The sequence below is a fragment of the Streptomyces sp. NPDC043176 genome, assembly GCF_056436715.1.
In genome coordinates, this window is sequence record NZ_JBWKCA010000023.1 from 1 (window position 1) to 54,060 (window position 54,060).

The window sequence follows — 54,060 nt, forward strand, 5'->3', positions numbered from 1 at the left end:
CCCGCGCCCCCCCCCCCCCCCCCCCCCCCCCCCCCCCCCCCCCCCCCCCCCCCGCCGCGCCCCCCCCCCCGCGGGGGGCGGGGCCCCCCGCCCCCCCCCCCCCCCCCCCCCCCGCGGCCGTTCCGGCCGTTCCGACGTGGCCGGCGTGGCCCGTCAGCCGCAGGCCAGTTCCGCCGCCCGTGCCGCGCAGCCCCAGGCCACGGTCACCCCGGCGCCTCCGTGCCCGTAGTGGTGCACGAGCCGGCCGCCGCCCGGCAGGGACACCGCCTCGATGCGCACGCCGCCCACGCGGGCGGGCCGCAGACCGACCCGGTGTCCGATGATCCGCGCCTCCGCGATCTCCGGCCGCACCCGCGCGCAGCGCGCGACGATCGCGGCCGCCGTCGCCGGGTCGGGTTCGAGCCGCTCGTCGTCCTCCTCGGCCGTCCCGCCGAGCACCAGACGCCCGGGCTGCGGGAAGAAGTACGTCGTCTCGTGCGAACCGGCGTCCGCCGCGGTGAACCACTCCTCGACACCGGGGTTCTCCACCAGGACCAGCTGGCCGCGCACCGGCCGCAGTCCGGCGTCCGGGACGAGTTCACGCGCCGCCGCCCCGGCGCAGTCGACGACCACCCGGGCCCGCGCCGCCGCCTCCTCGAAGACGGTGACCGCGCGCCGCTCGAAGACCCCGCCGGCCGCCTCGAACCGGCCCCGCAGCCAGGACAGATGGACCGGCATGTCGATCAGCGGAAGCCTGGCGGCCAGACCCGCGCCGTACGGCCCGGGCACCTCCTCGGGAGCCAGCCGGCGGAGGCCGGGCACCTCCTTCGCCCAGGACCCGAGGCCGTCCAGGACCGTGTCCGCGTGGACCCCCGGCACCCACCGCACCCCCGTCCGCTCCGGATCGGCGGCCAGCTCCCCGTACACCCGCAGCGAGTCGAGCGCCCAGGCCCCCGCCTCGGCCGCCGGTTCGATCCGGTACGGCCACCACAGCGCGCCCGCCACCGCCGAGGTCGTCGCCGTGACGTCGTCCCGCGACCAGACCCGCACCCGCAGCCCGCGCTCCGCCAGCGTCACCGCCGTCGTCAGACCGATGACCCCGCCGCCCACCACGATCACGTCGCTCTCCATGGCCCGGACCGTACCGGGACCGGGACATTTCCGGGACGGGGCGGCCACGGAACGCCGGAACACTCGAGTCATGCCGGTCCCGTACGCATCCCTCGACCTCGTCCCCGCCCCCGCGGGCGGCGCGTCCGCCCCGCTCCGCGACTTCCTCGTCGACGGCAGGGCACTGCTCCACCGGCTCGACGAGGTCGACGGCGTCGACGCGGTCTCGCCGCTCGCGGCGGACCTCCCGCCCACCGTCCGCGCCGAGCACGCCGAGCGCCTCCTCGCCGCCGACGGCGCCCGCCGGGTGATCCACTCCTGCCCGGACTGCGACGATCCCGGCTGCGGAGCCGTCACCGCCGTCGTCGAGCGCTCCGGCGACGACGTCGTCTGGCGCGACCTCGCCTGGCAGACCGGCCCCACCGTCGACCCGGCACGGGACGTGTACCCGGGCATCGGCCCGTACCGCTTCCGCGGCCCCGTCTACCGCGCGGTCCTCCACCGCCTGCTCGCGCAGCCGCCCGGCGCGCCGGCCGACGGCCCCGCCACCGCGAGCGGGCGCCCCGGAGCCACGGCCGTCCCGCGGAGCGCCCTCTCCCCCGAAACCCGCCGCGCCGCGTGACCACCCCGCACGCCTGACCGGGGGCTCGGGTGGGCCTGCGCGACCGCGCGGCGTGCGCGGGTGGGCGCCCCCGTAAGATTCGTCCCCTGATGACTGCAACCCTCGTCGCCAAGGACCTCGCCGCCGGCCACGGCGAACGCACCCTCTTCGCCGGGCTCGACCTGGTCGTCGCCCCCGGCGACGTCATCGGCCTCGTCGGCGTCAACGGCGCCGGCAAGTCGACGCTGCTCAGGCTGCTGGCAGGTCTGGACACCCCGGAGGAGGGCGAGCTGCGGCTCTCCCCGCCCACCGCGTCCGTCGGACACCTCCCGCAGGAGCCCGAGCGGCGCGCCGGCGAGACCGTGCGCGAGTTCCTCGCCCGGCGCACCGGCGTGGCCGCCGCCCAGACGGCCATGGACGAGGCCACCCAGGGCCTCGTCGACGGCACCCCGGGCGCCGACGACGCGTACTCCGTCACGCTGGAGCGCTGGCTGAACCTCGGCGGCGCCGACCTCGACGAGCGTGCCGAGGAGGTCGCGGACTCCCTCGGCCTCACCGTCGGCCTCGACCAGCCGATGACCTCGCTCTCCGGCGGCCAGGCGGCCCGCGCGGGCCTCGCCTCGCTGCTCCTCTCCCGCTACGACGTCTTCCTGCTCGACGAGCCCACCAACGACCTCGACCTCGACGGCCTGGAGCGCCTGGAGGCGTTCGTGAAGGGGCTGCGCGCCGGCACGGTCGTCATCAGCCACGACCGCGAGTTCCTCACCCGCACCGCCACCAAGGTCCTCGAACTCGACCTGGCCCAGCAGCAGATCACCCTGTACGGCGGCGGTTACGACGCCTACCTCGACGAGCGGGACACCGCCCGGCGCCACGCGCGCGAGGACTACGACGAGTACGCGGGGAAGAGGGCCGCCCTGGAGGCGCGCGGCCACATGCAGCGCTCCTGGATGACCCAGGGCGTCAAGAACGCCCGCCGCAAGGCCACCGACGGCGACAAGCTCGGCCGCAACGCGCGCAGCGAGGCCAGCGAGAAGCAGGCGGCGAAGGCCCGGCAGACCCAGCGCATGATCGAACGCCTCGACGTCGTCGAGGAGCCCCGCAAGGAGTGGGAGCTCCGCATGGAGATCGCCTCGGCGCCGCGCTCCGGCTCGGTCGTGGCGACCCTGCGCGAGGCCGAGGTGCGCCGCGGCGACTTCTCCTTCGGTCCCGTCACCCTCCAGATCGACTGGGCCGACCGCGTGGCCGTCACCGGCGCCAACGGAGCCGGCAAGTCGACCCTGCTCGCCGCCCTGCTCGGCCGCCTCCCGCTGGACTCCGGCGACGCGGTCCTCGGCTCCGGCGTCGTCGTCGGCGAGGTCGACCAGGCCCGCAAGCTGTTCCACGGCACCGAGAGCCTCCTGGAGGCGTTCTGCGCGGCGGTGCCCGACACCGAGCCCGCCGACGTCCGGACGCTGCTCGCCAAGTTCGGCCTCAAGGCCGAGCACGTGCTGCGGCCCGCGACGACGCTCTCCCCGGGCGAGCGGACCCGCGCCGCGCTCGCCCTGCTCCAGGGCCGGGGCGTGAACCTGCTCGTCCTCGACGAGCCGACCAACCACCTCGACCTGCAGGCCATCGAGCAGCTGGAGTCCGCGCTCGACTCGTACACCGGCACCCTGCTCCTGGTCACCCACGACCGGCGCATGCTCGACGCGGTCCGCACCACCCGGCGCGTCGAGGTCGCCGGCGGCAAGGTGACCGAGCTCTGATGACCGTTCGCCGCGGGCGGGGCCCGCGATGACGGTCTCCTTCGGCTGGGGGCCCGTCGAGGCGCGGGCCCTCGCTCCGGCGGCCGCCTGTGTGGTCGTGGTCGACGTGCTCTCGTTCACCACCGCCGTGGGCGTCGCCGTCGAGGCCGGCACGGCCGTCCACCCCTACCGGTGGCGGGACGCCACGGCCGTCGCCTACGCGTCCCGCGCCGGGGCGATCCTCGCCGTCGGCCGCCGCGAGGCGACCCCGGAGCACCCGTGGACGCTCTCCCCGGCGGCCCTGCGCGCCGCCCCCGCACCCGCCCGTCTGGTCCTGCCGTCCCCGAACGGCTCCACGATCGCGGCCGAGGCCGGCACCGCGACCGTCGTCGCCGCCTCCCTGCGCAACCACACCGCGGTCGCCCGCTGGCTCCTCGATCGCGGGTACGGGACGGCGCGACGCCCGCTCGCGGTCGTCGCCGCCGGCGAGCGGTGGCCCGACGGCTCGCTCCGCCCGGCGCTCGAGGACCTGCTGGGCGCGGGAGCGGTGCTCTCCGCCCTCGTGGGCAGGGGCTCCCTGAGCCCGGAGGCGACGGCGGCGGCCACGCTGTGGTCGGCGACGAAGGACCCGGTCGCCGCCTTGCACGGCTGCGACTCGGGCCGTGAACTGTACGAGTACGGCTATCCGCAGGACGTGGCCGTGGCCGCCGAGACCGACAGCTCGACGACCGTTCCCGTCCTGGTGGACGGCGCTTTCCAGGAGGCAGCAGCATGACCGACCTACTGACCCGGCTGACCGAGATGCTGGACGACCTCGACGCGGACGTCGACGAGACCATCGACCTCGCCGACGAGATCGCCGCCTCGGGCGACGCCGCTCTCCTGCCGCGCCTCCAGTCGGAACTGGACCGCGCCCTCACGGAACGCAACGCCTACGCCCGTGAGCTCCTCGGCGGCGTCCTCGCCGCCATCGGCGGCCCGGAGGCCCTGCCGGCCCTGGTCCGCGCCTCGGCCGTCGACCTCGGCGACGACCAGGACGGCCTGGCGGCCGAGATCGTCGAGCTCGTACAGGCCGATCCGAAGGCGGCCCGCGGGCTGCTCCAGCCGCTCACCCGGGACGACGACCTGACCGTCGCCCACCGCGCCGAATGGGCCATGCGCTTCCTGCCCTGACCCGCCCTCCCGCGGACCCTCCCGCACGGCCGAGGCCGCGCCCCCGGCGGGGCGCGGCCTCGGCCGTTCTCCGGACACGGCGGGAGCCGCCGGACAGGCCCTAGCGGCGCTTGCCGCCGCCCTCGCCGAGCAGGCCGGCCTTGCGCAGGGCGTCCGCCATGGCGCTGTTGCCGGGGGCGGGTGCCGGCGACCGGTCGCGGTCCCGGCCGCCGCGCTCGTCCCGGCCACTCCGCTCGTTCCTGCGGCCACCGCCACCGCCACCGCCGCCGCTACGGCTGCCGCTCTGGCGCTGCTGCGGAGGGCGCTCGCCCCGCTCGCGCCGGGGCGCGCCGCCGGCCGCGTCCGCGCCGGGCTCGTCGTCGAGGCGCAGGGTCAGCGAGATGCGCTTGCGGGGGATGTCGACGTCGAGGACCTTCACCTTGACGACGTCGCCGGGCTTCACGACGTCGCGGGGGTCCTTGACGAAGGTCTTCGACATCGCCGACACGTGCACCAGGCCGTCCTGGTGGACGCCGACGTCGACGAACGCGCCAAAGGCCGCCACGTTCGTGACGACGCCCTCGAGGACCATCCCGGACGCGAGGTCGCCGATCTTCTCGACGCCGTCCTTGAAGGTGGCCGTCCTGAACGCCGGACGCGGGTCGCGGCCCGGCTTCTCCAGCTCGCGCAGGATGTCCGTCACGGTCGGCAGACCGAAGGTCCCGTCGACGAAGTCGTCCGCGCGCAGCGTGCGCAGCCGGCCCGTGTCGCCGATCAGCGCCGCGACCTCGCCGCCCGTCGCCTTCACCATCCGGCGCACCACCGGGTACGCCTCCGGGTGCACCGACGACGCGTCGAGCGGGTCGTCACCATCCCGGATGCGGAGGAAGCCCGCGCACTGCTCGTACGCCTTCGGGCCGAGCCGGGCCACGTCCTTGAGCGCCTTGCGGGAGCGGAACGGGCCGTTGGCGTCCCGGTGCGCCACGATGTTCTCGGCGAGGCCGCCGCTGATGCCGGAGACCCGCGAAAGCAGCGGCGCGGAGGCGGTGTTGACGTCGACGCCGACGCCGTTCACACAGTCCTCGACCACGGCGTCGAGGGAGCGCGAGAGCTTCACCTCGGCCAGGTCGTGCTGGTACTGGCCGACGCCGATGGACTTCGGATCGATCTTCACCAGCTCCGCGAGCGGGTCCTGGAGCCGCCGGGCGATGGAGACGGCGCCGCGCAACGACACGTCGAGGTCCGGGAGTTCCTGAGAGGCGAAGGCGGAGGCCGAGTAGACCGAGGCGCCCGCCTCCGAGACCATCACCTTCGTCAGCTTCAACTCGGGGTGCTTGGCCAGGAGTTCGCCGGCGAGCTTGTCGGTCTCGCGGGAGGCGGTGCCGTTGCCGATCGCGACGAGCTCGACCGCGTGCTCCTTCGCCAGCCGCGCCAGCCTCTCCAGCGCCTGGTCCCACTTGTTGGCGGGGACGTGCGGGTAGATCGTGTCGGTGGCGACGACCTTGCCGGTCGCGTCGACGACGGCGACCTTCACGCCGGTGCGGAAGCCGGGGTCGAGGCCCAGCGTCGCCCGGGTGCCGGCCGGCGCCGCGAGCAGCAGGTCGCGCAGGTTCGCCGCGAAGACCCGGACCGCCTCGTCCTCGGCCGCCGTGCGCAGCCGCAGCCGCAGGTCGATCCCGAGGTGGACGAGGATGCGGGTCCGCCAGGCCCAGCGGACCGTGTCCTGGAGCCACTTGTCGCCGGGGCGCCCGCGGTCGGCGACGCCGAAGCGACGGGCGACGATGCCCTCGTACGAGGACGGGCCGGGCAGCTCCGACGGCTCCTCCGGCTCCAGGTCCAGGCTGAGCACGTCCTCCTTCTCGCCCCGCAGCATGGCGAGCACGCGGTGCGAGGGCAGCGCCGTGAACGGCTCGGCGAAGTCGAAGTAGTCGGCGAACTTCGCTCCGGCCTCCTCCTGCCCGTCCCGCACCTTCGCGACGAGCCGGCCCCGGCCCCACATGCGCTCGCGCAGCTCGCCGATGAGGTCGGCGTCCTCGGAGAACTTCTCGGCGAGGATCGCCCGCGCGCCCTCCAGGGCGGCGGCGGCGTCCGCGACGCCCTTGTCCCCGTCCACGAAGGCCGCGGCGGCGACCGCCGGCTCGACGGACGGGTCGGCGAGCAGCCCCTCGGCCAGCGGCGCGAGACCGGCCTCGCGGGCGATCTGGGCCTTCGTCCGGCGCTTCGGCTTGAAGGGCAGGTAGATGTCCTCCAGGCGGGCCTTGGTGTCGGCGGCCCGGATGCCGGCCTCCAGCTCCGGCGTCAGCTTGCCCTGTTCGCGTACCGAGTCGAGGATCGCCGTCCGGCGGTCCTCCAGCTCGCGCAGGTAGCGCAGCCGCTCCTCGAGGGTGCGCAGCTGCGCGTCGTCGAGCATCTCGGTCGCTTCCTTGCGGTAGCGCGCGATGAACGGCACGGTCGAACCGCCGTCGAGGAGCTCGACGGCTGCCCTCACCTGTCGCTCGCGTACGCCGAGCTCCTCGGCGATCCTTGCTTCGATGGACGTCGTCACGGTGTCCCGACTCGCCTTCTCGTGCCTCAAGCTTGCGAGTGCATTGTGCCGGGTCGGTCACCCGGACGCGGCAACCGGCCCGTCCCGGCGGTTCGCCGGCCCCCGGCTCCACCGGGGGACCGTCCGGAAAGTCCCGCCCGGCCCTCCGGCGGGCGGCGCTACTTTCCGGCCGGGTCCTTGCCGCCGAGGTCCGCCGGGAAGGCGCCCGCGGCGGCCGCGGCGAAGAGGAACCCGCGCCCCAGTTCGGTCAGGCGCTCGACGCCGGCCGCGCCGAGGTGCTCGTACGGGGCGGAGTCCAGCCGGTCGGTGTGCTCCTCCAGGTCGGCGCGGAGTGCGGTGCCCGCCTCCGTCAGCTCGCCGTCGGCGTCGAGCAGTCCGCGTGCGCGCAGTCGTCCCACCGCCGCGTCCCAGTCGGCGCGGCGCCAGCCGCGGGAGCCGAGGACCCAGCGCGGGGCCATGCCCTTGCCGGTGGCGGTGTGCGAGACGAGGGCCTCGACGGGGTCGAGCCCGGCGGAGAGCAGCGCCGTGAGGTGGCCGTCGCCCCGGTGCTCGCGCAGCAGGGTGGCGGCGTGCCAGTAGGCGAGGTGGGGCTCCTCGGGCACCGGGAGGTCGGCGTGGGCGGAGTAGAGCGGGCGGGCGTGCCGTGTGCAGGCTTCGGCGGCGCGCAGCGCGAGCTCGGCCGCCTCGGTCATCTCGGGGGCGGCGACGGCGTCGTCGCCGAGCAGCCGGCGCAGGGTGGCGTCGGCGGCCCGCAGCCGCGCGTCCAGGACCTCGGCGGGGGAGGCGGTGTCCCAGACGGCGGGCAGGTGCCGGGCCAGCAGCTCGTGGTTGTAGTTGTAGAAGGTCGCGGCGACCGCGCCCGCGCCCACCGCGCCGAGGGCGGCGCTGCGCGAGGCGAGCCGCATCGCGTTCCGGTCGGTGAGGCCGAGGGCGGTGAACTCGCGGTCCAGGTCGGGCGAGAAGTAGAGCGTGGAGTGCAGCGGGTTGAGGGCGTTGTGGCAGCGGCGTCCCGCGCGGGGCGGCAGAGCAGTCGTCGTCATGGGCCCGTAGGTTACCGACTGGTCGGTACGACAGGAACAGGCGTGCCCTCACTCGCCGGAGGCTCGACGGGGCGGTACGACGGGAACAGGCGTGTCCTCGCACGCCGGAGGCTCGACGGGGCGGTACGACAGGAACAGGCGTGTCCTCGCACGCCGGAGGCTCGACGGGGCGGTACGACGGGAACCGCCACGCGCGCGCCGGAGGCGATGGCAGGAAAGGTGGGTTCCCCGTCGTTGCGGACGTACCGGCGGGCGCGAAGGATGGAGGCATGACGCAGCGACCCGTCCTCGTCGTCCTCTTCGACGGCGTACAGAGCCTCGACGTCACCGGCCCCGTCGAGGTGTTCGCCGGTGCCGGCCGCGCCGCCGGCGACCCGGCCGCCTACCCGATCACGACCGCCTCCCTGGACGGCGGCCCGGTCCGGACGCACAGCGGACTGCGGCTGCTCCCCGACACCACCCTCGACGAGGCGCTCGCCGGCGGCCCGCCGCACACCCTCGTCGTCCCCGGCGGCGAGGGCACCCGGGCTCCCGAGCCCGCCCTGGTCGACTGGCTGCGCGAGCACGCCCCGCGCGCCGAACGCCTGGTCTCCGTCTGCACCGGCGCGCTGCTCCTCGCCGAGGCCGGGCTCCTCGACGGGCACCGGGCCACGACCCACTGGGTGGCCTGCGACCACCTCGCCCGCCACTACCCCGGCGTCGACGTCGACCCGGACCCCATCTTCGTACGCGACGGACGCGTCGCCACCTCCGCCGGCGTCACCGCGGGCATCGACCTGGCCCTCGCCCTCGTCGAGGAGGACCTCGGCCGGGACGTGGCCCTCACCGTCGCCCGCCACCTGGTCGTCTTCCTGCGCCGCCCCGGCAACCAGGCGCAGTTCAGCGTCCAGCTGTCCGCCCAGACCGCCCGGCGCGAGCCGCTGCGCGACCTCCAGCAGTGGATCACCGAGCACCCCGAAGCGGACCTCTCCGTCGAGGCGCTCGCCGCCCGCGCCCGGCTCTCGCCCCGCCACTTCGCCCGCGCCTTCCACGCGGAGACCGGCACCCCGCCCGGCCGCTACGTCGACCGGGTCCGGCTCGAACACGCCCGCCGCCTTCTGGAGGAGACCTCGCGCGGCGTCGAGGAGGTCGCCCGCACCTCCGGCTACGGCACCCCGGAGGCCATGCGGCGCGCCTTCCTCAAGGCCCTCGGCACCGCCCCCGTGGAGTACCGCCGCCGCTTCCACGCGCTCCTCACCTGACCGTCCTGCCACGCCGCCGCCGGCCCCTGCCGCCGGCGGGCTCTCCCGTGGTCGATCGAGCGCCGTCCGGAAGCGATCCCTTCCTGGGGCGACCCCTCGCCCGTGGACCCGTGGCCGCCCGGACCCGTCCCCGCCCGGACCCGTCACCGACCGTCCCGTCACCGACCGTCCCGCCAACCGATCAAGGAATCGACATGCAGATCGCCATCCTGCTCTACGAGCGCTTCACCACCCTGGACGCCGTCGGGCCGTACGAGCTCCTCGCCCGTCTCCCCGGCGCCGAGAGCGTCTTCGTGGCCAAGGAGGCCGGGCCGGTCCGCAACGACCAGGGCAGCCTGGCGCTCGTCGCCGACAGGACCCTCGCCGAGGTCCCGCGCCCGGACATCGTGCTCGTCCCCGGCGGGCCCGACTCGCGGGCGGCCATGAACGATCCGGAGATCCTCGACTGGCTCCGCACGGCCGACGCCACCAGCACCTGGACCACCTCGGTCTGCACCGGCTCGCTGATCCTCGCCGCCGCGGGCCTGCTCAAGGACCGCCGGGCGACCACCCACTGGCTCGCCTTCGACGAACTGCGGGCCCAGGGGGTCGAGCCGACCGGCGAGCGGGTCGTCTTCGACGGCAAGTACGTCACGGCCGCCGGCGTCTCCTCCGGCATCGACATGGCGCTGCACCTGCTCGGCCGCGTCGCCGGCGACGAGGTCGCCCAGACCGTCCAGCTGCTCACCGAGTACGACCCGCAGCCGCCCTACGACGCGGGCTCCCCGGAGAAGGCCCCGGCCGCGATCGTGGCGCACTGGCGCGGCACCGACACCAGGGACCTCGTCAAGGAGAGCCGACCCCTCCCGGAGGCTCCGGCAGACGCGGGCGGTCTCAGAGCCCGTACGTGAACCGGGGCGCGCGGCGCTCCAGGAAGGCGGCGACACCCTCCGCGGGGTCGCCGCTGCCGCGCGCCTGCTCCAGCCAGTGGTCGTCCCTGTCGGGGCGCCCGTCGATGAACTCCTTGGCAGCCGCCTGGGTCAGCAGCGAGCGGGAGGCGAGGATCCGGGCGAACTCGGCCACCCGCTTGTCGAGCGCGCCCACCGGGTGCAGCTCGTCGACGAGCCCGGTCCGCAGCGCCCGGTCGGCGTCGATCAGTTCGCCGGAGAACAGCAGGTACTTGGCGGTCGACGGGCCCACGAGGGCGGCGAGCCTGCGGGTCGACGAAGACCGGTAGACGAGGCCGAGCTTCGCGGGGGTGACGCCGAACCGGCTGCCCTCCTCGGCGAACCGCAGGTCGCAGGCGGCGGCGAGCTGGCTGCCGCCCCCGACGCAGAAGCCCCGGACGGCGGCCAGGGTCGGCTTGGGGAAGGCCGCGAGCGCCTCCTCGGCCCGTACCGAGAGCGTCTGTTGCTCCTCTCCGGACTCCCGCAGCGTCGAGATGTCGGCTCCCGCGCAGAAGGTGTCGCCCTCGCCGGTGAGGACGAGCACCCGGACGGCCGGATCGGCGGCGAGCCGCTCCAGGACGCCGGGCAGGTCCCGCCACATGCCCGCGCTCATCGCGTTGCGCTTGGCGGGGTTGGCGATGACGACGGTGGCGACCCCGTCCGTGACGCTGTCCTTCAGCTGCGGCTCCATGAGCCGGATGCTATCCGCCGGACCCGAACGTACGATCAGGAAGGGGTCGCCGCGAGGAGGCACCGCATGACCGAGGACGCCCGCGAGACCGCCGCACAGGATTCCGTCCGGGACATGGCGCGTGAGGGGAAGAAGCTCAGCCGCAGCTTCGGCTGGCTGGCCGCGCTCGGCATCCTGCTGGTGATCGGCGGTCTCGTCGGTCTGGTCTACACGGGTCTCGCGACCCTGACCTCGATGCTGCTCTTCGGGTGGCTGCTGCTGATCGGCGGTGTGGTGGGACTCCTGCAGGCCATCCAGTCGCGAGGCACCAGCTACTTCTGGCTGGCCGTGGTGGTGGCCGCGCTGAACATCGCGGCCGGCGTCGTGGTGATCCGCCACCCGCACGGATCGGCGGAGGCGCTGACCATGTTCGCCGCCCTGCTCTTCCTGACCGGCGGGCTGTTCCGGCTGGTCGGCAGTGTGGTGGTGCGGGGGCCGCAGTTCGGCTGGACCCTGCTCCAGGGCGCGTTCGGGCTGCTGCTCGGTCTGCTCGTCCTGTTCGACTGGCCCGACAGCAGCAGGTACGTCCTCGGGGTCTTCTTCTCGCTCGCGCTGCTGTTCGACGGCCTGGGCCTGATCGCCATCGGCGTCGGGGGGCGGCGCATCGTCGGTATGGTGACCCCGCCGGCACCGGAGAACGGCACCCCTCCGGAGTCATCAGAAACCGGGCAGGATCAGTCGAACAACTGACGTCGGCACACCCAGCCGATCAGAAGGTGGCCGATAAGTGTCGACTTCTGGTCAGTAGGCCGGTCCGCCCGTGGGGATTGCCAAGACTCGATCCGTGGCGAGAATCGAGCACGAGGGTGGGAACGGGACCGTGGACACCCACGGAGGCGTCCCCACCCGGCAACCGTCCTACGAAGGAGTCTGGCGCTTCACCGCGGCCGCGGTCGACGTCTCCGTCCCGCAGGCCCGGCACGCCGTACGCGACCTGCTGGTCCGCCAGGCCGTCCCCCTCCACGAGGAGATCATGGACGGCCTGCTGCTGATCGTCTCCGAGCTGGTCACCAACGCCGTGCGGCACGCGGCGCTGCTGTCGCCGGAGATAGCGGTGGAGGTGGCGATCGGCCCCGAGTGGATCCGGGTGTCGGTCGAGGACAACCACCCCTACCGCCCCAAGGCGCTGGAAGCGGACTGGGGTCAGACGGGAGGCCGCGGGCTCCTCCTGGTCCGGGAGATCGCCCAGGAGGCGGGCGGCGCCTGCGACGTGGAGCACACGGCGACCGGCGGGAAGATCATCTGGGCGGCGCTGCCCCTGGCCCCGACGGCGCCGGGGCCAGGAGGCGTGCCGCATCCGGCGGTCACCAGCCCCCGGACGGACCCGTCAGCTCCCTGACGGCCGGACGCGCCGCGTCGAGCACCGTCATGAACCAGGCGGAGAACGGCGCGGCGGCGTGCCGCTCGGCCAGCTCGTCGGCGGTGACGAAGGCGGTGTCCTCGATCTCCTCCGGGTCCGGCCGCGGCTCGGCCTGCACGAGACCGACGAAGAGGTGGTTGAACTCCTGCTCCACCAGGCCCGAGGCCGGGTCCGGATGGTTGTAGCGGACCGTGCCGGCCTCCGCGAGCAGGGTGGGCGAGACGCCGAGCTCCTCGAAGGTCCGCCGGGCCGCCGCCGCGAAGGGCGCCTCGCCCGGGTAGGGGTGGCCGCAGCACGTGTTCGACCAGACGCCGGGGGAGTGGTACTTGCCGAGCGCCCGGCGCTGGAGCAGCAGCCGCCCCGACTCGTCGAAGAGGAAGACGGAGAAGGCGCGGTGGAGCTGACCCGGCGCCTGATGGGCGGCGAGCTTCTCCGCCGTGCCGATGGTCCTCCCCTCCTCGTCGACCAGTTCGAGCATGATCGGCGCCGCGGCTCCGGACGGCTGGACACCGTTCGACGCGATCTCCGGCAAGATCTGAGCCGCGGTGGCTGGTGTGGTCGGCATACCCATCCTTCGCTTCGGTCCTCGGCCCGGTGGGGCTACCACAGTCTGCCGTACAAAACCGGCTTGTCCGTACTTCGTCGGCCCGACGTGGCCGCTCCCGCCGCACCGGAGGAGGACCGGTGCGGCGGGAGCGAGGGGACCCGGGAGGAGGTCAGACCCCGAAAGCCGCCGGATAGACGAGGACTCCCGCCGGAACGGGCACGGAGTCGTCCAGGACGAGCGCCATCATCGCCTCGTCCGGAGCCTCGAAACCTGGCTTGATTCCGTACTCGGACGCCCGTACGAAGCCGAACCGCGGGTAGTACTCCGGATGGCCCAGGACGAGTACGAGCGGCTCGCCCCGCAGCCGCGCCGCGTCGAGCACCACCCGGACGACGGCCTGGCCGGCCCCCGTCCGCTGGTACGCCGGCGCCACCGACACCGGCGCGAGCGCCGCCGCCGGGGCACCGCCCACCCGGCAGCGGGTGATCAGCGCGTGCGCCGCGACCGAGCCGTCGGGGGCCTCGGCCACGTACGACAGACCGGGCAGCCAGGCGTCGGCGTCGAGCCGGAGCGCCTCGACCAGATCGGCCTCGGTCGCGGAGGGCGCGGCCTCCGAACCGAAGGCCGTCGCCACGACCCGGCGGATGGCGGCGGCGTCCCCGGGGGTCTCCGCGCGGGTGGTCCAGCGCGGGTCGGCCGGCCGCAGGACGAAGCCCGCGTAGCCGTAGTCGGCACCGTGCTCGTGCCGGAGCGCGATCTCGGCACGCGCCCCCGCCACCGCCTCGGCCATGCCGGGGACGGTGGTGTCCGCCACGTCGGCGTGGGCGGCGAGCGGACCGTAGTACTCGTCCCAGTCGCTCTCGGGCTGCGGGACGGTCCCCAGGACGTGGTACCCGGCCCCGACGGCCGCCGCCGCGTTTCCGGTGACGGTACGGAGCCGGTAGTGCTCCTCCCAGAAGGCGCGGGCCGCCGGGCCCGGCTCGTCGGTGGTCCAGACGCACTCGGTCAGGACCAGCGTGCCGCCGGGCGCGAGCAGCCTGCGCCACTCGGCGAGCGCCCGGTCGAAGCCGAGGACGAAGACCGAGCTCTCGGCCCAGACCAGGTCGAAGGAACCGTCCGGGAACGGGAGGGCGCGCATGTCGGCGCGGAGGGTGTGGACCGAGCCGTCGAGCCCGCGCGCGGCGGCGCTCGCGCGCAGCTCGGCGAGGAACGGCTCGTGGGTGTCGACGGCGGTCACCTCGGCGCCCGCCTCGGCGGCCAGGAGCAGCGCGGAACGGCCGGGGCCGCAGCCCAGGTCGAGGACGCGCGGGCGCTCCGGGAGCCGCCCGGCGAGCGCGAGGAGCCGACGCGTGGTGGCGTCGGAGCCGGGACCCTGCCGCGGCAGGCCGTGGTGCAGGGCGAAGAAGGAGTCGTGCAGGGCGTTGTCGGACAACGTGGGAATCCCTCGGTGAAAGGGTCCCGGCCGACGACGTGACGGACCGGTGTGGACCGGGATCAGGTCAGCCGGAGACCCGGAAGCTGAAGCTGGACCGGGCGCTGCCGCACTGGGCGGCCTCCATCGCGACGGTCATCAACCTCAGCTCCTCTCCACACGTGTTCGTACGAAAAGACTAACAGGCGGCGGATCTCCCAGGGGGCGTCTTCGCCGGGCCCTCACAGGCAGAGCTTCGCCTCGTGCTCCGCGTGTCCCACCGGCTCCAGCTGGAACGTGCAGTGCTCTACGTCGAAGTGCGACCCCAGGCACCCCTGGAGGGAGTGCAGCATCTTCTCGTGCCCGACGGAGTCGAGCGCGGCCTGGTCGACGACCACGTGCGCGGAGAGCACCGGCATCCCCGAGGTGATCGTCCACGCGTGCAGGTCGTGCACGCCCTCCACCCCCGGGAGGGCCAGGATGTGCGCGCGCACCTCCGCCATGTCGACGCCCTTGGGGGCCGCCTCCAGGAGCACGTCGAGGGTCTCGCGCAGCAGCTTGAGCGTGCGCGGGACGATCATCAGGCCGATCACGATCGAGGCGATCGGGTCGGCGTACTGCCAGCCCGTGGCCAGGATGATCCCGGCCGCGACGATCACAGTGACCGACCCCAGGGCGTCCGCGAGCACCTCCAGATACGCCCCGCGCACGTTGAGGCTCTCCTTCTGGCCCCGCACGAGCAGCGACAGCGAGATCATGTTGGCCACCAGGCCGATCACCGCGAACACGATGGTCAGGCCGCCCTTGGTCTCGGCCGGCTCCAGGAACCGCTGGATCGCCTCGAACAGCACGTAGCCGCCGACGACGAGCAGCAGCAGGCAGTTGGCGAGCGCGGCGAGGATCTCCGCCCGGGCGAACCCGAAGGTGCGGTTGCCGGACGGCGGCCGGTTGGCGAAGTGGATCGCGAGCAGCGCCATCGCGAGGCCGACCGCGTCCGTGGCCATGTGCGCCGCGTCGGCGATCAGCGCGAGGGAGTCGGCGGCCACGCCACCGATGATCTCGATCACCATCACGGAGAGCGTGATGCCGAGTGCGATCCGCAACCGGTTCCTGTGCGCGGCACCCGCGGTGCCCGTCGGAGGCCGGCCCCCGTGACTGTGTCCGTGGTCGTGTCCAGCCCCCATGACATGGCCTCCCGGTCGTGTCGTCCGTTGTGCGCCCGATGGTCCCGACTGGCAAGTGAACTACGGGTGGGGGGTATGCGCAACACGGTACTGAACACCGTTGTCATATGCTCTGACCTGCGGATATGCGATCCCGCCCGGCCGGGCCCCCAAGGGCCGCCCGACGGTCGCGGGGGCGTCGCCCGACCGTGGTTTGTGAGGTGGGCCACCGATCGCCCATGATGATCACCGCAGGACGGGCGCAGCCGTACGGACACGGGTGGGCCCGGGGGAGTCCTGACCGCGAAGCCTCGGTGAACTCGGGATCCGGTTCATCCGATAGCCTCAGCCGACGTGTCGCCGCCCGGTACAGGGCGGCACCGCCGTGCCCGGGGCCACCATGAGCCCCGCCGGCCCTCCGTCAGCTCCAAGGAGTGAGTTCGTCTGTCGACCGCCATCCTCACCGGCCCGCCGGCACCCGGATCCTCGCTCGACGGAGATCTGCGGTCGCTCGGCTTCGACGTCCGGATCGCCTCGGGCCCCGAGGAGACCGGAGCCCTGCTGGCCGCCGTCCCGGCGGGTGAGCGCGTCGCGCTCGTCGACCCCCGCTTCGTCGGACACGTGCACGCGCTGCGCCTCGCCCTCACCGACCCCCGGTTCCCGGCCGCGGCCGTGTCCGGCGCGCTCACCGCGCAGAGCACGGCCCGCCCGGCGCTCGCCCGCGCGCTGACCGAGGTCGCGAAGACGCCCGCGGCCCCCGGCACCGGCACCCTCACCGACGACCTCACCGACACGCTCGCCGCGGCCCTCGACGCCGGCGGCGTCGCCGTGCACCGGCCCGCGCTCGGCACCCTCGTCGCCACCGTGCCCACCGACGCCGAGGCCCGCCACCGGGCGCGCGCCGCCGTCGACGCCGTCGACGACGAGGCCGTCCGCCTCCGCACCGCCGTCAAGGCGCACGACGGCTTCTTCACCACCTTCTTCATCAGCACGTACTCGCGCTACATCGCCCGCTGGTGCGCGCGGCGCGGCCTCACCCCCAACCAGGTCACCACCGCCTCGCTGCTGACCGCCCTGGTCGCGGCCGGCTGCGCGGCGACCGGCGAGCGCGCCGGCTACGTCGCCTCCGGCGTCCTCCTCCTCGTCTCCTTCGTCCTGGACTGCGCCGACGGGCAGCTCGCCCGGTACGCGCTGAAGTACTCGACGCTGGGCGCCTGGCTCGACGCCACCTTCGACCGCGCCAAGGAGTACGCCTTCTACGCGGGCCTGGCCCTCGGCGCGGCCCGCAACGGCGACGACGTCTGGGGGCTCGCGCTCGGCGCGATGGTCCTCATGACCTGCCGGCACGTCGTCGACTTCTCGTTCAACGAGGCCAACCACGACGCCACGGCGAACACCAGCCCCACGGCGGCCCTCTCCGGCCGGCTCGACAGCGTCGGCTGGACCGTCTGGGCCCGCCGCATGATCATCCTGCCGATCGGCGAGCGCTGGGCGATGATCGCCGTCCTCATCGCCTTCACCGACCCCCGGGTCGTCTTCTGGGCGCTGATCATCGGCGGCTCCTTCGGCGCCTGCTACACCACGGCCGGCCGCGTCCTTCGCTCCCTGACCCGCAAGGCGAAGCGGACCGACCGCGCCGCCCAGGCGCTGGCGGACCTCGCGGACTCGGGGCCGATCGCCGAGACCCTCGCGCGGCTCCGCACCCGCGACGCCCGCCGCTACGCGAGCACGCCGCTGCTCGCGGCCCTCGGCGCGGTCGCCGTGCTGGGCTCGGCCCTCGTCCAGGGTGACCCGTGGGTCGCGGTGAGCGGCGCCGTCGCCTACGCGCTGCTGTCCGGACTCGCCGTCTCCCAGCCCCTCAAGGGCCCCCTGGACTGGCTCCTCCCCCCGCTCTTCCGCGCCGCCGAGTACGGCACGGTCCTGGTCCTCGCCGCGCGCTCCGACGCCGCCCAGGCGCTCCCGGCGGCGTTCGGGCTGGTCGCGGCGGTCGCCTACCATCACTACGACACGGTGTACCGCATCCGCGGCGGCACCGGCGCGCCGCCCGCGTGGCTGGTGCGCGTCACCGGCGGACACGAGGGGCGCACGCTCCTGGTGGCCGTCCTCGCCGCCTTCCTGGCGGACCGCGGTGACGACTTCACCCTGGCACTGACCGCCCTCGCGGTCGCCGTCGCGCTCGTGGTGCTCGTGGAGTCCATCCGCTTCTGGGTCTCCTCCGGAGCACCCGCCGTTCACGACGAAGGAGAAACAGCATGATCGGCCTCGTACTCGCAGCCGGTGCCGGACGGCGTCTGCGCCCCTACACCGACACCCTCCCGAAGGCCCTCGTGCCCGTGGACGGCGAGACCACGATCCTCGACCTCACGCTGAAGAACTTCGCCGAGATCGGCCTCACCGAGGTCGCCATCGTCGTCGGCTACCGCAAGGAGGCCGTCTACGACCGCAAGGACGCGCTGGAGGCGAAGTACGGCCTCAAGATCACCCTCGTCGACAACGACAAGGCCGAGGAGTGGAACAACGCCTACTCCCTGTGGTGCGCGCGTGAGGAGCTCAAGCGCGGTGTGATCCTCGCCAACGGCGACACCGTCCACCCGGTCTCGGTCGAGAAGACCCTGCTGGCGGCCCGCGGCAACGGCCAGAAGATCATCCTCGCCCTCGACACGGTGAAGAACCTCGCCGACGAGGAGATGAAGGTCATCACCGCCGAGGGCAAGGGCGTCCAGCGCATCACCAAGCTGATGGACCCCGCGACCGCCACCGGCGAGTACATCGGCGTCACGCTGATCGAGGCCGAGGCCGCCGAGGAGCTCGCCGACGCCCTCAAGGCCACCTTCGAGCGCGACCCCGACCTGTACTACGAGGACGGCTACCAGGAGCTGGTCAACCGCGGCTTCACCGTCGACGTGGCTCCCATCGGCGACGTCAAGTGGGTCGAGATCGACAACCACGACGACCTCGCGAAGGGCCGTGAGATCGCGTGCCAGTACTGACCCGGCTGATCCCCTCGCCGGTCGTCGTCGACATCCGCAGGGGAGCGCTGGACGACCTGTCCGCGCTCCTCGCGGACCAGCGGATCTCCAGCAACGGCAAGATCGCCGTCGCCATCAGCGGCGGCTCCGGCCTCAAGCTGCGTGACCACTTCGCCCCCGAGCTGCCGGGTGCCGACTGGTACCCGGTCTCGGGCGGCACGATCGACGAGGCCGTCAAGCTCGCCGACGCCATGCGCGGCCAGCGGTACGACGCGGTCGTCGCCCTCGGCGGCGGCAAGATCATCGACGTGACCAAGTACGCGGCGGCCCGGGTCGGGCTGCCGTTGGTGGCCATCGCCACCAACCTGTCGCACGACGGGATCTGCTCGCCGATCTCCACGCTGGACAACGACAACGGACGCGGCTCCTACGGGGTGCCCACCCCGATCGCGCTGGTCATCGACCTCGACGTGATCCGGGACGCCCCCGTGCGGTACGTCCGCTCCGGCATCGGCGACGCGATCTCCAACCTGTCCGCCATCGCGGACTGGGAGCTCTCGCACCGCGAGACCGGCGAGAAGGTCGACGGTCTCGCGGCCGCCATGGCCCGCAGCGCCGGCGAGGCCGTGCTCCGCCACCCCGGCGGCGTCGGCGACGACGACTTCCTCGTCACCCTCTCCGAGGGCCTGGTGATGTCCGGCATCGCCATGTCGATCAGCGGTGACAGCCGTCCCTCCTCGGGCGCCTGCCACGAGATCAGCCACGCCTTCGACCTGCTCTTCCCGGCCCGCGCCGCCAGCCACGGCGAGCAGTGCGGCCTCGGCGCGGCCTTCGCCATGCACCTGCGCGGCGACCGCGGCGGCTCCGCGCTGATGGTCGACACCCTGCGCCGGCACGGACTGCCCGTCCGGCCGGAGGAGATGGGCTTCACCGTGGACGAGTTCGTCCAGGCGGTGTCCTTCGCCCCGCAGACCCGGCCGGGCCGCTTCACCATCCTCGAACACCTCGACCTGTCCGACGACGAGATCAGGGACGCGTACGCCGACTATGCAAAAGCCATCGGTAGCTGAGCTCCGACCGGTCGTCCACCCCCCGGGCGTGAAGGACCGGCGGAGCGGCGAGCACTGGGGCGGGCGCCTGTACATGCGGGAGATCTCGCTCAGGATCACCCGTCAGCTCGTCGGCACCAAGGTCACGCCGAACCAGCTCACGTACGTGATGACCCTCGCGGGCGTCCTCGCGGCCCCGGCCCTGCTGGTGCCCGGGATCCCCGGGGCGCTGCTGGGCGCGCTCATGGTCCAGCTCTACCTGCTGCTCGACTGCGTCGACGGCGAGGTGGCCCGCTGGAAGAAGCAGTACTCGCTGGCCGGTGTCTACCTGGACCGGGTCGGCGCCTACCTGTGCGACGCGGCCGTGCTCGTCGGCTTCGGCCTGCGCGCCGCCGACCTGTGGGGCTCGGGCGGCGCGGACTGGCTGTGGGCGTTCCTCGGGACCCTCGCCGCCCTCGGCGCCATCCTGATCAAGGCCGAGACCGACCTCGTCGGCGTGGCCCGCCACCAGGGCGGCCTGCCGCCGGTGAAGGAGGCGGCGTCCGAGCCGCGCTCCTCCGGCATGGCGCTGGCCCGCAGGGCCGCCGCGGCGCTGAAGTTCCACCGGCTCGTCCTCGGCATCGAGGCCTCGCTGCTGATCGTCGTCCTGGCGATCGCCGACCAGATCCGCGGCGACCTCTTCTTCTCCCGGGTCGGCGTCGCCGTCCTCGCCGGCATCGCCCTCCTCCAGACCGTGCTGCACCTGGTGTCGATCATGGTCTCCAGCAGGCTGAAGTGAGGCCGGCCGTGAGTACGCCGCTCAAGGTGGGTGCCGTCGTCATCACGATGGGCAACCGCCCCGACGACCTGCGCGCGCTGATCGACTCGGTCGCCAAGCAGGAGGGCGACCCGGTCGAGGTCGTCGTCGTCGGCCAGGGCGCCCCGGTCACCGGGGTGCCCGACTGGGTCCGCACCGTCGACCTGCCCGAGAACGTCGGCATCCCCGCCGGCCGGAACGTGGGCATCGAGGCCTTCGGCCCCGGCGGCACCGACGTCGACGTCCTGCTCTTCCTCGACGACGACGGACTGCTCGCCCACCCGGACACCGCCGAACTGGTCCGGCAGGCCTTCACCGCGGACCCCCGCCTCGGCATCATCAGCTTCCGCATCGCGGACCCGGAGACCGGCGAGACCCAGCGCCGGCACGTGCCGCGACTGCGCGCCTCCGACCCCATGCGCTCCTCGCGGGTGACCACCTTCCTCGGCGGCGCCAACGCGGTCCGGACGAAGGTCTTCGCGGAAGTCGGCGGTCTGCCCGACGAGTTCTTCTACGCGCACGAGGAGACGGACCTCGCCTGGCGGGCGCTCGACGCCGACTGGATGATCGACTACCGTTCCGACATGGTGCTGTTGCACCCCACCACCGCCCCCTCCCGTCACGCCTCGTACCACTTCAACGTGGCTCGCAACCGAGTGTGGCTGGCACGTCGCAATCTGCCCGCGCCCCTGGTGCCGGTCTATCTCGGCGTCTGGCTGCTGCTCACCCTGGCCCGGCGGCCCTCGCTCCCCGCGCTGAAGGCATGGTTCGGTGGATTCCGCGAAGGCTGGGCGGCCCCCTGCGGACCGCGCCGCCCCATGAGGTGGCGTACGGTGTGGCGGCTGACCCGGCTGGGTCGCCCCCCGGTCGTCTGACATCGTGGTACCCGACGTGCCGCGCATCTTGCACACGAAAGTTTCGACTGTGAGTGACACACACCAGGGCGGGGCGGTCGCGACGAGCGCGCCTCCGTCCGTCGACGAGGGCCTGTCCTCGGCCGCGCTGGCCGCGAAGTACGGCCTGTCGGTCAGCGGTGCCCGACCCGGGCTCCTCGAGTACGTCCGGGACCTGTGGAGCCGGCGCCACTTCATCGTGGCGTTCTCCTCGGCCAAGCTGACCGCCCAGTACAGCCAGGCGAAGCTGGGCCAGGTGTGGCAGGTGGCGACCCCGCTCCTGAACGCCCTGGTCTACTACCTGATCTTCGGGCTGATCCTCGGCGCCGGCAAGGGGCTGTCCAAGGACGTCTACATCCCGTTCCTGGTCACCGGCATCTTCGTGTTCACCTTCACCCAGAACTCCGTGATGGCGGGCGTCCGGGCGATCTCCGGCAACCTGGGCCTCGTCCGGGCCCTGCACTTCCCGCGCGCCACGCTGCCCATCTCCTTCTCGCTCCAGCAGCTCCAGCAGCTGCTGTTCTCGATGATCGTGCTGGTGGCGGTCGCGATCTCCTTCGGCAGCTACCCCTCGCTCCGCTGGGTGCTGCTGGTCCCCGCGCTGTTCCTGCAGTTCGTGTTCAACATCGGCCTGGCCATGATCATGGCGAGGATGGGCGCCAAGACGCCCGACCTCGCCCAGCTGATGCCGTTCGTCATGCGCACCTGGATGTACGCGTCGGGCGTCATGTTCTCGATCCCCGCGATGCTGGCCGACAAGCCCGCGTGGATCGCCGACGTCCTCATGTACAACCCGGCGGCCGTCTACATGGACCTCATCCGCTACTCCCTGATCGAGGGCTACGGCGCCGAGAACCTGCCGTCGCACGTCTGGATGACCGCCCTCGGCTGGGCCCTGGTCTTCGGCATCGGCGGCTTCGTCTACTTCTGGAAGGCCGAGGAGAGGTACGGCCGTGGCTGACCGCAACGACTCCCACGTTCCCACCGTCATCTGCGACGACGTCCACATCGTCTACCGGGTCAACGCCGGCGGCGGCGGCAAGGGCAGCGCCACCGCGGCGCTCAGCCGGATCGTCGGCAAGGGCAAGGCCGAGGTCAGCCGGGGCGTCCGCAAGGTCCACGCGGTCCGCGGCGTCAGCTTCACGGCCTACCGCGGCGAGGCCATCGGCCTCATCGGCTCCAACGGCTCCGGCAAGTCCACGCTGCTGCGCGCCATCGCCGGCCTGCTCCCCACCGAGAGCGGCAAGGTCTTCACCGACGGCCAGCCCTCGCTCCTGGGCGTCAACGCGGCCCTGATGAACGACCTCACCGGCGAGCGCAACGTGATCCTGGGCGGCCTCGCCATGGGCATGAGCCGCGAGGAGGTGCGCGACCGCTACCAGGGGATCGTCGACTTCTCCGGCATCAACGAGAAGGGCGACTTCATCAGCCTGCCCATGCGCACGTACTCCTCCGGCATGGGCGCCCGGCTCCGCTTCGCCATCGCGGCCGCCAAGAACCACGACGTCCTCCTCATCGACGAGGCCCTGGCGACCGGTGACCGCAAGTTCCAGATCCGCTCCGAGGAGCGCATCCGCGAGCTCCGCAAGGAGGCCGGCACGGTCTTCCTGGTGAGCCACAGCAACAAGTCCATCCGGGACACCTGCGACCGGGTGCTCTGGCTGGAGAAGGGTCAGCTCCTGATGGACGGCCCCACGGACGAGGTCCTCAAGGCGTACGAGCGGGAGACCGCGCGCTGAGTCCCGCGCCGAGCCCCTGCCGGATACATCCGGTAGGGGCTCTTCCGTTTTCCGCGCGTCGCGCCCCGCCCCGGAATGTTCATGCGGTCAACATCGGGCAGGATGAGCCCATGGCAGCGATCTCGGGGGGCAAGACCTATCACCACGGCGATCTGCGCAACGCGCTGATCTGCGCGGCCGTCGACCTCGCCACCGAGGGTGGCCCCGAACGGGTCGTCCTGCGCGAGGCGGCCCGCCGGGTCGGCGTCTCGCCCACCGCCGCCTACCGGCACTTCGACGGACGGGGCGAACTGCTCCGGACCGTCAAGATCCACGCCCAGCGGGCCCTCGCCGACTCCATGGAGCGGGCGGCCGCGCGCGAGCCCGGCGCCGACGACCCGGCCCTCGCGGCCGAACGGCGGCTGGCCGCGCTCTGCCGGGGGTACGTCGGCTTCGCCGTGGCGCAGCCGGGTCTGTACCGGGCCGCGTTCTGCGTCGTCCGCCCGGCGGGTCCCGACGAGCCGGTGCCCGAGTGCCGGGCCGCCGAGCCGGAGATCCGGGCGTTCACCCTGTTCGGGGAGGCCCTCGACGCGCTCGCCAGGGCGGGCACCGCCCCCCGCCGGGACGTCCGGCCGTCCGCCGGCGCCGCCGCGTGGTCGGCCGTTCACGGACTGTCACTTCTGCTGCTCGACGGCCCGCTTCGCCGCCTCCCCGCCCAGCGCAGGAACGCCGTCGTCGAGACCACCCTCGCCATGGTCGTCACCGGCGCCCGCGTCCCCTGACGGTCAACTCCCTTTCGAATCGGCAGGGTTGACGGCCCGTACGGGTGAGCCGCCGGGCGTCGGCCACCCCGGAATGGCGATGGTCGTCGTACAACGTAAGCTGGACCGGTCTGATTCGCGGCAAGTAGGGCCATTCCCCACCGCCATCGGGCCTCCGGGCGGCGGCTCTACGGGAAGGGGTCGGCGGCGTGTCCGAAATAGGATGGATTGGCTCCGCAGTGTAGAACGGGAGACGTGACGGCCATGACGCAGAATCTCCAGCTCCACGAGGGTGTCGCCGTCCCTCCGTCGGGCAGTGACCTGTGACGGACACCCGGCAGGCGCGCCCCGACGCCTCCTCGCGCGCCACACTCGGCAAGGCCGCGGACGAGAACTTCCCCGTGGCCCCCTTCTTCCTGCCCCGCGCCTGGCGCGACGACCTCATGGCCGTCTACGGCTTCGCCCGCCTGGTCGACGACATCGGCGACGGCGACCTCGCCCCCGGCGGCGCCGACGCCCGGCACCTCGGCGTGGACCCCCAGCGGGCCGAGGACCGGCTCGCCCTCCTCGACGCCTTCGAGGCCGATCTCCACCGCGTCTTCGACGCGACGCCCCGCCACCCGCTGCTGCGCGCGCTCCAGCCGACCGTACGGCGGTGCGGGCTCGCCCCCGAGCCCTTCCTCGGCCTGATCGCGGCCAACCGCCAGGACCAGCTGGTCCGCCGCTACGAGACGTACGACGACCTCCTCGCGTACTGCGAGCTCTCCGCGAACACCGTCGGCCGGCTCGTCCTCGGCATCACCGGCACCGGGACGCCGGAGCGGATCCGGCGCTCCGACGAGATCTGCACCGCCCTCCAGATCGTCGAACACCTCCAGGACGTCGCCGAGGACCTCCGCCGCGACCGGATCTACCTCCCCGCCGAGGACCTCGAGCGCTTCCACGTCAGCGAGAGCGACCTCGCGCGGCCGACCGCGGGAGCCTCCGTCCGCGCCCTGATCGCCTTCGAGGCCGAGCGGGCCCGCGAACTGCTCCACGCCGGCACCCCGCTCATCGGCAGCGTCGACGGCCGGCTCCGCCTCCTGCTCGCCGGATTCACCGCCGGCGGACTCGCGGCGCTCGACGCGGTCACCGACGCCGGATTCGACGTACTCAGCGGCCCACCGAAGGCCACCAAGCCGAGCCTGATGCGCCAGGCGGGAGCGGTTCTGCTCCGGGCGCGGAAAGAGGGGTGAGCGCGACCGTGGAGGCACAGCCCCAGCCGTCCGCACCGGTACAGGCCGCCTACAGCTACTGCGAGGCGGTCACCGGGCAGCAGGCCCGTAACTTCGCCTACGGGATCCGGCTGCTGCCGGCCGATAAGCGCCAGGCGATGTCCGCCCTGTACGCCTTCTCCCGGCGGGTCGACGACATCGGCGACGGCACCCTCGCGCCCGAGGCCAAACGGGAACGGCTCGAGGCCACCCGGGTCCTGCTCGACCGGGTGCGCGCGGGAGAGGTCGACGACGACGACACCGACCCGGTCGCCGTCGCGCTCGCCGACTCGGCCCGGCGCTTCCCCATCCCGCTCGGCGGCCTCGACGAACTCATCGACGGCGTCCTGATGGACGTGCGCGGCGCGACCTACGAGACCTGGGACGACCTCAAGGTCTACTGCCGGTGCGTCGCGGGCGCGATCGGGCGGATCTCCCTCGGCGTCTTCGGCACCCAGCCCGGCGCCACGGGCGCCGACCGGGCCCCCGAGTACGCCGACACCCTCGGCCTCGCGCTCCAACTCACCAACATCCTCAGGGACGTCCGCGAGGACGCCGGCAACGGACGCACCTACCTGCCGTCCGACGACCTCGCCAAGTTCGGCTGCGGGGACGGCTTCGGCGGCGAGACGATGCCCACCGGCTCCGACTTCGCCGGGCTCGTCCACTTCGAAGTGCGGCGCGCCCGCGCCCTGTTCGCTGAGGGCTACCGGCTGCTCCCCATGCTCGACCGGCGCAGCGGCGCCTGCGTCGCGGCCATGGCCGGCATCTACCGGCGCCTCCTCGACCGGATCGAGCGCGACCCCGAGGCCGTGCTGCGCGGCCGCGTCTCGCTGCCGGGCCGGGAGAAGGCGTACGTGGCGGTGCGCGGCCTGTCCGGCCTCGACACCCGCACCATCGCCCGACGGACGGTCAGGAGGCGTGCCTGATGGGCCCGAACACCTCCGCCCGCCGGGCAACCTCCGACGCCTCCCCGGCGTCCCTGCCGGGGGCGGCCGCACCCGCCACGGCCGCGCCCGGGACGCACCCGTCCGCGCCGATCCCGCCCGTGACGACCCGAACGGAGGCCCTGTGACGACCGACGGAACCGAGCGGAACGCCCTGCCGGAGACCGACGCGCCGGCCGCGGGCACCGAGCCGGCCCCCCGCGCCACCCGCGCCGGCCACCCCGGCGACCCGCGGACCGGCGCGGGCGGCGACCGGCGACGCCACGCCGTGGTCGTCGGCGGCGGACTCGCCGGGATCACCGCGGCGCTCCAGCTCGCCGACGCGGGCGTCCGCGTCACCCTGCTCGAAGGCCGCCCCCGGCTCGGCGGCCTCGCCTTCTCCTTCCGCCGGGGCGAGCTCACCGTCGACAACGGCCAGCACGTCTACCTGCGCTGCTGCACCGCCTACCGCTGGTTCCTCGACCGGATCGACGGGGCCCGGCTCGCGCCCCTCCAGGACCGGCTCGACGTGCCCGTCCTCGACGTCGGCCACCCCCGCGGGCCACGGCTCGGCAGGATCCGCCGCGACAGCCTCCCCGTACCGCTGCACCTCGCCCGCAGCCTGGCCACGTACCCCCACCTGTCCCTCGCGGAGCGGGCCTCCGTCGGACGGGCCGCGCTCGCCCTGAAGAAGCTGGACCCCGCCGACCCGGCGCTGGACGGCATCGACTTCGCCACCTGGCTCGGCCGGCACGGACAGTCCCCGCGGGCCGTCGAGGCGCTGTGGGACCTCGTCGGCATCCCCACCCTCAACGCCCCGGCCCCGCAGGCCTCCATGGGGCTGGCCGCGATGGTCTTCAAGACCGGCCTCCTCTCCGAGCCCGGCGCCGCCGACATCGGCTGGGCCCACGTCCCGCTCGGCGAACTCCACGACACCCGGGCCGCGAAGGAGCTCGACGCCGCCGGCGTCCGCACCGCGCTCCGCACCAAGGCCGAGCGGATCTCCCGTACGGGCGACGGGCGTTGGGCCGTCGACGTACCCGGCGAGACGATCACGGCGGACGCGGTCGTCCTCGCCGTGCCGCAGCAGGAGACCCACGGCCTGCTGCCCGACGGAGCCCTCGACGACCCCGACCGGCTCCTCGACATCGCCACCGCGCCCATCCTCAACCTGCACGTCGTCTACGACCGCAAGGTGCTGAAGCGGCCCTTCTTCACCACCCTCGGCTCCCCGGTGCAGTGGGTCTTCGACCGCACCGACTCCTCCGGACTCACCGGCGGCGGCCAGTACCTCGCCATCTCCCAGTCCGCCGCACAGGACGAGATCGACGAGCCCGTCGCCGCCCTGCGCGAGAAGTACCTCCCCGAGCTGGAGCGGCTGCTGCCCGCCGCCCGCGGCGCGGGGATCCGCGACTTCTTCGTCACCAGGGAGCGGACGGCCACGTTCGCCCCCACCCCGGGCGTCGGGCGGCTGCGCCCCGGCGCCCGCACCGGGGCGCCCGGCCTCTACCTGGCCGGGGCCTGGACCGCCACCGGCTGGCCCGCGACCATGGAGGGTGCCGTCCGCAGCGGATTCAGCGCCGCGGGCGCCGCGCTCTCCGCCTTCGGCCGCCGCCATGACCATCCGCTGCAGGAGGCGGCATGAGTGTGAGTACCGGAACAAGAGGAGAGACCGTGCCGACTGTGCCGCCGGGTAATCCGGCCGTCGACACCGCGGACGTGTCCGCACTGCTGGAGCGGGGGCGGACCCTGTCCACCCCTGTACTGCGGGCGGCCGTCGACCGCCTCGCGTCGCCCATGGACACCGTGGCCGCCTACCACTTCGGCTGGATCGACGCCCACGGCAACCCCGCCGACGGCGACGGCGGCAAGGCCATCCGCCCCGCGCTCGCCCTGCTGTCGGCCGAGGCCGCGGGCGCCGCGCCCGAGATCGGGATCCCCGGCGCCGTCGCCGTGGAACTCGTCCACAACTTCTCGCTGCTCCACGACGACCTGATGGACGGCGACGAGCAGCGCCGCCACCGCGACACCGTCTGGAAGGTGCACGGGCCCGCGCAGGCCATCCTCGTCGGCGACGCGCTCTTCGCCCTCGCCAACGAGATCCTGCTCGAACTCGGCACCGTCGAGGCCGGGCGGGCCACCCGCCGGCTCACCACGGCCAGCCGCAAGCTCATCGACGGGCAGGCCCAGGACATCTCGTACGAGCACCGCGAGCGGGTCACCGTCGAGGAGTGCCTGGAGATGGAGGGCAACAAGACGGGCGCCCTCCTCGCCTGCGCCGTCTCCATCGGCGCCGTACTCGGCGGCGCCGACGAGCGCACCGCGGACAAGCTGGAGGAGTACGGCTACCACCTCGGCCTCGCCTTCCAGGCCGTCGACGACCTCCTCGGCATCTGGGGCGACCCGGAGGCCACCGGCAAGCAGACCTGGAGCGACCTGCGCCAGCGCAAGAAGTCCCTCCCCGTGGTCGCGGCCCTCGCCGCCGGCGGCGAGGCTTCGGAGCGGCTCGGCGAGCTGCTCGCCGCCGACGCCAAGTCCAACGACTTCGACAGCTTCTCCGAGGAGGAGTTCGCCTTCCGGGCGGCCCTCATCGAGGAGGCCGGGGGACGCGAGTGGACCTCCCAGGAGGCCCGCCGCCAGCACGCCGTCGCGATCCGGGCGCTGAACGAGGTGGACATGCCCGCCCCGGTGCGGGCGCAGCTCACCGCCCTGGCCGACTTCGTGGTCGTACGGAAGAGATGATCACCATCACCCTGATATGAGTTCGCGGTCGCCGGCCGGTGCCCTCCGGCGCCGGCCGACGGCAGACCCGCAGAAGCAGAAGAATCCGACTGCGCAAAGGGGAAGCCATGACAGCGACGACCGACGGAAGCGCCGGGGCCGTGGGCCCCCGGGCGGCCGCGGCCAGCACGACGCACGACACCGACGCCCCGGCGCCGGACCTCGACGAGACCGCCGCGCGGGCCGCGGAACGGGCCGCCGAGCACCTGCTCGCCCGCCAGGATCCGGCGGGCTGGTGGAAGGGCGACCTGGAGACCAACGTCACCATGGACGCCGAGGACCTCCTCCTCCGCCAGTTCCTGGGCATCCTGGACGCCGAGACCACCCGGGCGGCGGCCCTGCACATCCGCCGCCAACAGGGCGAGGACGGCGCCTGGGCGACCTTCTACGGCGGCCCGGGGGAGCTCTCCGCCACCGTCGAGGCCTATGTGGCGCTCCGCCTCGCCGGAGACCCGCCCGAGGCCCCGCACATGGCCCGGGCCGCCGCCTGGGTCCGCACCCGGGGAGGGATCGCCGCCGCCCGGGTCTTCACCCGGATCTGGCTGGCCCTCTTCGGCTGGTGGCGCTGGGAGGACCTTCCCGAGCTGCCTCCCGAGCTGCTCTTCCTGCCGAAGTGGTTCCCGCTCAACATCTACGACTTCGGCTGCTGGGCCCGGCAGACGATCGTGCCGCTCACCGTCGTCTCCGCCAAGCGCCCGGTCCGTCCGGCGCCCTTCCCGCTCGACGAGCTGCACACCGACCCCGCCCGGCCGAACCCGCCGCGGCCCCTGGCCCCCGCGACGGGCTGGGACGGGCTCTTCCAGCGGCTCGACAAGGCGCTGCACGTCTACCACCGGATCGCGCCGCGCGCGCTGCGCGGGACGGCGATGAAGGTCGCCGCGCGCTGGATCGTGGAGCGGCAGGAGAACGACGGCTGCTGGGGCGGCATCCAGCCCCCCGCCGTGTACTCGATCATCGCCCTCCACCTCCTCGGCTACGACCTCGGGCACCCGGTCATGCGGGCCGGCCTGGAGTCGCTCGACCGGTTCGCCGTCCGGCGGGAGGACGGCTCCCGCATGGTCGAGGCCTGCCAGTCACCCGTCTGGGACACCTGCCTCGCCACCATCGCGCTCGCCGACGCGGGACTCGGCCCCGACCACCCGGCGCTCGTGAAGGCCGTCGACTGGATGCTCGACGAGGAGATCACCAGACCGGGGGACTGGGCGGTGCGCCGCCCCGGACTGCCGCCGGGCGGCTGGGCGTTCGAGTTCCACAACGACAACTACCCCGACATCGACGACACCGCCGAAGTGGTGCTCGCGCTGCGCCGGGTGGCGCACCCCGACCCCGAGCGGGTCGAGGCGGCCGTCGCCCGGGGCACGCGCTGGACGCTCGGCATGCAGTCGCGGGACGGCGGCTGGGGCGCCTTCGACGCCGACAACACCAGCCCCTTCCCCAACAAGCTGCCCTTCTGCGACTTCGGCGAGGTGATCGACCCGCCCTCCGCCGACGTCACCGCCCACGTGGTGGAGATGCTCGCCTACGAGGGCCTCGTCGACCACCCCCGCACGCGTCGCGGGATCGAGTGGCTGCTCGCCGCGCAGGAGCCCAACGGCGCCTGGTTCGGCCGCTGGGGGGTCAACCACGTGTACGGCACGGGCTCGGTCCTCCCCGCCCTCGCCGCCGCCGGCCTCCCCCTCTCCCACCCGGCGGTCCGCCGGGCCGTCGAGTGGCTCGGGTCCACGCAGAACGACGACGGCGGCTGGGGCGAGGACCTCCGCTCGTACAAGGAGGAGGAATGGGTCGGGCGCGGCCCCTCCACCGCCTCCCAGACCGCCTGGGCCCTGATCGCCCTCCTCGCCGCGGGCGAGCGCGACTCCGAACCCGTCCGCCGCGGCGTCGCCTGGCTGACCGGGACCCAGCGCGAGGACGGCTCCTGGGACGAGCCGTACTTCACCGGCACCGGCTTCCCCTGGGACTTCTCCATCAACTACCACCTGTACCGGCAGGTGTTCCCGCTCACCGCGCTCGGGCGGTACGTGAACGGCGAGCCCGCGCCCCGCAAGGAGCGCTGATGGGCCGCGAACCGGGCTCCGGCGGCGCCCCGCCGCTGCTGATCGCCTGCGCGCTCGGCATCGAGCAGTTCGCCCTGCGCAGCGGGGACCTCGGCGGCGCCCCCGGCCGGGTGACCGTACTGCGCACCGGCATGGGCCCGGACCGGGCGCGCCGGGCCGTGGCCCGGACCCTCGGCGAGGAGCGGTGGCGGGACGCCGCCGTCATCGCCTCCGGGTTCTGCGCCGGACTGGCTCCCGGCATGCACCCGGGCGACCTGATCGTCGCCGACGAGACCCGGGGGCCCGACGGCGCCACGCCCTGCACCGGCACCGACCTGCTGGTGAAGGCCCTCGCCAGGGCGGTGCCCGGGCGGGCCGTGCACACCGGGCCGCTGACCGGCTCCGACCACGTGGTGCGCGGCCCCGAGCGGACCGCGCTGCGGGCCGGCGGCGCGATCGCCGTCGACATGGAGTCCGCCACCACGCTCCGCACCGCCCGGACCACCGGCGCCTTCGGCGACGGGCCGGACGCCCGCCCGGTTGCGGCCGTCCGGGTGGTCGTGGACGCTCCGGAACATGAACTGGTCCGGATCGGCACGGTACGCGGGGGAATATCAGCCTTCCGCGTCCTTCGTGCCGTCCTTCCCGCGTTCTTCGAATGGCACCGTTCTTTGCTGCTCCCCAGGAGGTGAACGAGTTATGGCCATGCCGCTCCGTCAGTCCATCAGGGTCGGGACCTACCTCTTCGAACAGAAGCTCCGCAAGCGGGACAAGTTCCCGCTGATCGTCGAGCTGGAGCCGCTCTACGCCTGCAACCTCAAGTGCGAGGGCTGCGGGAAGATCCAGCACCCGGCGGGTGTCCTCAAACAGCGCATGCCGGTCGCCCAGGCGGTCGGCGCGGTCCTCGAGTCCGGTGCGCCGATGGTGTCCATCGCCGGCGGCGAGCCGCTGATGCACCCCCAGATCCACGAGATCGTGCGCCAGCTGGTGGCCCGGCGCAAGTACGTCTTCCTGTGCACCAACGCGCTGCTGCTGCGCAAGAAGCTGGAGAACTTCACCCCCTCCCCGTACTTCGCCTTCGCCGTGCACATCGACGGCCTGCGCGAACGGCACGACGAATCCGTCGCCAAGGAAGGCGTTTTCGACGAGGCGGTGGCCGCGATCAAGGAGGCCAAGCGGCGCGGATTCCGGGTCACCACCAATTCGACCTTCTTCAACACCGACACTCCGCAGACCGTCATCGAGGTGCTCAATTTCCTCAACGACGACCTCCAGGTCGACGAAATGATGATCTCGCCCGCCTATGCCTACGAGAAGGCCCCCGACCAGGAGCACTTCCTCGGCGTCGAGCAGACCAGAGAACTCTTCAAGAAGGCCTTCGCCGGAGGCAACCGCCGCCGCTGGCGGCTCAACCACTCGCCGCTCTTCCTGGACTTCCTGGAAGGAAAGGCCGACTTCCCCTGCACCGCCTGGGCCATTCCCAACTACTCCCTCTTCGGCTGGCAGCGCCCCTGCTATCTGATGAGCGACGGCTACGTCCCCACGTACCGCGAACTCGTCGAGGAGACCGACTGGGACAAGTACGGCCGGGGCAGGGACCCGCGCTGCGCCAACTGCATGGCGCACTGCGGCTACGAGCCCACCGCCGTCCTCGCCACCATGGGCTCCCTCAAGGAGTCCCTGCGCGCGGTCAGGGAGACGGTCTCCGGGAACAACGGGTGAGGCGGCCGGCATGAGCGGGGAGTTCGACCTCCGGGCGCTGCTCGACGAGCGCGGCGGCGAGCGCTACGAGCTGCACGCCAAGTACCTCAACCACCAGCTGCCGCGCATGCTGCACACCATCGGCTTCGACAAGGTCTACGAGCGGGCCGAGGGCGCCCACTTCTGGGACGCCGACGGCGTCGACCACCTCGACATGCTCGCCGGCTTCGGCGTGATGGGCCTCGGACGGCACCACCCCGTCGTCCGCAAGGCCCTCCACGACGTCCTGGACGCCCAGCTCGCCGACCTCACCCGCTTCGACTGCCAGCCGCTCCCCGGACTGCTCGCCGAGCGGCTGCTCGCGCACAGCCCGCACCTCGACCGGGTCTTCTTCGGCAACAGCGGCACGGAGGCCGTGGAGACCGCCCTGAAGTTCGCCCGGTACGCCACCGGGCGGCCCAGGGTCCTCTACTGCTCCCACGCCTTCCACGGGCTCACCACCGGCTCCCTCTCGGTCAACGGCGAGCGGGGCTTCCGCGAGGGCTTCGACCCGCTCCTGCCGGACACCGCGATCGCCCTCGGCGACCTCGACGCCCTGGAGCGGGAGCTGCGCCGGGGCGACGTGGCCGCCTTCGTCGTCGAGCCCATCCAGGGCAAGGGCGTCCACGAGCCGCCGCCGGGCTTCCTGCGGTCCGCGCAGGAGCTGCTGCACCGCCACGGGGCCCTGCTCATCGCGGACGAGGTGCAGACCGGCCTCGGCAGGACCGGCGACTTCTACGCGTACCAGCACGAGGAGGGCGTCGAACCGGACCTGGTCTGCGTCGCCAAGGCCCTCTCCGGCGGCTACGTGCCGGTCGGGGCCACCCTCGGCAAGGACTGGATCTTCAAGAAGGTGTACTCGTCGATGGACCGGGTCCTGGTCCACTCGGCGAGCTTCGGGTCGAACGCGCAGGCCATGGCGGCCGGGCTCGCCGTCCTGTCGGTCATGGAGCGCGAGGGCACGGTCGCCCACGCCCGCCGCGTCGGCGACCTGCTGTCCGGCCGGCTGAAGGAGCTCGTGCCCCGGTACGAGCTGCTGCACGAGATCCGCGGGCGCGGTCTGATGATCGGGATCGAGTTCGGCCGGCCGTCCTCCCTCGGGCTGCGCGGCCGCTGGACGATGCTCCAGACGGCCCGCAAGGGCCTCTTCGCCCAGATGGTCGTCGTCCCGCTGCTCCAGCGGCACCGGATCCTCACCCAGGTGTCCGGAGACCACCTGGAGGTGATCAAGCTGATCCCGCCGCTGATCATCGACGAGGCCGACGTGGACCGGTTCGTCACCGCCTTCACGGCGGTCATGGACGAGGCGCACGGCGGTGGCGGGCTCATGTGGGACTTCGGGAAGACGCTGGTCAAGCAGGCGGTCGCCCAGCGCTGACCGGCACCGATCGCCCGGATTTTGCCTCTGGGGCAAGAAACTTGCCTCAGAGGCACGTTCCTGGCGGAATGGACCCATGGACCACGTCCCCGGGGAGACCTCCCCGGACCCCACCGCCTCCGACGTCCTGCCCGACGTCGCCCCGCAGCTGCGGGCCCTGCGTCGCCGCCGGGGGCTCACCCTGGAGGTCGCGGCCCAGCGCGCCGGTCTCTCGCCCGCCCACCTCTCACGCCTGGAGACGGGGAACCGGCAGCCCTCGCTGCCGATGCTGCTCGCCCTCGCCCGTATCTACGGTACGACGGTCTCCGAGCTCCTGGGCGAGGCCCCTCCCGAGCGCGACCCCGTCGTCCGGGCCGACCGCTCCGAGCCCGTCGAGGCCGGCGGCTGGACCTACCGCCAGGCGGGCGGCGCCGGACGCGCCCTCCAGTGCCTGCGGGTCCACGTGCCGTACGCCACCCGGGCCGACATCGTGCGGGTCCACCCCGGCGAGGAGTGGATCCACGTCCTGGAGGGCCGGGTGCGGCTCGCGCTCGGCGAGACGGTCCACGTCCTCGATCCCGGGGACAGCGCGCACTTCGACTCGCTGACCCCGCACCGGATCGGCGCCGCCACCACCGGCGGTGCCGAGCTGCTCTTCGTCCACACGCTGATGCAGAGTCCCGTCGCCGAGCTGTGCCTCGGCGACGGAACCCCGCACCTGCGCTGATCCCGTGTGACCCTTCCCCTGGAAAGGACCGACATGTCCGAGAAGTCCGCACCGGTCACCGGCGAGGAGCGCGGAGAGGGCAAGTTCCCCAAGGGCCTCGTGCTCCGCCTCTTCGCCTACCTGATCGCCGGCCACCTCTTCGCCGGGTTCCTCTACCTGCTCTTCATGCTGGGCGGGCAGAACCAGTAGGAGGCGCGGCCGGGGTCACCCCTCCGTGAGCAGCCGCTCCCGCAGCCGCTCGCGGGTCTCCGGAGCCAGCTTCAGGCCCTCCGCGAGATAGGCGTCCACCGTGCCCCAGGTCGCCTCGATCGTCTCGAACGCGGCCCGCAGGTACTCCACCCGCGCGTCGAACAGCGGGCTCAGCAGCTCCATCACCTCGGGCGACATCGCGTCGGGGGCGGTGGAGCTGCGGCGCACCTTGTAGCGGCGGTGCGGATCGTTCGACTTCACGTAGTCCGCCTCGATCGCCTCCCGCTCGACCCCCACGGCGAGCAGGGTGATCGCGATGGAGAGGCCGGCGCGGTCCTTGCCGGCCGCGCAGTGCATCAGGGCGGGAACGCTCTCCTCCGCCATCGAGTGCAGGATCCGGCTGTGCTCGGGCGTCCGCTGTATCACCATTTTCCGGTACGACTCGGACATCCGGTCGGCGGCCTTGCCCTCGCCGAGGATCTCCCGCAGCTGCGCGATCTCGCCGTCGCGCACCAGCTTCCAGAACTCCTTGCCGTCCGCCGGGTCGTTGAGCGGTATGTTCACGTTCCGTACGCCCGGCAGCTCGACGTCCGCGCCCTCGACCTTCCGGTCGGCCTCGTTGCGGAAGTCGAAGACGGTGTGCAGTCCCAGCGTGGCGAGGAAGGCGGCGTCGCTCTCGGTCGCGTGGGCGAGGTGGCCGCTGCGGAACAGGCGGCCGGCGCGCACGGCGCGCCCGTCCGTCGTCGGCAGGCCGCCCACGTCCCGGAAGTTGCGGACCCCGGCCAGCTCGGGCTCGTTCGCTTCGGTGGGCGGTACCTGCGGAAGCTGCTGCGTCACGGATGCTCCTGGGTGTCGTCGTTCGGGTGCCCGACGCGAGATCGGTTCCTGGGCCAATCATCCAGGCGGGGCGGTGACGGCGCACCCCCTCGGACGGTAATGAGCGATCTGTCCGTTTTAGGGCGTTAGGCCATAACGCGCCCTGGTTGCAGGCGAGATGAGCCGCGCCGCGTGAGCAGCGTCATAAAAGTGACGGATCGTGGCCGAAGGCCCGGAGCAATTGCCGTGCGCAAAAAGGAAATCGAGGGTCCGTCATCCACGCAGGGTGACCGGAATTCGAGCCGGACGGCACCCCGTGGAATGTCGTCGGAAAACAGTGGCTTGTCCGCGCCCACCCCCTCGTCTAGCGTCACCGTCAATCCGGTCGGACCGCCGAATCCTGCCACCGTCCGGAATTCACTCACCCATGTGTGGCAGGAGCGGGGGACCCAGGTAAGTACGCCGGTCCCGCGGACGCAGGACGGCTTGGGGTGAAGCCGCGTGAGAACGCGGCCGGGCATCTCCAGTCCGAACCCGACAGCTCACCTCGCAGGCGCCGGAGAGGAATTCGCCATGCCCGCGAAGGGTAAGCACCGCCGTCCCAGGACCAACCCGATCACGCGTGGATTCGCCGTCGCCGGCACCGGTGGCGCCGTCGTCGCCCTCCCGCTCCTCGGAGCGACCGGGGCCCACGCCGCTCCGGCCGCCGTCCCTGCCCAGGTCGCCACCGCCGCGGCCCAGGTCAAGGCGCCCGCCGCCCTCCAGGCCGCCCCCGCCGCCGCCAAGGCCGCGCCGAAGACGTACTCCGTCGTCCCGGGCGACTACCTGTCGAAGATCGCCGCCGACCACCACCTGGCGGGCGGCTGGCAGAGGCTGTACGCGGACAACCGCCGGGTCGTCGGCGACGACCCCTCGCTGATCCTGCCCGGCATGAAGCTCACCCTCGGCGCCAAGGGCACCGCGCCCGCCGCCCCGAAGAGCGCCGCGCCCAAGGCCGCCGCTCCCGAGACCACCCAGAGCTCGCAGGACTCGGAGAAGAACGGCGACACCCAGCGCGCCTCCCGTGGCGACCAGCGCGCCTCGGCCCCGGCCGCCGCCACCTCGGAGACCTCCACCTCGGAGACCTCCACCTCCCAGTCGTCGCAGTCCTCCGCCTCCGGCTGGGTCACGCCCGTCGCCGGCGGCGGCTTCTCCACCCCGTACCACGCCTCCGGCTCCATGTGGTCCTCCGGCTACCACACCGGTGTCGACTTCATCGCCTCCTCCGGCACCACCGTCCGCGCCGTCGGCGCCGGCACGGTCGTCTCCGCCGGCTGGAGCGGCGCCTACGGCAACGAGGTCGTCATCCAGCACGCCGACGGCAACTACTCGCAGTACGCCCACCTCTCCTCCCTCTCCGTCTCGTCCGGCCAGACCGTCACCGGCGGCCAGCAGATCGGCCTCTCCGGCTCGACCGGCAACTCCACCGGCCCGCACCTGCACTTCGAGATCCGGACCTCGCCGAACTACGGCTCCGACGTCGACCCGCTGGCCTACCTGCGCCAGCACGGCGTCTCCGTCTGACGCGCGCACCCTCCGACGGCCCGGCACCCCTGTGCCGGGCCGTCGCCGTATTCCGGCTTGGCAGAATCTTTATCGGTGGCATATGTCACCCGGCGTCAACCCCTCCTTACGGTCGCGTAGGTCACATCCGAAGGGGAAGTATGTGCTCCCGTGGCAGACGATTCGAGATCAACAGACAAGAACGCATTCGGGTCGTACGCGGCGATCGGTGACAGCTTCACCGAGGGCGTCGGAGACCCCGGGCCCGACGGGACGTACGTCGGCTGGGCGGACCGCTTCGCGGTACTGCTCGCCGACCAGCTGCCGGAGCACGACACCTTCCGCTACGCCAACCTGGCCGTACGCGGGCGCCTCCTCGACCAGATCGTGGCGGAACAGGTCCCCCGGGCGAAGGAACTCGCCCCCGACCTGGTGACCTTCTGCGCCGGCGGGAACGACATCATCCGCCCCGGCACGGACCCCGACGACGTCGCCGAGCGCTTCGAGCGCGCCGTCGCCGAACTGACCTCCGCCGTCGGCACCGTCATGGTGACCACCGGCTTCGACACCCGCGAGGTGATCCTCCTCAAGCACCTGCGCGGCAAGATCGCCACGTACAACGGACACGTCCGCGCGATCGCCGACCGCTACGGCTGCCCGGTCCTCGACCTGTGGTCGCTGAAGTCCGTCCAGGACCGGCGCGCCTGGGACGACGACCGGCTGCACCTCTCGCCCGACGGCCACACCCGGGTCGCCCTGCGCGCCGCCCAGGTCCTCGGCCTGCCGGTGCCGGCCGACCCGGACCAGGCGTGGCCCCCGCAGCAGCCCCGGGGCGCCCTGGAGGTCCGCAAGGACGACATCCACTGGGCCAAGGAGTACCTGGTCCCCTGGATCGGCCGCCGGCTCAGGGGCGAGAGCTCCGGCGACCACGTCGAGGCGAAGCGCCCCGACCTCATGCCCCTCTAGGGCCTGTCTGACCATTCCCGTCGGGTCCGGACCGCCCGGCACGCACGCTCGCCGCACGGCCGAAACGCCCAAGTAGCTCCTTCCCCAAGCTCTCGGCTTCGCTCGAGCGGGGGAGACCCCATTCGAGGGCGCCCCGGCCGCACGCCGATCGCACGCACCGAACGCCCCAGCCTGATCCGACGGGAATGGTCAGACAGGCCCTAGACCGGAGCCGGCGGGGGAACGGCGGCGGGGATCCGCTCCAGGACCCCGCCGGCGAACACGTCGTACAGCGGCAGCGTCTCCAGATGGACGTAGCCGATGTGGCAGTCGCAGACGGCGAGGGGGCAGGCGCGGGGACGCAGGGCGGTGCGGTACGAGCCGTCGTACAGGTTCCCCAGCTCGGCCCTGACGAAGTGGCAGCGCCGCACCGTCCCCTCGCCGTCCACCGACACCACCGACTCGCCGGTGCGGCAGGGCAGTCCCGCCGAGCGGTGCGGACGCCGGCTGTAGGGGAAGAGCGGGTCGATCCGCGTCCACTCCGCCGCCTCCGCGTCGGTGTACGCGCGCCCCTCCGCCGCGTTCACCCACAGGTAGACGTGCGACGGCAGCGCCGCACGCAGCCGGCGGGCGTCCCCGGCGTGCTCGGGCAGACCGACCACGCCGACGCTGAACCGGACGCCCCGCTCCGCGAGCTCACCGCACTTGCCGAGGAAGCGCTCGTACGGGGTCTGCCCGGGGTGGTACGTGCACCAGAGCGCCACGCTCTCCGGGTCCGCCTCCGCCAGCCACCCGGTGCGGCAGCTCAGATTGGTCTGGATCGCCACCCGCTCCACGTGCGGCAGCCGGGACAGCCCGACCAGCGCCCGCCGGTACCAGGAGCGCACCAGGCCCTCGCCCCACGGGGTGAAGAGGATCCGCAGCCGGTCACCGGTCTGCCCGGCCGCCCACCCGGTGAACCGTTCGAGCGCCGCCCGGTCCGCCCGCAGCAGCTCCGGGGTGTCCCGCCGCTTGGCGAACGGGCAGTACGGGCAGTCGAAGTCGCAGGACGAGAGCGGGCCCCGGTAGAGCAGGGTCAGGTCCATCGCCGAGGGCGGGGTCGGGCCCGCGCCCGGAGGCGGTGGCAGGTCCCTGCCGGGGGGTGGGGTCAGGTCCACGCCGGGGGGTGGGGTCAGGTCCACGCCGGCCCCCGCTACTTCGCCTCGTACGCGGCCATCGCGGCCCGTACGGCGGGGGAGAAGAGCTCGGGCCCGAGCCCGTCGGAGTGCGCGAGGCCCTCCGGCGACAGGCGCAGCAGCCCCGGCGGGGCGTCGGCGTCCAGCCAGCCGTACTCCTCGAACCGGGCGAGGTCCGGGCCGAAGTCGGTGAAGGGGGAGGAGCCGAACCGCTCCTCGTACCCGGCGACGGGCATGCCCTCCGCCTGGAGCAGCGACTGGAGGAGGTGACGGCGCCGGGCCTCGGACCCCGTCATCCCGTAGCCGTGCTCGGCGCGGGAGAAGTCCTCCGTCTCCGTGTACACGTCGATGATCGAGCGGACCTCGCGCATGTCGACGGCGTAGTCGAAGGAGTAGTGCAGGGCGGAGGTGTAGGAGCGGGCGCCGCAGCCCAGGCCGATCATGCCGTCCGTCTGGCAGGCGTAGTCGTCCGGGCCGGCGGGACCGGCGTCCGTACGGCGGAACATCCGCATCGACACCTGCTCGTAGCCGTGCGCGAGGAGGTGGTCCCGGCCGTAGCGGTAGAGGAGGAGCCGCTGCTCGTCCCAGGCGCGGTCGGCGGCGGCGGGATCCTTGATCCGGCCGAGGCCGGTGAGCGGGCGCACGTACAGCGGATAGAGGTACAGCTCCTCGGGCCGCCAGGCGAGGGCCGCGTCCAGGGAGACACGCCAGGACCGCTCGGTCTGCCCGTCGATCCCGTAGATCAGGTCGATGTTGAGCACGGGGACGCCCGTGTCCCGGATCCGGCCGAGCGCCGCCTCCACGTCGGTCCGGCGCTGTGGCCGGACGGCCGCCCGCGCCTCGGCCTCCACGAAGCTCTGCACCCCGATGCTCAGCCGGGTCGCGCCCCGGTCGGCGAGCAGGGCGAGCCGGTCGGCGGTCGCGGTCGCGGGCGAGGTCTCGACGGACAGCGGCACCGCCCGCAGGTCCACCCCCATCCGCTTCTCGGCGATGTCGCAGAGCCGCTCGAGCTCGGCGGCGGTGAGGAAGGTGGGTGTGCCGCCGCCGAAGGCCGCCGTGGCGAACCGCACCGGATCACGGTCCCCGAGGGCCTCGCGCACAGTGGTGGCCTGCCGGTCGAGCGCGTCGAGGTAACGGGTCGTCAGCTCGTCAGGGGCGCCGACACGGGTGAAGAGGTTGCAGAATCCGCAGCGGACCTCGCAGAAGGGGATGTGCGCGTACAGCGACAGCGCCTCCTTCGGCTCGTCGGCCCAGAGCGCGGCCAGCTCCGGGCGCCCGGGAAGCGGGCGGTACGCCGTCTTGTGCGGGTAGGCGTAGACGTAGCTCCGGTACGGGCGGGGGGTGGGGGTGCTCACGCGGCGGCCTCCCGGTCGGGTCCGGGCAGGACGAACTGGGCGTACGGCACGGTCCACACGACCTCGTGGCCGAGCCGGTGCCCGGTGTGGCCGTCCTCCCCGTACGCCGTGCCGTGGTCCGAGCAGACGATGGTGAAACAGGCCCGGCGGCTGCTCATCGCGGCGAAGAGCCGGCCGATGTGCCGGTCGACGTACTCCAGGGCCGCCGCGTGCGTGGCCCGGGAGTCGCCGGCCTCGCGGGTCGCGCCCGGCAGGTGGAACCAGTTGGGCTGGTGCAGCGCGGACACGTTGACGAAGAGGAAGAGCCGGCGCTCGCGGGGGAGCCCGGCGACGACCTCCTCGGCGCGCGTGACCTGGGACTCGAACGAGGTCGGCGAGGCGACGCCGAAGGACGGCTCCCAGTGGCTCTCCTGGAAGAGGCCGGGCAGCACCGCGCCCAGCGGCGGCTGCTTGTTGAAGAAGCCCACCCCGCCGACGCAGACCGTCCGGTAGCCCTCGGCCGCGAGCGCGGACACCAGGTCGGGGGTGTCGTGCACGAACGTTCCGCCGGCGGTCGTCTCGCTCCCCGCGAACCGCGCCGCGAAGAGCCTGGGGTGCGGTCCCGGGGCGGCCGGGGTCGGCAGGAACCCGGCGAAGATCGCCTGGTGCGAGGCGTACGTGAAGCTCCCGGGCGCGTGCCTGCGCTCCCAGCCGCCGCCTGGCAGGTGCCGGGCCAGGTTCGGGAGGCGCCCCTCGGCCGCCAGCTCGACGGCCACGTCGTACCGCAGCGTGTCGAGGGTGACCAGGAGCAGGTCGTGGCTGCCGACGATCGCGTTCATGTCGGGCTGGTTCACGTGGTGCTCGTTCCTGTGGTGCCGGGGAGGGCCGTGCCGGGGGGTGCGGTGCTCGGGGGCGCCGGGCTCCGGGGTGTCGTGCCGGGGAGGGCCGTGGCCGGAGGTGCCGTGCCCGGGAGGGCCTCGCTCGGGGGTGTCGTGCCGCTCGGGCCGGGCTCGTGCCGGGCGGCACGAGAGTGGTGCGGGAACTGCGCCGCGACCTGCGCCGCGTAGGTGTCGAGGCCCTCGGAACCGCTGCCGGGCAGGCCCTTGAGCCCGGGCAGCAGGTCGCCGAAGGCGTTCACCTCGCCCACGGCGAAGCGGCGCCACCCGGCGGCCGGAAGCAGGTCGACCCCCACACAGCGGGTGCCGGGGAACGCGGCGGCGGCCCGCTCGCACACGCCGAGCGCGTCCTCCCACCGCCCGCCGGCGGCGGTGATCGCGGCCCGCGCGGCGGCCAGGTCCCCCCGGGCGCCGCCCAGGTGCAGATTGGTCATCGGGGAGCGGCTGGTACGCAGCACGGCATGGGTGGCCCGTCCGTCGACCACCACCACCCGCAGGTCGGCCGCCCGGCCGCCCTGGGTGGCCTTCGGCAGCCAGCGCTCCACGTGCAGTCCGTCGGGGGCCAGGGCGTCCACGATCGCGGCGACCTCGGCCTCGCTCGTGTAGTGCCGCACCCGCAGGGAGTTGAAGAGCCGGCCGCCGGGCCCGCGCTCCACCGAGGTGGTCGCCTGCACCCGGCCCGCGCCGTTCGTCTGCAGCGCGATGACGCCCGAGGCGGAGGAACCGTGCGCGAGCTTCACGAACACCCGGCGCAGACCGGGCCGCGCGGTCAGCGACCGGACGTCCGCCCAGCCCCGCACGGGCGGGGCGGCGGCGCCCGACGTGGGGGATTCGGGCACCGGCACCCCGGCGGCCCGCAGCCGGCCGTGGCCCAGCCGCTTGTCGAAGAGGACGGAGAGTTCGCCCGGATCGTCGACGAGGGCCGCCCCCGCCTCCGCCACGGAGGCGGCGAGTTCCGCCACGGCCGCGGTGAACCGCTGGTACCAGAGGCCGCTGCCCTCGACCCGGGCAGGATCGCCGACGTCGCGCAACAGCCGGTCGGCCTCCGCGTCCTCGCCCGGCGAGTCGAGCCGTACGGTCTCGCCGGCGGCGAACCGGGCCCGGCCGCGCAGCACGTCGGGCCAGGACACCACCCGCGCCCCGGGCAGCCCGGCGGTCCGCAGCGCGTCCTGGAAGAACGCGACGCGGCGGCCCGCCGGATCGCCGACGACCACGAGTCGCGGGCCGCCGGCGCCGGGACGCGGGCGGAGGGTCATTCGGCGACCGCGACGTACCGGTGGACCTCGCCGTCGCCGTCGTCCTCCGGCACCTGCGGGTCGTCGAGGCGGACGGTCACGCCGTGCGGGACGAGGGCGGCGCGGACCCGCTCCCGCATGGCCTCCGACAGGTAGTGGTGGGACAGGTCGAGGTGGGCGAGGTGGGTCAGCGGCTGGCCGTCGAGGAGGGCCGCCGCGCCCTCGTCGGTGAGCACGCCCATGGACAGGTCGAGGCGCTCGATCCGTGCGACGACCGGCGCGCCCGCCACGGCGGCGGCGACGGCGTCCTGGATCACGCTGTTGCGCAGCCCCAGGTGGCGCAGGGCGGGGAAGGCCGTTCCGTCGAGCAGCGGCGCGAGGTCCTCCGGGGTGCTGTCGCCGCCGTACTCGTCGGTGCCGAGCCAGAGTTCCAGGTTCTCCAGGGCGGGCAGGTCGCTGCCGACGATGCCGCGCACCACCCGGGCGGGCAGGCCGCCCGTCTCCACCACCAGGGTCTCCAGACCGGTGTGCCGGACCGGCGGGAAGGCCAGCCGCGAGCCCCCGCGCACGCCGAGCTCGCGCAGCGCCGGGTAGGCGGCGAGCAGCGGCGTCACGTCGGACTGGACGATCCACGAGATCTCGCAGAGGGCGGCTCTGGTCGGCCCTGGACCTGCGGCAATCCCTCGTCTCCCAGGGGGAGTGGGAAACGAGTGGGAGATGATCTAGGAATCGGTGCCCTTGGCGATCCGCTCCTGCAAGCCCTCCCACCGCTGCTGCAGCGTCTTCATGATGGCGCGCTCCATCGGAACTGTCACGCTGCTGTAGACGCCCTCGACAGTGTCCATCTCGTGCCCCATGCGGGCCTCGATCGCGTACCGGCTGTGCTTCAGCTCCTCGTCGAGCCACGCCTTGTGGCTGTGCCTCAGCAGATACATGCGCCGACCTTCGAACTCGGGCACGGCGGGGATGGCGGGACGCGGGATTCTCACGCCCTCCCCCTTGGGTCTTTCCTCGGCGCCGCCCCTGATCTTGTACCAGTAGTCGCCGTTGAAGTCGCCGGCCGCCAGGCAGCCGCCGCGGTAAGCGGGGAAGATCCACCTGCTCGTGTGCGACGCGAGCATGCCGTCCAGCATGTCCGCGAGGAAGGGCGGAATGACGAGCGTGCGCTGGCTGCCGTACTTGGGTGGAAAGAACTCGGCTCCCTTGACCCTCTTGGTGCGCTGGGCCTGCCGCTCCACGCGGATAGCCGGCATGAGGTCGCCGCCCTTGCCGTAGCGCTGCAGGTCTTCCTCGTACCGGTCCGCCTCGGTGGGGTCCAGCCTCAAGTCGGTGGCCGGCCAGTTCGGGTAGCAGTACTCGCGCGTCAGGCCGAAGAGCTCACCCGGGCGCATCCCGGTCACAGCCATCGTCCAGATCATGACGTAGCCGGGCTCCCCAAGGAGCACGCGGGCATTGCGGGCAAGCGCCTCGACGGTCTCCTCGGACACGTCACGCTTGCGCTCCTTGGGCTTCTTCGTGAACTTGCCGCGCCGCTTGGTGCGCTCAACGGGGGAGACCTTGATGAGTCTCGGGACCGCGTCGTCCAGGATCATGCCGAGCGTCGACAGAACGTTCTTCGCCATCGCGGAGCCGACGGCCTGCTCGATGTGCTTCTTGAACAGCCGATAGGTGAGCGTGTCGATGTCGCCGATAGCCATGCGCCCGAAGTACGGGCGGATATGGGTCTCGACCCGCGAACGGTAAGCGACCTCGGTCGAGTAGGCGTAGTCCATGGCGGACAGCCAGTCGTCCAGCCAGTCGCCCATGAGGGTCGCCTTGGTGCGGTTGGAGACGTGGGTGCCATGCCGGATCTCGTACAGCTTGTCCTGGCCGTGCTTGAACGCCTCGTCCTCGTCGGTGAAGCCGCCCTTGGACTCGTAGCGCTTGCGGCCGCTGGGCAGGTACTCGCCGGACCACCACTTCACGCGGCAGGTGCCGCCGCGCCATTCAAGGTAGATGTGCTGGTCGACGCTGGGCATGGCAGTCTCCCCTCGGTTCCTGGAGGCCGCGGTGCCCGGCGGTTCCCCAACCGCCGGACTTCCGCGTTCCCATGATCTCAGTCCTGACGGCCCAGCGGGCAGCCGTCGCACTGGCCACAGTTTCCTCCAAGGCCCTGGACCAACTCCCGCAAGGCGTTACCGGCTTCGCTGTGGGGGTGGAGCTGGCGAGGGATGACGCAGACGATCCCGGTGTCGGTCTTGAGGGCCGTTCCGTGGAAGGTCGGCCCGTAGTCGACGATGAGCGCGTCCTGTTGCAGCATGGCTCCCCCTGTCGGGTTGTTGCGGGAGCCTTCGAGGGTGTGCACCGAGACTGCCACGAAAAGTGGAATCCGGGACTACTTATGGCCGAAGTTGAGTGGCCATTTTTATCAGCATCTGACGGCGCGGAAAGGTTGTACGACTAAAGACTGAGTTTCAACCGCCGAGAAGCCCTTTTTCCTTCAGGTCGGCCACGACTCGCTCGCTGAGCGCACGGATCTCTTCGGCCGTCAGGCCGCTGGTGGTCGCGATCGTGGCCAGCTGTACGACGTCCTTGGCGGCAGCCAGGGCCTCGGGTGGGACGGGTGAGATCGAGACGCCCGGTACCCCCTCCGCGGGGGCGACGGGGACCGGGCTCTTCCCCTGCAGGACTGCGACGCAGCTGCCGGGTGCCCACTGGAGTACGGGGTCGACCTTGGCGTAGCTGAGCTCACGGACTGGCTCGGCGCTCTCGATTCGCTTCCATGTGGCGGGCGAGATGCCGGCCTGCGCGGCTGCGTTCTTGTAGCCGAGGCCAAGTTCGATGCGTCGATTCTTGACGGCCTTCGCGAGGGCGTCGAGGTCACGGGGTGCCATGCCCTCATAGTGGCAGGGCCAGCTAGGGCCAGCCAGGACCAGGGCGCACTGTGACGCAAATCTTGACCCTCCCCTAAGGCGCCATTAAGCGAGACCGGACACCCCCTGATGGCCATCTAGGTGGCACTCGGTGTCCAACTCGGTGCGTCTGTGGTCCAACTAGTGCTGGACATGAGGGGTTAACTAGGTCTACCTTCAAGGCATGCACCAACCCCCAACCACTATCCCGGTGGACGGGCCGGAGCTGCGCAAACGGCGTAAGGCCGCAGGTCTCGAAATTGACGACCTTGCCACCGCCGCCCGCATAAGCCGGTCGTACCTCAGCCACCTGGAAACCGGGTCCCGCACCCGTATGCGCCCGGCCCGCCACAAGCGCCTGTTCGACGCTCTCGAAGCAGCCGAGCAAGCCCAGCCTTCCCCGGACAGGGGAGAGAAAGACAGGGAGTGACATGCCTGGTGACAGGTACGAGCGCTACCAGAAGTACGAGACGCCGCAGGAGCCCAAGGACCTGAACGCCGACATCATGACCGTCCAGGAGGCGGCCTACGTACTCGGCTGCAGCGTCAAGACCGTGCGCCGGAGGCTCGACAGCCTCGGCCTGAAGCGCAAGCCGGGCCGGACGGTGATGACCACGAAGGCGGACCGCCAGGCCATCCTCGACGACAGTCTCGTCGCGCCGCCCAAGGGGGCCACCCCGCGCCGGGGCCGCCAGGGCCTCGGCCGCAAGCCGCTCAACGCCCCCCTCGCCGCCTAGAGCGGTATGCGGGCCGCCGCCGGAGGTCAGAGCCCGACGGCCGGCCCTAGGTACTACCCCTCAACCATGACGTAGTGAAAGGGGCTTCCCATGCCTCGATTCAATCAGACGCACCCCCAGTTGGTGCCCGTCCCGATCCCGGACGCCGTCGTCGCGCTGATCGGCACCACGATTCCGCGGCCGGTTCTGCAGGCCGAGATCGACGCTGTCGGTGAGCTCCGCGAGATCGGCCGGCTTCGCCCGCTCGCCAGCGACGAGGACCGCCAGGACTTCGAGACCGCGCTCGGCCGGCTGGCCCGCGTGAACAAGACCCTCGGCGCCTACAACCCGAACTTCGCGGTCGCCCCCGGGAGCGCGGTATGAGCGCCCGCGACGAACTCCAGAAGGCCGCCGACTGGCTGATGTCGAAGGGGCACACGATCGCGGCCCGCGACCTCGACGAGTACATCGACGACCGCTCCGCCGAGACGCTGTCCGAGCGGGCACCGGAACTGCAGCAACTGCGGGCCCGGGTCGCCGAGCTGGAAGCTCGCCTCCACGAAGCCGCCATGACGCGGACCTGGGCGAACGAGGACGGCAAGAAGTTCGTGTTTGTCGAGGACATCGCTGGCCCGCTGCTCGGCTTCGACAAGGCCCAAGGCGGTGCCCGATGACCGTCAACCCGATCGAGCGCCTGGACGTGCCGCTCGCCACCCTCGCTGCGGACCTGAAGGCGTCGATGACCCGCCAGGAACTCGCCGGCTGCCTCGCCGAGCAGGCCCACCTCCTCGACCCGGCCGACGCACTGTTCGCCCGCCTCGCCTGCGAGCACGGCGACCGCTGCTCCACCACCGACACGTACCCCGGCTGGACCCCCGGAGGCACCCGATGAGCGACACCCGAGACGACCTCCTGAAACTCCACGACTGGGACGAGCTCATCTTCGGCGGCTTCTACTGCCTCCACTGCACGCCGGAAGACGCCTGGGACTACTCGATCGCCTGGCCCTGCCAGCCGCTCCTCGACGCCGGCGTCACTCTCGACGACGCCCGCGAGATCATCGCCCAGAACCGGGACGAGATCGAGGCGAAGCACCAGGCCAGGGCCGCCGAGATCCAGGCGAAGAAGGACGCGGAGAAGCGGAAGGGCCAGCAGGCTGCCGATGACTTCAACTCGCGCTATCCGATCGGAACCCGCGTCATCGCCTACCCGAGCGTCCGGCCCGAGTACAACGCCGTCCTCGCCGCCAAGACCCGCGTCGTCAGTACAACCCGCACCCCGGCCTGGATCCTCGGCGACGGCGAGCCCGTCGTGTCCGTCCACGGCTACGCCGGCGGCATCAGCCTCGAGCACGTCGACATCATCAGCGAAGGAGCGTCGGCGTGACCGACTACGACAAGGTCGCCAAGCACTTCGCAAGCGACTCCGCCATCAGCCTCACCTTCCTCCGCGAGGACGGCGTGCACCGTCACATCCAGTTCGCCTCGAACTGGACCCGCGTCGTCATCGTCACCTGGCCGTACAACCTGCTCGTCGCCGGCAGCCACGGCTCGTTCCACTTCGAGCGGTACGGCAGCGACACCGAGGACATGCTCGTCTGGCTCCGCAGCCAGACCGGGCGCCGGTTCCAGCCCGACCGATGGGCGAGCAAGCTCGTCAACGGCGCCTCGTCGGTCGCCAAGTACGACCGCGACAAGCTCGTAGCGGCGGTCAACGAGCGCGTCGAGGAGGCCATCCGGGACGACTGGGCGCCTGAGGGCCTGCGCGAGGCGGTCGACGAGGAAGTCCTCGGCAGCCCGTGGCTCGACGACAAACAGAGCGCCTTCCGTGTCCTCGACGAGTTCGAGCACGGCAAGACGTACCGCACCGAATGCTCGTGCGGCGGCGGCGAGGACCACGACGACTATGACTCCGCAGTGCACTGGAAGTGGGGCGTTCACCCGCAGGGTGACGATCACAAGGCCCAGATCCGCGAGACCGGCGGCTTCGACTTCGACGATCTGTCTGAGTGGGACGTCGACAGCCTCGACTACCACTACGTGTGGTCCTGCCACGCGATCGTCTGGGGCATCCGCCGCTACGACAAGCTCACCCGCTACGGGCTGGCCGGCCTTGCCGCGCCCAAGGTGGTGGCGTCGTGACCGATCGCGCCTACCCGATCAGTCCGGTCCCGGAGGGCGAGTCCCGCTTCACCTTCGGCCTCACCTACGACATCGCCAAGGTCCTTGAGGCGCACGGGTACCCGCCCCTCAAGGACGGCCGCGACATCAGCGACCTGCAGCAGGCCCTCTACCGCTTCCTGTACGTCGGGGAGGAACGGCCGTGACCCCGCAGACGACGATCCTGTCCGCCCTCCTGTGCGACCCGCGGGTCGAGCCGGAGCCGGTCCGGGCCCCGCGCACCGTCGACCCCGACTACGCCGCGTCGATCGCCGCCGGCCACGTCGAAGACCTCGACACGTGGGCCGCACGGGTGCTGGGACCGGAGGACGCCGCATGACCCGGGCCTGGCTCCAGCTCGCCGCCACCACCGCCGCATCCCTTGCCCTGCTGGCCCTGGGACGTCACCTCAATCGGAGTTCTCGATGACCGACACGATCACCCTCGACATGGGCGCCGGCTCCACGCTGACCGTCCCCGCCTATGAGACCGACGCCCCCGGCCTCATCGTCCACGGCCTCGGCCCCTTCTCTGGGGAACAGCACCTCACCCACAGCTCCGGATTCCTGATCGGAGTGTTCGACCGGTTCGACGACGCGCAGTCCGCCGCAACCGCCCTGGTCGGAGTCACCGACTGGACCTGCTCCGAGGAGACCCTCCGCGCCATCGACGACTCGGTCATCTGGAAGGTCATCGACGAGGTCGAGGCCGTCGGCGGCGAGTTCCGGGCCGCACGGGGCGGGCGGGGGGCGGCCATCGTCGAGAAGCGCCGCCAGCACCGGAAGCAGGCCGCAGCGTGAGCGCCTACCTGCGCTGCCCGGCGCCGAACTGCACCCACCACACGTACATCACCACGACCCGGATCGCGGTCGAGGACATGACCGATCACCTCATCGCCAAGCACCAGTTCCCCGAGGTCTCCGCCAGCTACCAGGCGCAGATGCTCCTCCCCATCACCGGCCCCCGCGCCGCCTGACCGCCCGCCGGCCTGACGTGCCACCACCGGCAGGCCGGCGGGACAAGACCACAACCTCACAGACCGGCGCGTCGAGCCTCCCCCCGGCTCCGCGCCAGCCAGGCCCGCTCCACAGCCCCCAGCAACGGGGCGGGCCTGGCCCCACACACCCTCAGGAGCACCAGATGGACAGCAGGATCACCCCGAACGTCGCCAACCACGTCCTCTTCCACTTCGGGCAGGGCGGCTACCAGGCGGGCAGCTTCACGACGCACCTCCTGGCCGCCTTCGCCACCGCCGACGAGCAGCACTTCTTCCGCCTTTCCGAGGCCTTCCCCGAGTACGGGGCCGCGGTCGCCGCGATCCAGTACGACCCCAAGGGCGTCAGCAACCTGACGGCCATCGCCCGGGGCGAGGTGGCCGCGTGATCGCCACCCAGCCGCCGACCGGAATCCTCCTCGGCGAGTTCACCCCGGGTACCGCGGCTTGGGACAAGGCCCGCGCCGGGCTCTGCATCACCGCTACCGAGATCGCCGCGGTCATGAACCTCTCGCCGTGGTCCAACCCCTTCATTCTCTGGCACAAGAAGAGCGGCCTGCCCGTCCCGCCGTTCGTCGCCACCCCCCAGGTCGAATGGGGCAACCGCCTCGAGCAGGCCGTCGCCGAGAAGTGGACCGACGAGCACGAGGGCTACTGCGTCGAGTCGACCGGCACCTGGCACCACCGCGACCGCGCCTGGCAGCGAGCCACCCCCGACCGCATCCTCACCACCGGCCAAGGCGCGGTAGTCGAACTCCTCGAGGTCAAGACCAGCCCCACCGGCGAAGGCTGGGAGAACGGCGTCCCCCTCCACTACTACTGCCAGATCCAGTGGCAGCTCGACACTCTCGGCCTCCGCACCTGCCACGTCGCCGTCCTCATCTCCGGCCACGACTACCGCGAGTACGTCGTCGAGTACGACGAGGCCGACGCCACGCTCATGCGTGAAGCCGCCGAACGATTCCTCGACAGCGTCCGCAACGGCCAGCGTCCCGACATCGACGACAGTCACGGCACCTACGACACGATCCGCCGCCAGGCCGACCGGTTCGACGAGATCGACGTCGAGATCCCCGGCCCCGTCGCCTCCCGCTACGAGGTCACCCACCAGCAGCTGAAGGCCGTCGAAGCCGAACACCTCCATGCCAAGTCCCTCCTGCTCGACGCCCTCGGCAACGGCCGCAACGCCCTGCACCTCGGCCGGCGGATCGCCTACCGCACCGCCCACGAAGACGGCACCACCCGCGCCCTCCAGCCCGCCCGATAGGAGCCATCCGTGTCCCGCATCAGCGACCACGTCAACCAGCCCAAGACCCCGGCGGCCGCCGCCCAGACCGACTTCTCCTTCGCGCCCGCCACCCGCGAGAAGGCCAAGGCCCGTCTCGCCCTCATGGGAGTGTCCGGCAGCGGCAAGACGTGGACCGGCCTGCGGATCGCCCACGGTCTCGCCAACCGGTTCGCCGTCATCGACACCGAGCGGGGCGCGGCCTCCAAGTACGCCGGCATCAACGGCGTCACCTTCGACACCCTCCAGCTCCACACCTTTCACCCGCAGAACCTGATCGGCGCCCTCGCCGCCGCAGCGAACGGCGGCTACGAGGCCGTCCTCGTCGACTCCCTCAGCCACTTCTGGTCCGGCACCGACGGAACCCTCGAGCAGGTCGACAAGGCGGCGAAGAAGGGGTTCGGCGGGAACACGTTCGCCGGCTGGAAGGAAGGCACTCCCCTTCAGAACGCCATGGTCGACGCCCTCCTGTCGTACCCGGGACATGTCGTCGCCACCATGCGGGCGCACACCGAGTGGTCGCTGCAGACCAACGCCAACGGCCGCAAGGAGCCCGTCCGGCTCGGCACCCGTCCCGAACAGCGCCGCGGCGTGGAGTACGAGTTCGACGTCGTCGGCCAGATGGACACCGACAACCGGCTCAGCATCATCAAGTCCCGCTGCCCCCAGCTGCACGCCCTCGTGCTCGAGCGGCCGGACGGGGCGGACATCGCCAAGACGATGCTCGACTGGCTCAACGACGGCGCGACCGGCATCGACCCCGCCGCCTACATCGACCGCGCGACCGCCGAGGACGCCACGTTCGAGGACCTCGGCCAGCTCCGTGCGGAGGTCGACTCCCGCGGCCTGCAGTCCACGCCGCTCCTCGACCCGGCGACCGGCACGGCCACCACCCTCGGCGACTACATCCGCACCCGCGGTCTCGCCCTCAAGAACGTCCAGTAGCCCCAGCCTCGATCGGAAGGACCCTCATGACCCGCCGCCTCTCCCCGGCCGAGCGTCTCGCTTCCGCCGAGAAGGACCTGCTGCTCGAAGACATCGCCGACCAGTCCTCGTGGGACCGGTTCCTCGTCGAGCAGGCCGTCTTCCACTACGGCACCCGCCACGACGAGTTCTCGGCGAACTGCCTGCGCGACGTGCTGCCGGAGATGTCGCACGGTTTCCTCGGCGCCGTCATCAACTCGCTGCGCGTCGCCGGAATCATCGAGCACACCGGCCGGGTCGTGCCCTCCACGCTCGACTCCACCCACGGCCATCGGATCGCGATCTGGCGGATGTCCATCAAGGGCCGGCTGATAGCGGAGCAGCGCCGCACCCGGGCCCAGCAGGCGAGGCCGGCGGCATGAGCTACCGCGACTTCCGGTGCCGCCAGGAACGCATCTGGCTGCGGTACCGCGCCGGCGTCCAGATCCTCGCCGACCTCGATAGCTGGCGGGCCACGCGCCGCATGCGCGAAGCCGTCGAATCCCTCGAACTCTGCCAGGCCCTCTGGACCCTCCCCACACGACAGCCCGACCGGAAGGAGACAGGACAGTGACCACCGCTACCCAGCGCACCGCCGAACGCATCCTCCGCCAGCGAAAGGCGCTCCGGAAGCAGCAAGGGATCGACGGACTCGTCAACGGCCCCCACGTCGCAGCCCACATCCGCGCCTGCATCGATGCCGGATGGACCCGGCTCGGCATCGCTGAAACCAGCCTCGTCTCCGACCGCGCCATCCGCTACATCCTCGCCGGCCAGCTCAAGGTCCAGCACGACAACGCGCTGCGGCTGCTCGCCGTAAATCCGGAAGACAGCCCGCGGGTGCCCCCTATCGGAACCATCCGTCGCATCAAGGCCCTCGCCCGAATCGGCTACACGATCCAGTGGACGGCCGAGCAGACCGGGTGCTCCAACCGGCACATCTACGAAATCCTCAACGGCACGGTCGAAGCCGTAGACCGGCCTCTGGCCGAGAAGTTCGCCAAGGTCTACAGCAAGCACGAGACCACCCCTGGGCCATCCAACCCCGCCCGCATTGCAGCGACTTCCAAGGGTTGGACCGGACCCGACGGCTGGGACTCGGACACCATCGACGACCCGGACGCGCACCCGGACTGGACCGGCTTCTGCGGCAGCGACCGCGGATGGTGGACCCACCGGCTGGAGCACATCCCCACCTGCCAGCCCTGCCAGGCAGCGCACGACGAGTGGCTGCAGGAACGCAAGGGCCTCAGCCCTGCCGACCGCTACCGCGCCCTCGGCCGGGCCCGCGCCGAAGCGTCCAACCGCGGCGCCGCGATCGCCGAAGACGCCCGCGAGCTGATGCGACTCGGCGCCGACTACGAGACCGCCGCAGCCCGCATCGGCATCACCCGGAACCACCTCCAGCAGGAACTGCTCCGGCACCCCACGCCCCGAAAGGAAGCCGCCTGATGTCCCGCCACGACAACGACGCTCTGAGCGTCATGGACTGGTTCTGCGGAGCCGGCGGCTCCAGCCAGGGCGTCCACGCAGTGCCCGGCGTCCGCGTCGAACGCGCTGCGAACCACTGGCGCCTCGCCATCGAATCGCACGCCGCGAACTTCCCCACGACCAGCCACTACCAGGGCGACATCCGCAAGGCGCCCGTCTGGGACTGGCCCGTCACCGACATCTTCTGGGCCAGCCCCGAGTGCACCAACTGGTCCGTCGCCAAGGGCAAGAAGCGTGACTTCGTCGGCGCCATGCAGGGCAGCCTCCTCGACCTCCTCGCCGCCACCGACGAGGACGACGAGCCGTCCGCCGAGGAGGAGTCCCGGGCCCTGATGGAGGAGGTCCCGCTGTACCTGCGCGGCGTCATCGAGCGCGGTGGCCTCGTCAAGGCTGGCATCGTCGAGAACGTCACCGACGTCCGCGCCTGGGACCAGTGGGACCGGTGGATCGGAGAGATCCACAAGCTCGGCTACCGCACCCGGATCATCGCCCTCAACAGCATGCACGCCGACCCGCGGTCCGTTCACGCCGCGCCGCAGTCCCGCGACCGGCTGTACGTCGGCTACTGGCACGAGTCCCTCGGCCGCACCCCCGACTGGGACAAGTGGCTGCGACCGCGCGCCTGGTGCCCTGGCTGCGACACCCACGTGCAGGCCATGCAGGTGTTCAAGGACCCCAAGCGCGACATGGGCCGCTACCGCCAGCAGTACGTCTACCGCTGCCCGAACACCTCCTGCCGCAACCAGATCGTCGAGCCCGAAGCCCTCCCGGCCGCCGTGGCGATCGACTGGTCCATCCCGGGGCAGCGGATCGGAGACCGGGCCAAGCCCCTTGCCGACAAGACCATCGCCCGCATCGAGGCCGGGCTGAAGAAGTTCGCTCGGCCGGTGCCGA

The 54,060-nt window shown here is 72.5% G+C and carries 61 protein-coding genes, 1 pseudogene and 1 riboswitch; of the genes and pseudogenes, 46 read left to right on the forward strand and 16 right to left on the reverse strand.

All coding sequences use genetic code 11. From position 1 onward, the window contains the following. Positions 1-153: 153 nt before the first annotated feature. Positions 154-1,110, reverse strand: a complete 957-nt coding sequence (locus tag AC067A_RS29745; protein WP_479245648.1) for an NAD(P)/FAD-dependent oxidoreductase — start codon at positions 1,108-1,110, stop codon at positions 154-156. 70 nt (positions 1,111-1,180) lie between these two features. Between AC067A_RS29745 and AC067A_RS29750 the strand changes: the two genes are divergently transcribed. The 4 genes from AC067A_RS29750 to AC067A_RS29765 all read left to right on the forward strand — a co-directional run bounded on the left by AC067A_RS29750 (position 1,181) and on the right by AC067A_RS29765 (position 4,590). Beyond that, positions 1,181-1,711: a hypothetical protein gene (locus AC067A_RS29750; RefSeq protein WP_479245650.1), complete on the forward strand. Its 531-nt coding sequence runs from the start codon at positions 1,181-1,183 to the stop codon at positions 1,709-1,711. A gap of 89 nt (positions 1,712-1,800) precedes the next feature. Continuing rightward, positions 1,801-3,438, forward strand: coding sequence for an ABC-F family ATP-binding cassette domain-containing protein (locus AC067A_RS29755; protein ID WP_479245652.1), 1,638 nt, complete (start codon positions 1,801-1,803; stop codon positions 3,436-3,438). Positions 3,439-3,466: 28 nt separating this feature from the next. Then, positions 3,467-4,192, forward strand: a complete 726-nt coding sequence (locus AC067A_RS29760) for a 2-phosphosulfolactate phosphatase (protein ID WP_479245654.1) — start codon at positions 3,467-3,469, stop codon at positions 4,190-4,192. Then, the gene (locus AC067A_RS29765) at positions 4,189-4,590 is read left to right on the forward strand and encodes a hypothetical protein (RefSeq protein WP_479245656.1); all 402 of its coding nucleotides are present in this window, start codon (positions 4,189-4,191) and stop codon (positions 4,588-4,590) included. Before AC067A_RS29760 ends, AC067A_RS29765 begins: the two co-directional genes overlap by 4 nt. A 100-nt stretch (positions 4,591-4,690) precedes the next feature. Here AC067A_RS29765 and AC067A_RS29770 read toward each other — a convergent pair whose 3' ends face one another. Together AC067A_RS29770 and AC067A_RS29775 are read right to left on the reverse strand one after the other, a co-directional pair. Beyond that, positions 4,691-7,114 carry a Tex family protein gene (locus AC067A_RS29770; protein ID WP_479245658.1) on the reverse strand — a complete coding sequence of 808 codons (2,424 nt, stop codon included), beginning with the start codon at positions 7,112-7,114 and terminating at the stop codon, positions 4,691-4,693. Positions 7,115-7,272: 158 nt separating this feature from the next. Beyond that, on the reverse strand, positions 7,273-8,154 hold the full coding sequence (locus AC067A_RS29775) for an SCO6745 family protein (RefSeq protein ID WP_479245660.1): 882 nt from the start codon (positions 8,152-8,154) through the stop codon (positions 7,273-7,275). 269 nt (positions 8,155-8,423) lie between these two features. Between AC067A_RS29775 and AC067A_RS29780 the strand changes: the two genes are divergently transcribed. Both AC067A_RS29780 and AC067A_RS29785 read left to right on the forward strand, forming a co-directional pair. After that, complete coding sequence (locus tag AC067A_RS29780; protein WP_479245662.1) at positions 8,424-9,395, forward strand: GlxA family transcriptional regulator; 972 nt, start codon at positions 8,424-8,426, stop codon at positions 9,393-9,395. A 194-nt stretch (positions 9,396-9,589) separates the two neighbouring features. Next, positions 9,590-10,285: a DJ-1/PfpI family protein gene (locus AC067A_RS29785; RefSeq protein WP_479245664.1), complete on the forward strand. Its 696-nt coding sequence runs from the start codon at positions 9,590-9,592 to the stop codon at positions 10,283-10,285. Here the strand turns inward: AC067A_RS29785 and AC067A_RS29790 are convergent. After that, complete coding sequence (locus tag AC067A_RS29790) at positions 10,269-11,012, reverse strand: enoyl-CoA hydratase/isomerase family protein (protein ID WP_479245665.1); 744 nt, start codon at positions 11,010-11,012, stop codon at positions 10,269-10,271. The two genes, AC067A_RS29785 and AC067A_RS29790, sit on opposite strands and share 17 nt — an antisense overlap. A 66-nt stretch (positions 11,013-11,078) precedes the next feature. Here AC067A_RS29790 and AC067A_RS29795 point away from each other — a divergent pair, with 66 nt between their 5' ends. Further along, positions 11,079-11,741, forward strand: a complete 663-nt coding sequence (locus tag AC067A_RS29795) for an HdeD family acid-resistance protein (RefSeq protein WP_479245667.1) — start codon at positions 11,079-11,081, stop codon at positions 11,739-11,741. Between the two features lie 130 nt (positions 11,742-11,871). Then, positions 11,872-12,390 (forward strand): ATP-binding protein, encoded by a 519-nt coding sequence (locus AC067A_RS29800; RefSeq protein ID WP_479245668.1) that lies wholly within the window; start codon positions 11,872-11,874, stop codon positions 12,388-12,390. On the opposite strand, the gene idi is transcribed toward AC067A_RS29800, so the two are convergent. The 3 genes from idi to AC067A_RS29815 all read right to left on the reverse strand — a co-directional run bounded on the left by idi (position 12,356) and on the right by AC067A_RS29815 (position 15,553). Further along, positions 12,356-12,976: an isopentenyl-diphosphate Delta-isomerase gene (gene idi, locus AC067A_RS29805; RefSeq protein ID WP_479245669.1), complete on the reverse strand. Its 621-nt coding sequence runs from the start codon at positions 12,974-12,976 to the stop codon at positions 12,356-12,358. The two genes, AC067A_RS29800 and idi, sit on opposite strands and share 35 nt — an antisense overlap. Before the next feature lie 151 nt (positions 12,977-13,127). Continuing rightward, positions 13,128-14,390 carry a GNAT family N-acetyltransferase gene (locus tag AC067A_RS29810; protein ID WP_479245671.1) on the reverse strand — a complete coding sequence of 421 codons (1,263 nt, stop codon included), beginning with the start codon at positions 14,388-14,390 and terminating at the stop codon, positions 13,128-13,130. A gap of 221 nt (positions 14,391-14,611) precedes the next feature. After that, positions 14,612-15,553 (reverse strand): cation diffusion facilitator family transporter, encoded by a 942-nt coding sequence (locus AC067A_RS29815; RefSeq protein ID WP_479245673.1) that lies wholly within the window; start codon positions 15,551-15,553, stop codon positions 14,612-14,614. Between the two features lie 423 nt (positions 15,554-15,976). On the opposite strand from AC067A_RS29815, the gene AC067A_RS29820 reads away from it, so the two are divergent. The 18 genes from AC067A_RS29820 to AC067A_RS29905 all read left to right on the forward strand — a co-directional run bounded on the left by AC067A_RS29820 (position 15,977) and on the right by AC067A_RS29905 (position 34,724). After that, complete coding sequence (locus AC067A_RS29820; RefSeq protein ID WP_479245923.1) at positions 15,977-17,788, forward strand: DUF5941 domain-containing protein; 1,812 nt, start codon at positions 15,977-15,979, stop codon at positions 17,786-17,788. Beyond that, on the forward strand, positions 17,785-18,522 hold the full coding sequence (locus AC067A_RS29825; RefSeq protein ID WP_479245675.1) for a phosphocholine cytidylyltransferase family protein: 738 nt from the start codon (positions 17,785-17,787) through the stop codon (positions 18,520-18,522). The genes AC067A_RS29820 and AC067A_RS29825 overlap by 4 nt, the downstream gene beginning before the upstream one ends. Next, positions 18,510-19,571: an iron-containing alcohol dehydrogenase family protein gene (locus tag AC067A_RS29830; RefSeq protein WP_479245677.1), complete on the forward strand. Its 1,062-nt coding sequence runs from the start codon at positions 18,510-18,512 to the stop codon at positions 19,569-19,571. The genes AC067A_RS29825 and AC067A_RS29830 overlap by 13 nt, the downstream gene beginning before the upstream one ends. Next, the gene (locus tag AC067A_RS29835; RefSeq protein WP_479245679.1) at positions 19,549-20,328 is read left to right on the forward strand and encodes a CDP-alcohol phosphatidyltransferase family protein; all 780 of its coding nucleotides are present in this window, start codon (positions 19,549-19,551) and stop codon (positions 20,326-20,328) included. The genes AC067A_RS29830 and AC067A_RS29835 overlap by 23 nt, the downstream gene beginning before the upstream one ends. A gap of 47 nt (positions 20,329-20,375) precedes the next feature. After that, positions 20,376-21,221: a glycosyltransferase family 2 protein gene (locus AC067A_RS29840; RefSeq protein ID WP_479245925.1), complete on the forward strand. Its 846-nt coding sequence runs from the start codon at positions 20,376-20,378 to the stop codon at positions 21,219-21,221. A 49-nt stretch (positions 21,222-21,270) separates the two neighbouring features. Then, positions 21,271-22,200, forward strand: a complete 930-nt coding sequence (locus tag AC067A_RS29845) for an ABC transporter permease (RefSeq protein WP_362557823.1) — start codon at positions 21,271-21,273, stop codon at positions 22,198-22,200. Then, positions 22,193-22,978: an ABC transporter ATP-binding protein gene (locus AC067A_RS29850; protein WP_479245681.1), complete on the forward strand. Its 786-nt coding sequence runs from the start codon at positions 22,193-22,195 to the stop codon at positions 22,976-22,978. The genes AC067A_RS29845 and AC067A_RS29850 overlap by 8 nt, the downstream gene beginning before the upstream one ends. 110 nt (positions 22,979-23,088) lie before the next feature. After that, positions 23,089-23,739: a TetR/AcrR family transcriptional regulator gene (locus tag AC067A_RS29855; protein ID WP_479245683.1), complete on the forward strand. Its 651-nt coding sequence runs from the start codon at positions 23,089-23,091 to the stop codon at positions 23,737-23,739. Between the two features lie 302 nt (positions 23,740-24,041). Continuing rightward, positions 24,042-24,953, forward strand: coding sequence for a squalene synthase HpnC (gene hpnC, locus AC067A_RS29860; protein WP_479245684.1), 912 nt, complete (start codon positions 24,042-24,044; stop codon positions 24,951-24,953). Further along, positions 24,950-25,900, forward strand: coding sequence for a presqualene diphosphate synthase HpnD (gene hpnD, locus AC067A_RS29865; protein WP_479245686.1), 951 nt, complete (start codon positions 24,950-24,952; stop codon positions 25,898-25,900). Before hpnC ends, hpnD begins: the two co-directional genes overlap by 4 nt. Positions 25,901-26,186: 286 nt before the next feature. Then, on the forward strand, positions 26,187-27,542 hold the full coding sequence (hpnE, locus tag AC067A_RS29870) for a hydroxysqualene dehydroxylase HpnE (protein WP_479245927.1): 1,356 nt from the start codon (positions 26,187-26,189) through the stop codon (positions 27,540-27,542). Further along, positions 27,539-28,639 carry a polyprenyl synthetase family protein gene (locus AC067A_RS29875; RefSeq protein WP_479245688.1) on the forward strand — a complete coding sequence of 367 codons (1,101 nt, stop codon included), beginning with the start codon at positions 27,539-27,541 and terminating at the stop codon, positions 28,637-28,639. The genes hpnE and AC067A_RS29875 overlap by 4 nt, the downstream gene beginning before the upstream one ends. A gap of 107 nt (positions 28,640-28,746) precedes the next feature. Further along, entirely contained in the window at positions 28,747-30,732 is a 1,986-nt protein-coding gene (gene shc / locus AC067A_RS29880) for a squalene--hopene cyclase (RefSeq protein WP_479245690.1), read from the forward strand. After that, positions 30,732-31,403 carry a phosphorylase family protein gene (locus tag AC067A_RS29885; RefSeq protein WP_479245692.1) on the forward strand — a complete coding sequence of 224 codons (672 nt, stop codon included), beginning with the start codon at positions 30,732-30,734 and terminating at the stop codon, positions 31,401-31,403. Before shc ends, AC067A_RS29885 begins: the two co-directional genes overlap by 1 nt. 7 nt (positions 31,404-31,410) lie before the next feature. Continuing rightward, positions 31,411-32,433 carry an adenosyl-hopene transferase HpnH gene (gene hpnH, locus AC067A_RS29890; protein WP_479245694.1) on the forward strand — a complete coding sequence of 341 codons (1,023 nt, stop codon included), beginning with the start codon at positions 31,411-31,413 and terminating at the stop codon, positions 32,431-32,433. A 10-nt stretch (positions 32,434-32,443) separates the two neighbouring features. Next, complete coding sequence (locus AC067A_RS29895; protein WP_479245696.1) at positions 32,444-33,829, forward strand: aspartate aminotransferase family protein; 1,386 nt, start codon at positions 32,444-32,446, stop codon at positions 33,827-33,829. Between the two features lie 76 nt (positions 33,830-33,905). After that, a complete protein-coding gene (locus AC067A_RS29900; protein ID WP_479245698.1) occupies positions 33,906-34,535 on the forward strand; it encodes a helix-turn-helix domain-containing protein in 630 nt (209 codons plus the stop codon). Between the two features lie 33 nt (positions 34,536-34,568). Continuing rightward, positions 34,569-34,724, forward strand: coding sequence for a DUF6126 family protein (locus AC067A_RS29905; protein WP_167534180.1), 156 nt, complete (start codon positions 34,569-34,571; stop codon positions 34,722-34,724). Between the two features lie 15 nt (positions 34,725-34,739). Here AC067A_RS29905 and AC067A_RS29910 read toward each other — a convergent pair whose 3' ends face one another. Further along, positions 34,740-35,561 carry a tyrosine-protein phosphatase gene (locus tag AC067A_RS29910; RefSeq protein ID WP_479245700.1) on the reverse strand — a complete coding sequence of 274 codons (822 nt, stop codon included), beginning with the start codon at positions 35,559-35,561 and terminating at the stop codon, positions 34,740-34,742. Between the two features lie 391 nt (positions 35,562-35,952). Continuing rightward, a riboswitch (cyclic di-AMP (ydaO/yuaA leader) is annotated at positions 35,953-36,111 on the forward strand. Between the two features lie 2 nt (positions 36,112-36,113). Here AC067A_RS29910 and AC067A_RS29915 point away from each other — a divergent pair. Further along, the gene (locus AC067A_RS29915; RefSeq protein ID WP_479245701.1) at positions 36,114-37,103 is read left to right on the forward strand and encodes a LysM peptidoglycan-binding domain-containing M23 family metallopeptidase; all 990 of its coding nucleotides are present in this window, start codon (positions 36,114-36,116) and stop codon (positions 37,101-37,103) included. A gap of 150 nt (positions 37,104-37,253) precedes the next feature. Next, on the forward strand, positions 37,254-38,048 hold the full coding sequence (locus tag AC067A_RS29920) for an SGNH/GDSL hydrolase family protein (RefSeq protein WP_479245703.1): 795 nt from the start codon (positions 37,254-37,256) through the stop codon (positions 38,046-38,048). Between the two features lie 200 nt (positions 38,049-38,248). Here the strand turns inward: AC067A_RS29920 and AC067A_RS29925 are convergent, their stop codons facing one another. The 8 genes and pseudogenes from AC067A_RS29925 to AC067A_RS29960 all read right to left on the reverse strand — a co-directional run bounded on the left by AC067A_RS29925 (position 38,249) and on the right by AC067A_RS29960 (position 45,540). Continuing rightward, complete coding sequence (locus AC067A_RS29925) at positions 38,249-39,112, reverse strand: STM4011 family radical SAM protein (RefSeq protein ID WP_479245929.1); 864 nt, start codon at positions 39,110-39,112, stop codon at positions 38,249-38,251. 107 nt (positions 39,113-39,219) lie between these two features. After that, positions 39,220-40,557, reverse strand: a complete 1,338-nt coding sequence (locus AC067A_RS29930; RefSeq protein ID WP_479245704.1) for an STM4012 family radical SAM protein — start codon at positions 40,555-40,557, stop codon at positions 39,220-39,222. Further along, positions 40,554-41,375 (reverse strand): STM4013/SEN3800 family hydrolase, encoded by an 822-nt coding sequence (locus AC067A_RS29935; RefSeq protein ID WP_479245932.1) that lies wholly within the window; start codon positions 41,373-41,375, stop codon positions 40,554-40,556. Before AC067A_RS29935 ends, AC067A_RS29930 begins: the two co-directional genes overlap by 4 nt. An 11-nt stretch (positions 41,376-41,386) precedes the next feature. Then, positions 41,387-42,688 carry an STM4014 family protein gene (locus AC067A_RS29940; protein ID WP_479245706.1) on the reverse strand — a complete coding sequence of 434 codons (1,302 nt, stop codon included), beginning with the start codon at positions 42,686-42,688 and terminating at the stop codon, positions 41,387-41,389. Then, positions 42,685-43,311: pseudogene (locus AC067A_RS29945) on the reverse strand (STM4015 family protein); the annotation flags it as partial. The pseudogene AC067A_RS29945 and the gene AC067A_RS29940, both read right to left, overlap by 4 nt. 78 nt (positions 43,312-43,389) lie before the next feature. Beyond that, a complete protein-coding gene (locus tag AC067A_RS29950) occupies positions 43,390-44,685 on the reverse strand; it encodes a tyrosine-type recombinase/integrase (RefSeq protein ID WP_479245708.1) in 1,296 nt (431 codons plus the stop codon). 77 nt (positions 44,686-44,762) lie between these two features. After that, positions 44,763-45,023, reverse strand: a complete 261-nt coding sequence (locus AC067A_RS29955; RefSeq protein WP_479245710.1) for a hypothetical protein — start codon at positions 45,021-45,023, stop codon at positions 44,763-44,765. Between the two features lie 97 nt (positions 45,024-45,120). Further along, complete coding sequence (locus tag AC067A_RS29960) at positions 45,121-45,540, reverse strand: hypothetical protein (RefSeq protein ID WP_479245712.1); 420 nt, start codon at positions 45,538-45,540, stop codon at positions 45,121-45,123. Positions 45,541-45,742: 202 nt separating this feature from the next. On the opposite strand from AC067A_RS29960, the gene AC067A_RS29965 reads away from it, so the two are divergent. From AC067A_RS29965 to AC067A_RS30050, 18 genes are all read left to right on the forward strand, one after another. Next, positions 45,743-45,988 (forward strand): helix-turn-helix domain-containing protein, encoded by a 246-nt coding sequence (locus tag AC067A_RS29965; protein WP_479245714.1) that lies wholly within the window; start codon positions 45,743-45,745, stop codon positions 45,986-45,988. A 1-nt stretch (position 45,989) separates the two neighbouring features. Continuing rightward, positions 45,990-46,295: a DNA-binding protein gene (locus AC067A_RS29970; protein ID WP_479245716.1), complete on the forward strand. Its 306-nt coding sequence runs from the start codon at positions 45,990-45,992 to the stop codon at positions 46,293-46,295. A 90-nt stretch (positions 46,296-46,385) separates the two neighbouring features. Next, positions 46,386-46,658 carry a hypothetical protein gene (locus AC067A_RS29975; protein WP_479245718.1) on the forward strand — a complete coding sequence of 91 codons (273 nt, stop codon included), beginning with the start codon at positions 46,386-46,388 and terminating at the stop codon, positions 46,656-46,658. Further along, the gene (locus AC067A_RS29980; RefSeq protein WP_479245719.1) at positions 46,655-46,948 is read left to right on the forward strand and encodes a hypothetical protein; all 294 of its coding nucleotides are present in this window, start codon (positions 46,655-46,657) and stop codon (positions 46,946-46,948) included. Before AC067A_RS29975 ends, AC067A_RS29980 begins: the two co-directional genes overlap by 4 nt. Beyond that, the gene (locus AC067A_RS29985; protein WP_479245721.1) at positions 46,945-47,166 is read left to right on the forward strand and encodes a hypothetical protein; all 222 of its coding nucleotides are present in this window, start codon (positions 46,945-46,947) and stop codon (positions 47,164-47,166) included. The genes AC067A_RS29980 and AC067A_RS29985 overlap by 4 nt, the downstream gene beginning before the upstream one ends. Beyond that, a complete protein-coding gene (locus AC067A_RS29990; RefSeq protein ID WP_479245723.1) occupies positions 47,163-47,660 on the forward strand; it encodes a hypothetical protein in 498 nt (165 codons plus the stop codon). Before AC067A_RS29985 ends, AC067A_RS29990 begins: the two co-directional genes overlap by 4 nt. Beyond that, positions 47,657-48,415 carry a hypothetical protein gene (locus tag AC067A_RS29995; protein ID WP_479245724.1) on the forward strand — a complete coding sequence of 253 codons (759 nt, stop codon included), beginning with the start codon at positions 47,657-47,659 and terminating at the stop codon, positions 48,413-48,415. The genes AC067A_RS29990 and AC067A_RS29995 overlap by 4 nt, the downstream gene beginning before the upstream one ends. Beyond that, entirely contained in the window at positions 48,412-48,600 is a 189-nt protein-coding gene (locus AC067A_RS30000) for a hypothetical protein (protein WP_479245726.1), read from the forward strand. The genes AC067A_RS29995 and AC067A_RS30000 overlap by 4 nt, the downstream gene beginning before the upstream one ends. Next, entirely contained in the window at positions 48,597-48,773 is a 177-nt protein-coding gene (locus AC067A_RS30005) for a hypothetical protein (protein ID WP_479245727.1), read from the forward strand. Before AC067A_RS30000 ends, AC067A_RS30005 begins: the two co-directional genes overlap by 4 nt. An 85-nt stretch (positions 48,774-48,858) precedes the next feature. Continuing rightward, positions 48,859-49,233 (forward strand): hypothetical protein, encoded by a 375-nt coding sequence (locus AC067A_RS30010; RefSeq protein ID WP_479245729.1) that lies wholly within the window; start codon positions 48,859-48,861, stop codon positions 49,231-49,233. Next, entirely contained in the window at positions 49,230-49,409 is a 180-nt protein-coding gene (locus AC067A_RS30015) for a hypothetical protein (protein WP_479245731.1), read from the forward strand. The genes AC067A_RS30010 and AC067A_RS30015 overlap by 4 nt, the downstream gene beginning before the upstream one ends. Before the next feature lie 164 nt (positions 49,410-49,573). Beyond that, positions 49,574-49,816, forward strand: coding sequence for a hypothetical protein (locus tag AC067A_RS30020; RefSeq protein ID WP_479245733.1), 243 nt, complete (start codon positions 49,574-49,576; stop codon positions 49,814-49,816). Beyond that, complete coding sequence (locus tag AC067A_RS30025) at positions 49,813-50,694, forward strand: YqaJ viral recombinase family nuclease (RefSeq protein WP_479245735.1); 882 nt, start codon at positions 49,813-49,815, stop codon at positions 50,692-50,694. The genes AC067A_RS30020 and AC067A_RS30025 overlap by 4 nt, the downstream gene beginning before the upstream one ends. Positions 50,695-50,703: 9 nt before the next feature. After that, positions 50,704-51,657, forward strand: coding sequence for an ATP-binding protein (locus AC067A_RS30030; RefSeq protein WP_479245736.1), 954 nt, complete (start codon positions 50,704-50,706; stop codon positions 51,655-51,657). A gap of 26 nt (positions 51,658-51,683) precedes the next feature. Continuing rightward, entirely contained in the window at positions 51,684-52,058 is a 375-nt protein-coding gene (locus AC067A_RS30035; RefSeq protein WP_479245738.1) for a hypothetical protein, read from the forward strand. After that, positions 52,055-52,249, forward strand: a complete 195-nt coding sequence (locus AC067A_RS30040; protein ID WP_479245739.1) for a hypothetical protein — start codon at positions 52,055-52,057, stop codon at positions 52,247-52,249. Before AC067A_RS30035 ends, AC067A_RS30040 begins: the two co-directional genes overlap by 4 nt. Further along, on the forward strand, positions 52,246-53,127 hold the full coding sequence (locus AC067A_RS30045; protein WP_479245740.1) for a hypothetical protein: 882 nt from the start codon (positions 52,246-52,248) through the stop codon (positions 53,125-53,127). The genes AC067A_RS30040 and AC067A_RS30045 overlap by 4 nt, the downstream gene beginning before the upstream one ends. Next, positions 53,127-54,060, forward strand: a 934-nt coding sequence (locus tag AC067A_RS30050) for a DNA cytosine methyltransferase (protein WP_479245742.1), incomplete at its 3' end; no start/stop codon positions are given. The genes AC067A_RS30045 and AC067A_RS30050, both read left to right, overlap by 1 nt.

What these genes read in the sequence shown, in the direction of transcription:
- AC067A_RS29985 (WP_479245721.1), top strand. Translation starts at nt 46,945, where the DNA reads ATGACCGTCAACCCGATCGAGCGCCTGGACGTGCCGCTCGCCACCCTC.
- shc (WP_479245690.1), top strand. Translation starts at nt 28,747, where the DNA reads ATGACAGCGACGACCGACGGAAGCGCCGGGGCCGTGGGCCCCCGGGCG.
- AC067A_RS30020 (WP_479245733.1), top strand. Translation starts at nt 49,574, where the DNA reads ATGGACAGCAGGATCACCCCGAACGTCGCCAACCACGTCCTCTTCCAC.
- AC067A_RS29775 (WP_479245660.1), bottom strand. Translation starts at nt 8,154, where the DNA reads ATGACGACGACTGCTCTGCCGCCCCGCGCGGGACGCCGCTGCCACAAC.
- AC067A_RS29835 (WP_479245679.1), top strand. Translation starts at nt 19,549, where the DNA reads ATGCAAAAGCCATCGGTAGCTGAGCTCCGACCGGTCGTCCACCCCCCG.
- AC067A_RS29875 (WP_479245688.1), top strand. Translation starts at nt 27,539, where the DNA reads ATGAGTGTGAGTACCGGAACAAGAGGAGAGACCGTGCCGACTGTGCCG.
- AC067A_RS29950 (WP_479245708.1), bottom strand. Translation starts at nt 44,685, where the DNA reads ATGCCCAGCGTCGACCAGCACATCTACCTTGAATGGCGCGGCGGCACC.
- AC067A_RS29915 (WP_479245701.1), top strand. Translation starts at nt 36,114, where the DNA reads ATGCCCGCGAAGGGTAAGCACCGCCGTCCCAGGACCAACCCGATCACG.
- AC067A_RS29790 (WP_479245665.1), bottom strand. Translation starts at nt 11,012, where the DNA reads ATGGAGCCGCAGCTGAAGGACAGCGTCACGGACGGGGTCGCCACCGTC.
- AC067A_RS29990 (WP_479245723.1), top strand. Translation starts at nt 47,163, where the DNA reads ATGAGCGACACCCGAGACGACCTCCTGAAACTCCACGACTGGGACGAG.
- AC067A_RS29780 (WP_479245662.1), top strand. Translation starts at nt 8,424, where the DNA reads ATGACGCAGCGACCCGTCCTCGTCGTCCTCTTCGACGGCGTACAGAGC.
- AC067A_RS29785 (WP_479245664.1), top strand. Translation starts at nt 9,590, where the DNA reads ATGCAGATCGCCATCCTGCTCTACGAGCGCTTCACCACCCTGGACGCC.
- AC067A_RS30035 (WP_479245738.1), top strand. Translation starts at nt 51,684, where the DNA reads ATGACCCGCCGCCTCTCCCCGGCCGAGCGTCTCGCTTCCGCCGAGAAG.
- AC067A_RS29750 (WP_479245650.1), top strand. Translation starts at nt 1,181, where the DNA reads ATGCCGGTCCCGTACGCATCCCTCGACCTCGTCCCCGCCCCCGCGGGC.
- AC067A_RS29745 (WP_479245648.1), bottom strand. Translation starts at nt 1,110, where the DNA reads ATGGAGAGCGACGTGATCGTGGTGGGCGGCGGGGTCATCGGTCTGACG.
- AC067A_RS29760 (WP_479245654.1), top strand. Translation starts at nt 3,467, where the DNA reads ATGACGGTCTCCTTCGGCTGGGGGCCCGTCGAGGCGCGGGCCCTCGCT.
- AC067A_RS29825 (WP_479245675.1), top strand. Translation starts at nt 17,785, where the DNA reads ATGATCGGCCTCGTACTCGCAGCCGGTGCCGGACGGCGTCTGCGCCCC.
- AC067A_RS29765 (WP_479245656.1), top strand. Translation starts at nt 4,189, where the DNA reads ATGACCGACCTACTGACCCGGCTGACCGAGATGCTGGACGACCTCGAC.
- AC067A_RS29975 (WP_479245718.1), top strand. Translation starts at nt 46,386, where the DNA reads ATGCCTCGATTCAATCAGACGCACCCCCAGTTGGTGCCCGTCCCGATC.
- AC067A_RS29795 (WP_479245667.1), top strand. Translation starts at nt 11,079, where the DNA reads ATGACCGAGGACGCCCGCGAGACCGCCGCACAGGATTCCGTCCGGGAC.
- AC067A_RS29840 (WP_479245925.1), top strand. Translation starts at nt 20,376, where the DNA reads ATGGGCAACCGCCCCGACGACCTGCGCGCGCTGATCGACTCGGTCGCC.
- AC067A_RS29885 (WP_479245692.1), top strand. Translation starts at nt 30,732, where the DNA reads ATGGGCCGCGAACCGGGCTCCGGCGGCGCCCCGCCGCTGCTGATCGCC.
- idi (WP_479245669.1), bottom strand. Translation starts at nt 12,976, where the DNA reads ATGCCGACCACACCAGCCACCGCGGCTCAGATCTTGCCGGAGATCGCG.
- AC067A_RS29755 (WP_479245652.1), top strand. Translation starts at nt 1,801, where the DNA reads ATGACTGCAACCCTCGTCGCCAAGGACCTCGCCGCCGGCCACGGCGAA.
- AC067A_RS29905 (WP_167534180.1), top strand. Translation starts at nt 34,569, where the DNA reads ATGTCCGAGAAGTCCGCACCGGTCACCGGCGAGGAGCGCGGAGAGGGC.
- AC067A_RS29940 (WP_479245706.1), bottom strand. Translation starts at nt 42,688, where the DNA reads ATGACCCTCCGCCCGCGTCCCGGCGCCGGCGGCCCGCGACTCGTGGTC.
- AC067A_RS29980 (WP_479245719.1), top strand. Translation starts at nt 46,655, where the DNA reads ATGAGCGCCCGCGACGAACTCCAGAAGGCCGCCGACTGGCTGATGTCG.
- AC067A_RS30010 (WP_479245729.1), top strand. Translation starts at nt 48,859, where the DNA reads ATGACCGACACGATCACCCTCGACATGGGCGCCGGCTCCACGCTGACC.
- AC067A_RS30040 (WP_479245739.1), top strand. Translation starts at nt 52,055, where the DNA reads ATGAGCTACCGCGACTTCCGGTGCCGCCAGGAACGCATCTGGCTGCGG.
- AC067A_RS29815 (WP_479245673.1), bottom strand. Translation starts at nt 15,553, where the DNA reads ATGGGGGCTGGACACGACCACGGACACAGTCACGGGGGCCGGCCTCCG.
- AC067A_RS29935 (WP_479245932.1), bottom strand. Translation starts at nt 41,375, where the DNA reads ATGAACGCGATCGTCGGCAGCCACGACCTGCTCCTGGTCACCCTCGAC.
- AC067A_RS29900 (WP_479245698.1), top strand. Translation starts at nt 33,906, where the DNA reads ATGGACCACGTCCCCGGGGAGACCTCCCCGGACCCCACCGCCTCCGAC.
- AC067A_RS29925 (WP_479245929.1), bottom strand. Translation starts at nt 39,112, where the DNA reads ATGGACCTGACCCTGCTCTACCGGGGCCCGCTCTCGTCCTGCGACTTC.
- AC067A_RS29855 (WP_479245683.1), top strand. Translation starts at nt 23,089, where the DNA reads ATGGCAGCGATCTCGGGGGGCAAGACCTATCACCACGGCGATCTGCGC.
- AC067A_RS29960 (WP_479245712.1), bottom strand. Translation starts at nt 45,540, where the DNA reads ATGGCACCCCGTGACCTCGACGCCCTCGCGAAGGCCGTCAAGAATCGA.
- hpnH (WP_479245694.1), top strand. Translation starts at nt 31,411, where the DNA reads ATGGCCATGCCGCTCCGTCAGTCCATCAGGGTCGGGACCTACCTCTTC.
- AC067A_RS29970 (WP_479245716.1), top strand. Translation starts at nt 45,990, where the DNA reads ATGCCTGGTGACAGGTACGAGCGCTACCAGAAGTACGAGACGCCGCAG.
- AC067A_RS29895 (WP_479245696.1), top strand. Translation starts at nt 32,444, where the DNA reads ATGAGCGGGGAGTTCGACCTCCGGGCGCTGCTCGACGAGCGCGGCGGC.
- AC067A_RS29965 (WP_479245714.1), top strand. Translation starts at nt 45,743, where the DNA reads ATGCACCAACCCCCAACCACTATCCCGGTGGACGGGCCGGAGCTGCGC.